Origin of the sequence: Bacillus sp. ZY-1-1 (genome assembly GCF_003047165.1) — a bacterium.
Taxonomy (GTDB): Bacteria; Bacillota; Bacilli; order Bacillales; family Bacillaceae; genus Bacillus; species Bacillus velezensis.
Genome location: NZ_CP027061.1, coordinates 3,807,501 through 3,865,000, shown reverse-complemented (window position 1 = coordinate 3,865,000; position 57,500 = coordinate 3,807,501). Strand labels below are relative to the sequence as shown.

59 protein-coding genes, 2 tRNA genes and 4 rRNA genes (2 of these 65 cut by a window edge) are annotated in these 57,500 nt (G+C 45.8%); 64 read left to right on the top strand and 1 reads right to left on the bottom strand.

Annotated elements, in window-relative coordinates; all coding sequences use genetic code 11:
* The 15 genes from C5I45_RS19455 to rsmI all read left to right on the top strand — a co-directional run.
* Positions 1-232, top strand: a 23S ribosomal RNA gene (locus C5I45_RS19455) (it extends 2,698 nt beyond the left edge of the window).
* A 50-nt stretch (positions 233-282) separates the two neighbouring features.
* Positions 283-398, top strand: a 5S ribosomal RNA gene (gene rrf / locus C5I45_RS19450).
* Positions 399-571: 173 nt separating this feature from the next.
* Positions 572-766 carry a sigma factor G inhibitor Gin gene (locus tag C5I45_RS19445; RefSeq protein ID WP_004264749.1) on the top strand — a complete coding sequence of 65 codons (195 nt, stop codon included), beginning with the start codon at positions 572-574 and terminating at the stop codon, positions 764-766.
* Positions 767-914: 148 nt separating this feature from the next.
* The gene (locus C5I45_RS19440) at positions 915-1,529 is read left to right on the top strand and encodes a 5-bromo-4-chloroindolyl phosphate hydrolysis family protein (protein WP_014304187.1); all 615 of its coding nucleotides are present in this window, start codon (positions 915-917) and stop codon (positions 1,527-1,529) included.
* A gap of 15 nt (positions 1,530-1,544) precedes the next feature.
* Entirely contained in the window at positions 1,545-2,681 is a 1,137-nt protein-coding gene (locus C5I45_RS19435; protein ID WP_107994575.1) for a toxic anion resistance protein, read from the top strand.
* Between the two features lie 60 nt (positions 2,682-2,741).
* A complete protein-coding gene (locus tag C5I45_RS19430) occupies positions 2,742-4,175 on the top strand; it encodes an aminotransferase class I/II-fold pyridoxal phosphate-dependent enzyme (protein ID WP_014304189.1) in 1,434 nt (477 codons plus the stop codon).
* Entirely contained in the window at positions 4,172-4,810 is a 639-nt protein-coding gene (gene tmk, locus C5I45_RS19425) for a dTMP kinase (protein WP_004264737.1), read from the top strand. Before C5I45_RS19430 ends, tmk begins: the two co-directional genes overlap by 4 nt.
* Before the next feature lie 70 nt (positions 4,811-4,880).
* Positions 4,881-5,210 carry a cyclic di-AMP receptor DarA gene (gene darA / locus C5I45_RS19420; protein ID WP_004264734.1) on the top strand — a complete coding sequence of 110 codons (330 nt, stop codon included), beginning with the start codon at positions 4,881-4,883 and terminating at the stop codon, positions 5,208-5,210.
* A gap of 12 nt (positions 5,211-5,222) precedes the next feature.
* Positions 5,223-5,663 (top strand): YaaR family protein, encoded by a 441-nt coding sequence (locus tag C5I45_RS19415; protein ID WP_004264730.1) that lies wholly within the window; start codon positions 5,223-5,225, stop codon positions 5,661-5,663.
* Between the two features lie 11 nt (positions 5,664-5,674).
* Positions 5,675-6,664 (top strand): DNA polymerase III subunit delta', encoded by a 990-nt coding sequence (holB, locus tag C5I45_RS19410; protein WP_007409919.1) that lies wholly within the window; start codon positions 5,675-5,677, stop codon positions 6,662-6,664.
* Positions 6,665-6,666: 2 nt separating this feature from the next.
* On the top strand, positions 6,667-7,494 hold the full coding sequence (gene ricT / locus C5I45_RS19405; RefSeq protein WP_004264723.1) for a competence/sporulation regulator complex protein RicT: 828 nt from the start codon (positions 6,667-6,669) through the stop codon (positions 7,492-7,494).
* A gap of 14 nt (positions 7,495-7,508) precedes the next feature.
* Positions 7,509-7,868 (top strand): replication initiation-control protein YabA, encoded by a 360-nt coding sequence (yabA, locus tag C5I45_RS19400; protein WP_004264720.1) that lies wholly within the window; start codon positions 7,509-7,511, stop codon positions 7,866-7,868.
* A 60-nt stretch (positions 7,869-7,928) separates the two neighbouring features.
* Positions 7,929-8,672, top strand: coding sequence for a tRNA1(Val) (adenine(37)-N6)-methyltransferase (locus C5I45_RS19395; RefSeq protein ID WP_004264717.1), 744 nt, complete (start codon positions 7,929-7,931; stop codon positions 8,670-8,672).
* Positions 8,659-8,958 (top strand): GIY-YIG nuclease family protein, encoded by a 300-nt coding sequence (locus tag C5I45_RS19390; RefSeq protein ID WP_007409921.1) that lies wholly within the window; start codon positions 8,659-8,661, stop codon positions 8,956-8,958. Before C5I45_RS19395 ends, C5I45_RS19390 begins: the two co-directional genes overlap by 14 nt.
* On the top strand, positions 8,933-9,814 hold the full coding sequence (gene rsmI / locus C5I45_RS19385; RefSeq protein WP_025854083.1) for a 16S rRNA (cytidine(1402)-2'-O)-methyltransferase: 882 nt from the start codon (positions 8,933-8,935) through the stop codon (positions 9,812-9,814). The genes C5I45_RS19390 and rsmI overlap by 26 nt, the downstream gene beginning before the upstream one ends.
* Before the next feature lie 49 nt (positions 9,815-9,863).
* Here rsmI and abrB read toward each other — a convergent pair whose 3' ends face one another.
* A complete protein-coding gene (gene abrB / locus C5I45_RS19380) occupies positions 9,864-10,154 on the bottom strand; it encodes a transition state genes transcriptional regulator AbrB (RefSeq protein ID WP_169510469.1) in 291 nt (96 codons plus the stop codon).
* 482 nt (positions 10,155-10,636) lie between these two features.
* Here abrB and metG point away from each other — a divergent pair, with 482 nt between their 5' ends.
* From metG to C5I45_RS19135, 49 genes are all read left to right on the top strand, one after another.
* Complete coding sequence (gene metG, locus C5I45_RS19375) at positions 10,637-12,628, top strand: methionine--tRNA ligase (protein ID WP_015388789.1); 1,992 nt, start codon at positions 10,637-10,639, stop codon at positions 12,626-12,628.
* Between the two features lie 75 nt (positions 12,629-12,703).
* On the top strand, positions 12,704-13,471 hold the full coding sequence (locus C5I45_RS19370; protein ID WP_032868379.1) for a TatD family hydrolase: 768 nt from the start codon (positions 12,704-12,706) through the stop codon (positions 13,469-13,471).
* 134 nt (positions 13,472-13,605) lie between these two features.
* Positions 13,606-14,931 carry a resuscitation-promoting factor gene (locus C5I45_RS19365; protein WP_088005470.1) on the top strand — a complete coding sequence of 442 codons (1,326 nt, stop codon included), beginning with the start codon at positions 13,606-13,608 and terminating at the stop codon, positions 14,929-14,931.
* A gap of 134 nt (positions 14,932-15,065) precedes the next feature.
* On the top strand, positions 15,066-15,629 hold the full coding sequence (gene rnmV, locus C5I45_RS19360) for a ribonuclease M5 (protein ID WP_004264696.1): 564 nt from the start codon (positions 15,066-15,068) through the stop codon (positions 15,627-15,629).
* A complete protein-coding gene (gene rsmA, locus C5I45_RS19355; RefSeq protein ID WP_004264694.1) occupies positions 15,619-16,500 on the top strand; it encodes a 16S rRNA (adenine(1518)-N(6)/adenine(1519)-N(6))-dimethyltransferase RsmA in 882 nt (293 codons plus the stop codon). Before rnmV ends, rsmA begins: the two co-directional genes overlap by 11 nt.
* Positions 16,501-16,672: 172 nt before the next feature.
* Entirely contained in the window at positions 16,673-17,548 is an 876-nt protein-coding gene (gene yabG, locus C5I45_RS19350; protein ID WP_004264691.1) for a sporulation peptidase YabG, read from the top strand.
* Positions 17,549-17,759: 211 nt separating this feature from the next.
* Positions 17,760-18,020 carry a biofilm formation stimulator Veg gene (gene veg / locus C5I45_RS19345; RefSeq protein WP_003218330.1) on the top strand — a complete coding sequence of 87 codons (261 nt, stop codon included), beginning with the start codon at positions 17,760-17,762 and terminating at the stop codon, positions 18,018-18,020.
* 162 nt (positions 18,021-18,182) lie between these two features.
* The gene (locus C5I45_RS19340) at positions 18,183-18,371 is read left to right on the top strand and encodes a small, acid-soluble spore protein, alpha/beta type (protein ID WP_011996172.1); all 189 of its coding nucleotides are present in this window, start codon (positions 18,183-18,185) and stop codon (positions 18,369-18,371) included.
* Positions 18,372-18,514: 143 nt separating this feature from the next.
* The gene (gene ispE / locus C5I45_RS19335) at positions 18,515-19,384 is read left to right on the top strand and encodes a 4-(cytidine 5'-diphospho)-2-C-methyl-D-erythritol kinase (RefSeq protein ID WP_004264668.1); all 870 of its coding nucleotides are present in this window, start codon (positions 18,515-18,517) and stop codon (positions 19,382-19,384) included.
* Positions 19,385-19,439: 55 nt separating this feature from the next.
* Positions 19,440-20,297: a pur operon repressor gene (gene purR, locus C5I45_RS19330; RefSeq protein WP_004264666.1), complete on the top strand. Its 858-nt coding sequence runs from the start codon at positions 19,440-19,442 to the stop codon at positions 20,295-20,297.
* Complete coding sequence (gene ridA / locus C5I45_RS19325; RefSeq protein WP_004264663.1) at positions 20,294-20,674, top strand: 2-iminobutanoate/2-iminopropanoate deaminase; 381 nt, start codon at positions 20,294-20,296, stop codon at positions 20,672-20,674. Before purR ends, ridA begins: the two co-directional genes overlap by 4 nt.
* A gap of 195 nt (positions 20,675-20,869) precedes the next feature.
* Positions 20,870-21,163, top strand: coding sequence for a septation regulator SpoVG (gene spoVG, locus C5I45_RS19320; protein ID WP_004264660.1), 294 nt, complete (start codon positions 20,870-20,872; stop codon positions 21,161-21,163).
* Between the two features lie 191 nt (positions 21,164-21,354).
* Complete coding sequence (gene glmU / locus C5I45_RS19315; protein ID WP_004264658.1) at positions 21,355-22,725, top strand: bifunctional UDP-N-acetylglucosamine diphosphorylase/glucosamine-1-phosphate N-acetyltransferase GlmU; 1,371 nt, start codon at positions 21,355-21,357, stop codon at positions 22,723-22,725.
* A 21-nt stretch (positions 22,726-22,746) separates the two neighbouring features.
* Positions 22,747-23,700 (top strand): ribose-phosphate diphosphokinase, encoded by a 954-nt coding sequence (locus C5I45_RS19310; RefSeq protein WP_004264656.1) that lies wholly within the window; start codon positions 22,747-22,749, stop codon positions 23,698-23,700.
* Between the two features lie 84 nt (positions 23,701-23,784).
* Positions 23,785-24,393 carry a 50S ribosomal protein L25/general stress protein Ctc gene (locus tag C5I45_RS19305; RefSeq protein WP_004264654.1) on the top strand — a complete coding sequence of 203 codons (609 nt, stop codon included), beginning with the start codon at positions 23,785-23,787 and terminating at the stop codon, positions 24,391-24,393.
* An 84-nt stretch (positions 24,394-24,477) separates the two neighbouring features.
* Entirely contained in the window at positions 24,478-25,044 is a 567-nt protein-coding gene (gene pth, locus C5I45_RS19300) for an aminoacyl-tRNA hydrolase (RefSeq protein ID WP_004264652.1), read from the top strand.
* A 61-nt stretch (positions 25,045-25,105) separates the two neighbouring features.
* Complete coding sequence (locus tag C5I45_RS19295; protein ID WP_004264650.1) at positions 25,106-25,336, top strand: anti-sigma-F factor Fin; 231 nt, start codon at positions 25,106-25,108, stop codon at positions 25,334-25,336.
* A gap of 69 nt (positions 25,337-25,405) precedes the next feature.
* A complete protein-coding gene (mfd, locus tag C5I45_RS19290) occupies positions 25,406-28,939 on the top strand; it encodes a transcription-repair coupling factor (protein WP_025854078.1) in 3,534 nt (1,177 codons plus the stop codon).
* A gap of 136 nt (positions 28,940-29,075) precedes the next feature.
* Positions 29,076-29,612, top strand: coding sequence for a stage V sporulation protein T (gene spoVT / locus C5I45_RS19285; RefSeq protein WP_004264646.1), 537 nt, complete (start codon positions 29,076-29,078; stop codon positions 29,610-29,612).
* Between the two features lie 168 nt (positions 29,613-29,780).
* On the top strand, positions 29,781-31,361 hold the full coding sequence (locus C5I45_RS19280) for a putative polysaccharide biosynthesis protein (protein ID WP_025854077.1): 1,581 nt from the start codon (positions 29,781-29,783) through the stop codon (positions 31,359-31,361).
* A complete protein-coding gene (mazG, locus tag C5I45_RS19275) occupies positions 31,351-32,826 on the top strand; it encodes a bifunctional methyltransferase/pyrophosphohydrolase YabN (protein ID WP_107994574.1) in 1,476 nt (491 codons plus the stop codon). The genes C5I45_RS19280 and mazG overlap by 11 nt, the downstream gene beginning before the upstream one ends.
* A gap of 1 nt (position 32,827) precedes the next feature.
* Positions 32,828-33,088, top strand: a complete 261-nt coding sequence (locus C5I45_RS19270) for an RNA-binding S4 domain-containing protein (RefSeq protein ID WP_004264639.1) — start codon at positions 32,828-32,830, stop codon at positions 33,086-33,088.
* Positions 33,089-33,166: 78 nt separating this feature from the next.
* Entirely contained in the window at positions 33,167-33,469 is a 303-nt protein-coding gene (gene yabP / locus C5I45_RS19265) for a sporulation protein YabP (RefSeq protein ID WP_004264638.1), read from the top strand.
* On the top strand, positions 33,466-34,101 hold the full coding sequence (yabQ, locus tag C5I45_RS19260; RefSeq protein ID WP_004264635.1) for a spore cortex biosynthesis protein YabQ: 636 nt from the start codon (positions 33,466-33,468) through the stop codon (positions 34,099-34,101). Before yabP ends, yabQ begins: the two co-directional genes overlap by 4 nt.
* Before the next feature lie 17 nt (positions 34,102-34,118).
* On the top strand, positions 34,119-34,496 hold the full coding sequence (divIC, locus tag C5I45_RS19255; RefSeq protein WP_004264632.1) for a cell division protein DivIC: 378 nt from the start codon (positions 34,119-34,121) through the stop codon (positions 34,494-34,496).
* Between the two features lie 80 nt (positions 34,497-34,576).
* A complete protein-coding gene (locus tag C5I45_RS19250) occupies positions 34,577-34,963 on the top strand; it encodes a S1 domain-containing RNA-binding protein (RefSeq protein WP_004264630.1) in 387 nt (128 codons plus the stop codon).
* Between the two features lie 157 nt (positions 34,964-35,120).
* Positions 35,121-35,197: transfer RNA gene (locus C5I45_RS19245), tRNA-Met, on the top strand.
* Between the two features lie 7 nt (positions 35,198-35,204).
* Positions 35,205-35,276 (top strand) — tRNA-Glu (locus tag C5I45_RS19240).
* A 209-nt stretch (positions 35,277-35,485) separates the two neighbouring features.
* A complete protein-coding gene (spoIIE, locus tag C5I45_RS19235; RefSeq protein WP_004264625.1) occupies positions 35,486-37,975 on the top strand; it encodes a stage II sporulation protein E in 2,490 nt (829 codons plus the stop codon).
* Positions 37,976-38,042: 67 nt separating this feature from the next.
* Complete coding sequence (locus C5I45_RS19230) at positions 38,043-38,780, top strand: vWA domain-containing protein (protein ID WP_004264624.1); 738 nt, start codon at positions 38,043-38,045, stop codon at positions 38,778-38,780.
* Entirely contained in the window at positions 38,746-39,747 is a 1,002-nt protein-coding gene (locus tag C5I45_RS19225) for a protein kinase domain-containing protein (protein ID WP_014304202.1), read from the top strand. Before C5I45_RS19230 ends, C5I45_RS19225 begins: the two co-directional genes overlap by 35 nt.
* Positions 39,748-39,851: 104 nt before the next feature.
* The gene (gene tilS, locus C5I45_RS19220; protein WP_043867609.1) at positions 39,852-41,270 is read left to right on the top strand and encodes a tRNA lysidine(34) synthetase TilS; all 1,419 of its coding nucleotides are present in this window, start codon (positions 39,852-39,854) and stop codon (positions 41,268-41,270) included.
* Positions 41,267-41,806 (top strand): hypoxanthine phosphoribosyltransferase, encoded by a 540-nt coding sequence (gene hpt, locus C5I45_RS19215; protein ID WP_004264611.1) that lies wholly within the window; start codon positions 41,267-41,269, stop codon positions 41,804-41,806. Before tilS ends, hpt begins: the two co-directional genes overlap by 4 nt.
* 97 nt (positions 41,807-41,903) lie before the next feature.
* Positions 41,904-43,823, top strand: coding sequence for an ATP-dependent zinc metalloprotease FtsH (gene ftsH, locus C5I45_RS19210; protein WP_004264608.1), 1,920 nt, complete (start codon positions 41,904-41,906; stop codon positions 43,821-43,823).
* Between the two features lie 148 nt (positions 43,824-43,971).
* Positions 43,972-44,748: a type III pantothenate kinase gene (locus C5I45_RS19205; RefSeq protein ID WP_014304204.1), complete on the top strand. Its 777-nt coding sequence runs from the start codon at positions 43,972-43,974 to the stop codon at positions 44,746-44,748.
* 10 nt (positions 44,749-44,758) lie between these two features.
* A complete protein-coding gene (gene hslO, locus C5I45_RS19200) occupies positions 44,759-45,634 on the top strand; it encodes an Hsp33 family molecular chaperone HslO (RefSeq protein ID WP_014304205.1) in 876 nt (291 codons plus the stop codon).
* Positions 45,635-45,679: 45 nt separating this feature from the next.
* On the top strand, positions 45,680-46,570 hold the full coding sequence (locus C5I45_RS19195) for a peptidyl-prolyl cis-trans isomerase (protein ID WP_015388785.1): 891 nt from the start codon (positions 45,680-45,682) through the stop codon (positions 46,568-46,570).
* Between the two features lie 75 nt (positions 46,571-46,645).
* Positions 46,646-47,572, top strand: coding sequence for a cysteine synthase A (cysK, locus tag C5I45_RS19190; RefSeq protein ID WP_004264603.1), 927 nt, complete (start codon positions 46,646-46,648; stop codon positions 47,570-47,572).
* A gap of 167 nt (positions 47,573-47,739) precedes the next feature.
* A complete protein-coding gene (gene pabB / locus C5I45_RS19185; protein WP_024084798.1) occupies positions 47,740-49,161 on the top strand; it encodes an aminodeoxychorismate synthase, component I in 1,422 nt (473 codons plus the stop codon).
* 6 nt (positions 49,162-49,167) lie between these two features.
* Complete coding sequence (gene pabA / locus C5I45_RS19180) at positions 49,168-49,755, top strand: aminodeoxychorismate/anthranilate synthase component II (RefSeq protein WP_003150674.1); 588 nt, start codon at positions 49,168-49,170, stop codon at positions 49,753-49,755.
* On the top strand, positions 49,752-50,636 hold the full coding sequence (gene pabC / locus C5I45_RS19175) for an aminodeoxychorismate lyase (RefSeq protein WP_014304208.1): 885 nt from the start codon (positions 49,752-49,754) through the stop codon (positions 50,634-50,636). Before pabA ends, pabC begins: the two co-directional genes overlap by 4 nt.
* Positions 50,617-51,474: a dihydropteroate synthase gene (gene folP / locus C5I45_RS19170; protein WP_003150672.1), complete on the top strand. Its 858-nt coding sequence runs from the start codon at positions 50,617-50,619 to the stop codon at positions 51,472-51,474. Before pabC ends, folP begins: the two co-directional genes overlap by 20 nt.
* The gene (gene folB, locus C5I45_RS19165; RefSeq protein WP_044052724.1) at positions 51,467-51,829 is read left to right on the top strand and encodes a dihydroneopterin aldolase; all 363 of its coding nucleotides are present in this window, start codon (positions 51,467-51,469) and stop codon (positions 51,827-51,829) included. Before folP ends, folB begins: the two co-directional genes overlap by 8 nt.
* Positions 51,826-52,329 (top strand): 2-amino-4-hydroxy-6-hydroxymethyldihydropteridine diphosphokinase, encoded by a 504-nt coding sequence (gene folK / locus C5I45_RS19160; RefSeq protein WP_024084799.1) that lies wholly within the window; start codon positions 51,826-51,828, stop codon positions 52,327-52,329. The genes folB and folK overlap by 4 nt, the downstream gene beginning before the upstream one ends.
* A complete protein-coding gene (locus tag C5I45_RS19155) occupies positions 52,281-52,490 on the top strand; it encodes a helix-turn-helix domain-containing protein (RefSeq protein ID WP_003150668.1) in 210 nt (69 codons plus the stop codon). Before folK ends, C5I45_RS19155 begins: the two co-directional genes overlap by 49 nt.
* A 24-nt stretch (positions 52,491-52,514) precedes the next feature.
* Positions 52,515-53,516 (top strand): tRNA dihydrouridine synthase DusB, encoded by a 1,002-nt coding sequence (gene dusB, locus C5I45_RS19150; protein WP_032858300.1) that lies wholly within the window; start codon positions 52,515-52,517, stop codon positions 53,514-53,516.
* 89 nt (positions 53,517-53,605) lie between these two features.
* Positions 53,606-55,105 carry a lysine--tRNA ligase gene (gene lysS, locus C5I45_RS19145; protein WP_095324172.1) on the top strand — a complete coding sequence of 500 codons (1,500 nt, stop codon included), beginning with the start codon at positions 53,606-53,608 and terminating at the stop codon, positions 55,103-55,105.
* Between the two features lie 328 nt (positions 55,106-55,433).
* Positions 55,434-56,981 (top strand): 16S ribosomal RNA (locus C5I45_RS19140).
* 174 nt (positions 56,982-57,155) lie between these two features.
* Positions 57,156-57,500: ribosomal RNA gene (locus C5I45_RS19135) — 23S ribosomal RNA — on the top strand (it continues 2,595 nt past the right edge of the window).
* The 16S and 23S rRNA genes sit together here, the layout of an rRNA operon.

The window sequence follows — 57,500 nt, the reverse complement described above, 5'->3', positions numbered from 1 at the left end:
GGGATGGACGCACCGCTGGTGTACCAGTTGTTCTGCCAAGGGCATCGCTGGGTAGCTATGTGCGGACGGGATAAGTGCTGAAAGCATCTAAGCATGAAGCCCCCCTCAAGATGAGATTTCCCATTCCGCAAGGAAGTAAGATCCCTGAAAGATGATCAGGTTGATAGGTCTGAGGTGGAAGTGTGGCGACACATGGAGCTGACAGATACTAATCGATCGAGGACTTAACCAATTTGAATGTATGCTTACTGTTATCTAGTTTTGAGAGAACACTCTCAATGGTTTGGTGGCGATAGCGAAGAGGTCACACCCGTTCCCATGCCGAACACGGAAGTTAAGCTCTTCAGCGCCGATGGTAGTCGGGGGTTTCCCCCTGTGAGAGTAGGACGCCGCCAAGCTATATTTACGGTAAAGGCAGCTCATCATGAGCTGCCTTTTTGTTTTTGAATAAAAACAAAACAAACACCGAAATACGGCAACGCCCATATACTAATTGCAAACTTCAAAAAGGTCCAAATTGTGTATACAATCAACAGCTTAAGGGAAGGCTATTCATACGGAGGTGGGCAAAATGAATGAAACGTCCGGCCATGAAGAAACATGTATTGTGTGTGAAACCAAGAAAAGCAGGGGAATCCATATTTATACGAAATTTATATGTTTAGAGTGTGAGAAGAAAGTAGTTTCCACTCCGACCTCTGATCCGAATTATGAATTTTTCGTTCGTAAATTGAAAAGCCTTCATACACCGACGTTATATTCTTAACCCTGAAAAGGGTCTTTTTTTTGCCTGAAATCAGAGGAGTTTTTTCACTTTTTATAAAAGAACTGATACGATAAGAAGAGGAACTTGTTTAGACATGGAATGTAATAGATAATACTGATAAAAGTGAATAAATAGGAGTCGATCAAGTATGAAACCGTTTATTCAATATATGAAATGGACATTTTGCGGGAGCACAGTTTTTGTATTAGCGGGGATAACCTTCTTTACGATAGGGCATCAGCCTTTTCTGTATTCGCTTTTATACGGGGCAGCCGGCGGAGCCGCAGTCAGTGCGTCCGGCTTGTGGAATGCGAAGCGTCTCTTTTTAAAAAAACACCGGCTGACAAGAAAAGAATATGCTTATATCAAGGAAAATCTCGAGGAAGCAAAGGGTAAAATCATCCGATTACGCAGGGCGCTTTTCCGCTCGAAAAGTATACAAATGCTGAAGCAGAATGCAGAGATACTGCGGATAACCCGACGAATATATCTGCTCACAAAGCAGGAGCCGAAGCGTTTTTATCAGGCAGAGCGTTTCTATTATCAAACGCTTGATTCTGTTGTGGAACTGACGGAAAAGTATGCTTTGCTCTCATCACAGCCGCGAAAAAATAAAGATTTATCAATGTCCTTGAGTGAGACGAGGATGACTCTGGCGGAGCTTTCCAGAAGGCTGGAAGAGGATCTTCATGAACTGATGAAGGAGGACATCGACGACCTGCACTTTGAATTAGATATGGCAAAGCATTCACTGAGAAAATAAGAAAGGAAGAAGGAAATGGCCAAAGACCGTTCCGATGACAGTATGGGCGCCCAAAATGACCAGACTCATCTAAAGCTTGCAGATACGCTGCCGGAAGAAAAAAGAGAAGCGGCACTTCAGCTCGCTGAAAAACTGGACCCTGGGAACATGCAAAGCATTGTTCTGTTTGGTTCACAGGCGCAGGCGAATCTTCTGGAATTTTCCCACACGATGATAGAGCACGTGCAAAGAAAAGATGCAGGAGAGATGGGACGGATATTGGCTGATCTGATGCTGAAGCTTGACCAGGTAAACCCCGATGATCTGCAGGTAAAGAACAAAGGGTTTTTCGCCCGGCTGTTTAAAAGGGTATCCGGATCTGTGCAGGAAGTGCTTTCGAAATATCAAAAGACAAGTGTGCAGATTGACCGTATCAGCAGAAGGCTGGAACATTCTAAAAATGTGCTGTTGAGTGACAATAAATGGTTAGATCAGCTGTACGCCCAAAATAAACAATACTTTTCTGATTTAACTATGTATATAGCAGCGGGTGAATTAAAATTAGATGAGCTGAAAACAAAGCTTATTCCCGAAGCGGCAAGAAAAGCCGAATTACGAGAACACAATCAAATGGCCGCGCAGGAAGTGAATGATCTTCGCCAGTTTGCCGACCGTCTGGATAAGAGGGTGCATGATCTGCTGCTGAGCAGGCAGATTACGCTTCAGAGTGCGCCGCAAATCCGTCTGATTCAAAACACGAATCAGGCACTGGCAGAGAAAATTCAGTCCTCCATTGTTACGGCTATTCCTTTATGGAAGAATCAAGTCGCCATCGCGCTGACGCTTATGAGGCAGCGGAGTGCGGCAGATGTGCAGCAGAAGGCGGCGGATACGACAAATCAATTGCTGCTGAAAAACGCCGAACTTCTGAAAACAAGCACAGTCGAGACGGCCAAAGCCAATGAGCGCCGACTTGTTGAGGCAGACACCCTCAAAAAAGTGCAGGAAAGCTTAGTCAGCACACTTGAAGAAATCATGTCTATTCAAGAAGAAGGCAGGATGAAACGCAGGCGTGCCGAGGAGGAGCTTGTTATCATGGAGGGCGATTTAAAAAAGAAACTGCTTGATATGAAGTCCGGCCGGGATAACGGGCTAGATGGCAAAAAGTCTTAGCTTTAAGTTGGCTCGCAGGCACGATATAATAAGAAAGACAGGCAAAGGATTTGTTTAAAAATGGACACACCTTTATATACAGCGCTGATGAAGCATGCGCACCGAAATACGTATTCTTTTCATGTTCCGGGACATCACAATGGAGATGTCTTTTTTGATGAAGCGAAATCTGTATATCAATCTCTTTTATCTATTGATATGACTGAGATCACGGGTCTTGATGACTTGCATCACCCGACAGGGGTCATTAAGGAAGCGCAGGATTTGGTGAGCAGATTGTACGGCTCTCAGGAAAGCTTCTTTCTCGTCAACGGAACGACCGCCGGCAATCTGGCGATGATTTTAGCTGTTTGTGAACCGGGTGAACCCATTCTGATCCAGCGTAATTGTCACAAGTCTGTTTTCCATGCGGTGGCATTGGCCGGAGCCAAGCCGGTTTATTTGGCGCCGGAAATCGATGAAAACATGCATGTGCCGGCACATGTATCCCTTTCAGTCATCGAAAAAGCGCTGGCGTCATATCCGAACGCGAAAGGACTTGTTTTGACCAATCCGACTTATTACGGACACGCCGCCGATTTGACTGCGGCAGTTAAAAAAACCCATTCATACGGTGTTCCTGTGCTGGTGGATGAGGCTCATGGAGCTCACTTTGTGTTAGGGCAGCCTTTCCCGCCTTCATCATTGGCTATGGGGGCGGACGCCGTTGTTCAATCGGCTCACAAAACGCTTCCGGCTATGACGATGGGATCTTACTTTCATTTAAACAGCACCCGAATTGACAGAGATCGATTAACTTATTATGTAAGCAGTTTGCAAAGCAGCAGCCCGTCATACCCGATTATGGCATCTTTAGATACGGCGCGTGCTTATGTGCAGGATATTGCTGAAAAAGGGACACTTCCCGTCCATATGGAGCACATTGAGAAAATCAAACGAAGGTTCGCATCAATTTCTTCTATTGAAATAATCGAGCCTTCCGGATATGGGCTGCGGGCGGACCCGTTAAAATTAATACTTCGGTCAAAGCTCGGACATTCCGGCTATTCATTACAACGCATTTTGGAGAGTGAGGGCATTGTTGCCGAGCTGGCTGACGAGTACCAAGTATTGCTCGTACTGCCGATTGGCGGCCGGCGGATGATAGAACAGGCAGCCGTAAGAAACATACAGCAGAAACTGGAGAATACACCGCCCGATAAATTGCCGGATGCCGTGAATTGGACATTTCCGTCCATTTCGACACTTGAATATCCGCAAAATGAGATGCGGAAGTTTACAAAAGAGCCTGCAGATATAAATAAGGCGGCCGGGCGCTTGCATGCGGGGAACATTATTCCTTATCCGCCGGGAATTCCGCTGATCATGGACGGCGAACGGATAACAGAAGAGATCGTACAGAAGCTTTCCCGTTTAATCGGCATGGACGCGCATATTCAAGGCTTGTTAAACGGGGAACAATTACTTGTCTATATAGAAGAGGAGAAATCATGAGCGGTTTATTTATAACATTTGAAGGTCCTGAAGGTGCAGGGAAAACGACTGTGCTTCAGGAACTGAAAGAGATTCTGTCGGCAGAGGGGCTCCCGGTGACAGCGACAAGAGAACCGGGCGGCATCGACATTGCGGAACAGATCAGAGAAGTGATCTTAAATAAAAACAATACACTGATGGATGCAAAAACGGAGGCGCTGCTTTACGCCGCGGCGAGAAGACAGCATTTAACCGAAAAGGTGCAGCCTGCATTGAAAGAAGGGCGCATTGTGCTGTGTGATCGTTTCATCGACAGTTCGCTGGCTTATCAAGGCTATGCGAGAGGGCTCGGCATTGATGAAGTTCTTTCTATCAACCAGTTTGCAATCGGCGATACGATGCCTGATGTCACCATCTATTTTTCTATTGAGCCTGAAGAAGGGTTGAAACGGATTACGTCGAATGATTCAAGAGAAAAGAATCGTCTCGATCTTGAGGCTCTGCACTTTCACACGAAAGTACGGGAAGGATACCAAAAGGTTATGCAGCGTTTTCCGGAAAGATTCCATACAATCGACGCATCGAAAAAGAAGGAACTCGTCATTCAGGACGCACTTCAAGTGATAAATGAAGCATTGAAAAAAATTCAGTTGTGACCTGTTTCTCATAAGTTGCTATAATGAATGTAACGACAATGTTCTTTCCAACCTAAAGGGGGCCTAGAGAATGAAATTAATAGTGGCAGTGGTGCAGGATCAGGACAGCAACAGGCTTTTGAAAGTATTAACCGACCACAACTTCAGGGTGACGAAGCTTGCGACAACAGGCGGATTCCTTAAATCAGGCAATACGACGTTTATGATCGGGGTGGAAGATATCCGTGTCGATAAAGCGCTCAGCCTCATTAAAGAGAATGGCTGTAAACGTGATCAGATGATTGCCCCGGTATCCCCGATGGGCGGGAATGCGGATTCCTACGTTCCATATCCCGTCGAAGTGGAAGTCGGCGGAGCGACGGTCTTTGTCCTCCCGGTCGATGAATTTCATCAATTTTAAGGATTTGACGACGTGAAAATAAATTCTGACTTACGTACATTTATTGAGAAAAAGCAGCAGCCTGCTTATAAAGCGGCAGAGCTTTCCGGAACGTTTAAAAGTTCAATGGACAGCCAAAGCAGCAAGCTGAAATTTGATCAGCTGAGCAGGTTCTTAACGGATATAGAAACGTTCGGGAAAAGGCTGACGAAGTCGAGAAACTTCAAAGACTTAGCGAAGTTCAAAGGATTGGTAAAACGTTTTGTAAAAGAGGCCGTAGACAGCGGATTATCGCATGAGACGGAGAAAAGCTTTGACTTGTACGGCAGCAGCCGGACCCTAGGGCTTGTGAAAGAAATAGATGAAAAACTGCTTCAGCTGACGGAAGAAATGTTAGATCAGGAAAAACCGGCAATTGATTTGCTGGATCGAATCGGAGAAATAAAAGGTTTATTGATTAACCTTTACACATAGAGAGTGATACAATGGCAATATCATGGAAGGAAATGACCGGGCAGCAGCCCAGAGTGATGCGGCTTTTGCATAACAGCATTGAAAAGAAAAGGCTTTCTCACGCATATCTGTTTGAAGGCAAAAAAGGTACGGGCAAATTGGATGCCGCACTGCTTCTCGCAAAAAGCTTTTTCTGCCTTGAAGACGGGACTGAGCCTTGCGGAGAGTGCCGGAACTGTAAGCGTATCGAATCCGGAAACCATCCCGACCTGCATGTGGTTCAGCCCGACGGATTATCCATTAAAAAGGCTCAGATCCAATCGCTTCAGGAAGAGTTTTCCAAAACGGGGCTGGAATCGCATAAAAAGCTGTACATTATATCCCATGCGGATCAAATGACCACAAATGCGGCAAACAGTCTGCTGAAGTTTTTAGAGGAGCCGAGTCAAGACACCATCGCAATTCTGATTACTGAGCAGCTCCACCGAATACTGGATACCATCGTTTCGAGATGTCAGGTTCTCCCGTTCCAGCCGCTTCAGCCGAAAGCCATAGAAGAAAGACTGATTGAACAGGAAGTGAGCCCTCACATGGCCCGGCTCTTAGCAAATATGACAAATAATATTGCGGAAGCAGTCGAATTAAGTCGAAATGATGAGTTTGCAGAGTCCAGAGCGAAAGTGATAAAATTGTATGAAGTCTTACATCAGCGGAAAGGACATGCCTTTTTCTTCATTCAGGATCAGTGGGTGCCCTTTTTCAAAGAAAAAACCCATCAAGAAATGGGTCTTGATATGCTCTTATTGATATACCGTGATGTATTATCCATCCAAATTGGAAATGAAGATAAACTGATTTATCAAGACTTATTCCAATCAATAAAACAGCATGCGCTGCAATTTACACAACAAAGCGTTACGAACCAAATTCTCGCTGTTTTAGAAGCAAAAAAACGGCTTCATTCCAATGTGAATGTGCAGGGATTAATGGAGCACTTGGTGTTAACGTTGCAGGAGGGATAAGCTTGTACAACGTAATAGGCGTCCGCTTTAAAAAAGCGGGGAAAATTTATTATTTTGATCCGAACGGATTTGATATAGAACAAGACAGCTGCGTCATTGTTGAAACCGTAAGAGGTGTAGAATACGGGCAGGTTGTCATCGCAAATAAACAAGTGGACGAGCATGATGTTGTGCTTCCGCTTCGAAAGGTTATTCGCGTTGCTGATGAACGCGATCTTCTCATTGTAGAAGAAAACAAACAGGAGGCCCTGTCCGCTTTTGAAGTCTGTCAGAAAAAAGTGGCTGACCACGGCTTAGATATGAAGCTGGTTGATGTTGAATTTACGTTTGACCGCAATAAAGTCATTTTTTACTTTACGGCAGACGGACGGGTTGATTTCAGGGAATTGGTCAAAGACTTGGCTTCTATCTTTAAAACGAGAATCGAATTGCGCCAAATCGGGGTAAGGGACGAGGCGAAAATGCTCGGCGGTATCGGACCATGCGGGAGAATGCTTTGCTGCTCCACGTTCCTCGGTGATTTTGAACCGGTGTCCATCAAAATGGCGAAGGATCAAAATTTATCGTTGAACCCAACGAAGATTTCCGGTCTGTGCGGCCGTTTGATGTGCTGTTTGAAGTATGAAAATGATGAGTATGAGACGGCAAAAGAACAGCTGCCGGATTTAGGCGAAATGATTACGACGGCAAACGGCCCCGCAAAGGTTGTCGGTCTTAATATTCTGGAACGGGTGCTTCAGGTGGAACTGAAGAATCGTGAAAAAGTGATAGAATATACTTGGGAAGAGCTCTTGGAAGAGGGCGTCGTATCCGCACAAACCACAGATTAACGAGGTGTGGAACCTTGGATAAAAAAGAGTTATTTGATACTGTCATAAACCTGGAGGAACAAATCGGTTCGCTGTACCGTCAGCTGGGTGACTTAAAGCAGCATATCGGCGAAATGATTGAAGAGAATCACCATCTTCAGCTTGAAAATAAGCATTTGCGTAAGCGGCTTGATGACACGACGGAGCAAATTGAGAAGTTCAAAGCCGATCAGAAAGAAACAAAAACACAGAAGGCAGAGCAGAGTGATATAGGAGAAGGGTACGACAATCTGGCCCGGCTGTATCAAGAAGGCTTTCATATTTGCAACGTCCATTATGGGAGCGTCCGCAAGGGAGATTGCCTTTTTTGTCTGTCCTTCTTAAATAAAAAATAAGGAAAAGGCTTCCGCTGATGTCGGAAGCCTTTTTCAAAGAGTGCCGAAAGGAATAAGATTATGGTTTCATTACGTGATGATGAAAGATTGGATTACTTATTAGCAGAGGATATGAAAATAGTACAGAGTCCGACGGTTTTCGCTTTTTCATTAGATGCCGTGCTGCTGTCTAAGTTTGCATACGTTCCGATTCAAAAGGGGAACATTGTTGATTTATGCACGGGGAACGGCATTGTGCCGCTTTTGCTCAGCACAAGGTCAAAAGCCGATATCACCGGGGTTGAAATTCAGGAACGCTTGTATGATATGGCGCTTCGAAGCGTGGAATACAACGGGCTGGGCGGTCAGATCAGTCTCATTCATGATGATCTGAAAAATATGCCGGAAAGACTCGGACATAATAAATATGATGTTGTCACCTGCAATCCGCCTTATTTTAAAACACCGAAAGAGGCGGAGCAGAACCTGAACGAGCATCTCAGAATCGCAAGGCACGAAATCCTTTGCACGCTTGAAGATGTGATTTCCGTCAGCAGCAAACTGCTGAAGCAAGGAGGAAAAGCGGCTCTCGTTCATCGGCCGGGGAGGCTTCTGGAAATCTTTGAACTAATGAAAGCATACCGAATAGAACCGAAACGGGTTCAGTTTATTTATCCGAAACAAGGTAAAGAAGCGAATACCATTTTGGTTGAAGGAATTAAAGGCGGCCGCCCTGATCTCAAAATTCTTCCCCCGCTCTTTGTATATAATGAACAAAATGAATATACGAAAGAGATCCGCACGATTTTATATGGAGACAAATAGTCATTTCTTTTATGTGCTGCTGTGCAATGACAACAGTCTGTATGCCGGTTATACAAATGATCTGCAAAAACGGCTGAAAACCCACAATGAGGGAAAGGGCGCGAAATATACAAGGGCGAGAAGGCCGGTTTCGTTATGCCATGCGGAATCATTTGAAACAAAACGGGAAGCGATGCAGGCGGAATACCGTTTTAAGCAGCTGACCCGAAAGAAAAAAGAGCAATATATAGAAGAAAAACGACGCAGCAAGGAGGCTGTATATGTTAAGACGCCAGATGAGTTTTAACGGAAAATCTGAAATGGGAACTCTGTACCTTGTTCCTACACCGATCGGCAATTTGGAGGACATGACCTTTCGTGCAGTAGAGACGCTGAAATCGGCCGATGTCATAGCTGCCGAAGATACGAGACAGACGAAAAAGCTGTGCCATGTTTATGACATAGAAACATCTCTCATCAGCTATCATGAACATAATAAAGAAAGCAGCGGCCATAAAATCATTGAATGGCTGAAAAGCGGAAAGAATGTGGCATTGGTCAGTGATGCCGGTATGCCGACAATTTCCGACCCGGGGGCTGAGATTGTGAGAGATTTCACCCAAATCGGCGGATATGTCGTTCCGCTTCCGGGTGCAAATGCGGCATTAACCGCGCTGACCGCATCAGGGATCACCCCGCAGCCGTTTTTCTTCTACGGATTCTTAAACAGACAGAAAAAAGAAAAGAAGAAAGAACTCGAACTCCTGAAAAAACGGCAGGAAACGATGATATTTTACGAAGCGCCGCACAGATTAAAAGAAACATTAACAGCAATGCATGACGTTTTGGGGAATCGAACCATCGCCGTCACGAGGGAATTAACGAAAAAGTACGAGGAATTCATCAGAGGAACCATCGCCGAGGTGCTTGAATGGGCAAATGAAGATCAAATCCGCGGTGAGTTCTGTCTCGTTGTCGAAGGCAATCAAGGCGCTGAACCGGATGAAGAGGAAAAGCCTTGGTGGACGGAGCTTTCTGAGAAAGAACATGTGGAGCATTACATAAATGAAGGATCTTCTTCCAAACAGGCCATAAAACAAACAGCGGTAGATCGGGACGTACCGAAACGCGAGATTTATGACGCTTATCACATTCAATCATAAAAAAAACCGTTCTTGTGTCGTAACAAGAACGGTTTTTGTATGAAATAGCTTATTTTTGGTTTTGAAGCTGGTTTTGAATTTCAGAGATGATTTGCTCAGCGCCTTCTTTACTGAGTACCAATTTGCCGCCGGCAAGTTTAAGGTTATCATCAGAAACTTCACCAGTTACTTGGCAAGTCATGTTTGGTTTATATTTTTTAAGGATGATTTTTTCATCATCAACATAAATTTCAAGAGCGTCTTTTTCTGCGATGCCCAGTGTACGGCGAAGTTCGATAGGGATAACGACGCGTCCAAGTTCATCAACTTTACGTACGATACCAGTAGATTTCATTAACAGTCTCCTCCCGAGAGATAATTATTTGTAGTTTATATTTTTCTTCGTCATTATTCGACAAAATTCCTTACATTCCTAGCATAACAAGGTTTCCAATAATCGTCAATCTTTTTGTTTGCTATTGTTTGTAAGAATTAGTTCTTATAGTAAGTAAAGCCTTGGAAATCCTGAAATAACAGGCTTTTTGACTGCTTTTTCGAACCTATTATCCTACTGAAAATCCTTTTAAATCAAGACTTTCGAACCAAGATGTTTTATATTAGTAGATTATATACGACAAATTTCGACATGTTAAGACTTTTTTTAATTTCAATAAAAATTTTTAATTTTATTTACTCTTTTACGCGCAGTACGTATATATCCTTGATCTTAAAGGCTAAGATGGTATCATAGATAGAGGACAAATATCAATATTGTATATCAAATAAAACCGCTCTCGTCCTTTGGGCGTGAGCTTTTCGACATTCTGAATGGGAGGTTGCAACATGCCGCAAGACAATAATACTTTTTATATTACGACCCCGATATATTATCCGAGCGGAAAATTACATATTGGCCATGCTTATACTACCGTGGCCGGCGATGCGATGGCGCGTTACAAAAGATTAAAGGGATTTGACGTACGCTACTTAACCGGAACGGATGAGCACGGACAGAAAATCCAGCAGAAAGCGGAGGAAGAGAATATCACGCCTCAAGCTTATGTGGATCGCGCAGTTGCTGAAATCCAAAAACTATGGAAGCAGCTCGACATTTCTCACGATGATTTCATCCGGACGACGGAAAGCCGGCACAAAGAAATTATCGAGAAAGTGTTTCAAAAACTTCTTGATAATGGTGACATTTACCTGGATGAGTATGAGGGCTGGTACAGCATCCCTGATGAAACATTCTATACGGAAACACAGCTGGTGGATGTGGAACGAAATGAGAAGGGTGAGGTTGTCGGCGGAAAAAGCCCTGACAGCGGCCACCCGGTCGAATTAATCAAAGAGGAGTCATACTTCTTCCGCATGAGCAAATATGCAGACCGCCTGCTGAAGTTTTATGAGGAAAATCCTTCTTTCATCCAGCCTGAATCACGCAAAAATGAAATGATTAACAACTTCATTAAACCGGGGCTTGAAGATTTGGCCGTTTCCAGAACGACGTTCGACTGGGGCGTAAAAGTACCGGGAAATCCGAAGCATGTCGTGTATGTATGGATTGACGCACTGTTCAACTATATTACAGCACTCGGTTACGATACGGAAAATGATGAGCTTTACAAAAAGTACTGGCCGGCTGACGTCCACCTTGTCGGTAAAGAAATTGTCCGTTTTCATACCATTTACTGGCCGATTATGCTGATGGCGCTTGATCTACCGCTGCCTAAGCAAGTATTCGCGCATGGCTGGTTATTGATGAAAGACGGAAAAATGTCGAAATCAAAAGGAAATGTCGTTGATCCGGTAACGTTAATTGAACGCTACGGCTTGGATGAACTTCGCTATTACCTGCTTCGCGAAGTACCGTTCGGTTCAGACGGTGTCTTTACGCCGGAAGGTTTCGTAGAACGGATTAATTATGACTTGGCGAACGACTTAGGAAACCTTCTGAATCGTACAGTCGCAATGATCCAAAAATATTTTGACGGCGAGATTGGTTCATATGAAGGAAATGTGACCGATTTTGATTCAGAGCTTTCTTCCGTAGCCGGTGAAACGGTTAAAGCTTATGAAAAGGCAATGGAAAACATGGAGTTTTCAGTCGCTTTATCAACGCTATGGCAATTAATCAGCCGTACGAACAAATATATTGATGAAACTGCTCCGTGGGTGCTTGCTAAAGATCAGGAAAAAGAAAAAGAATTACGTTCTGTCATGTATCATTTAGCTGAATCATTGCGTATTTCGGCCGTATTGCTACAGCCTTTCTTGACGCAGACGCCTGAAAAAATGTTTGCCCAGCTCGGAGTTGAGGATCAGTCTCTTAAAGCTTGGGACAGCATTCAGACATTCGGCCAATTGAAGGATGCGAAAGTGAAAAAAGGGGAACCGCTTTTCCCTCGTCTTGAAGCTGAAGAAGAAGTAGCTTACATCAAGCAAAAAATGCAAGGAACTGCTCCTGCTAAAGAAGAAAAGGCGGAAGAGCCGCAAGAAGCAGAGCGTCTTCCTGAAATTACGTTTGATCAATTTATGGATACAGAACTTCGCGTCGCAGAAGTCTTGTCCGCAGAACCGGTGAAAAAAGCAGATCGGCTGCTGAAATTGCAAATTGATCTGGGCTTTGAACAGCGCCAAGTTGTATCAGGTATCGCGAAGCATTACACACCGGATCAGCTTGTGGGAATGAAGATCATCTGTGTAACGAATTTAAAACCGGTAAAACTGAGAGGCGAGCTTTCTCAAGGAATGATACTGGCGGGAGAATCGGACGGCGTTCTCAAAGTTGTAGCTGTCGACCAGTCATTACCGAAAGGCACTCGAATTAAATAATAGGGGCAAAAGGTGTTTCACGTGTAACATTCCGTCGAACACCTTTTGTTTTTCAACAAGAAAGGAGTTTTTATGATGCTTTTTGATACACATGCGCACTTAAATGCCGAGCAATTTGACACAGACTTAGAGGAAGTCATTGCGCGTGCAAAGGCTGAAAAAGTTGAACGAATTGTCGTTGTCGGATTCGACAAACCCACTATCACGCGTGCGATGGAGCTGATTGAGGAATATGACTTTATATACGCTGCGATCGGCTGGCATCCGGTAGACGCAATTGACATGACAGAGGAAGATTTATCATGGATTAAGGAACTGTCCTCTCACGAAAAAGTCGTGGCGATCGGAGAGATGGGCCTTGATTACCACTGGGATAAATCACCAAAAGACATTCAGAAAGAAGTATTCCGGAAACAAATCGCTCTCGCCAAAGAAGTGAACCTTCCAATTATCATTCATAATCGTGATGCAACGGAAGATGTTGTCACAATTTTGAAAGAAGAGGGAGCGGAAGAAGTCGGCGGCATTATGCACTGCTTTACGGGGAGCGCGGAGGTTGCGCGGCAGTGTATGGATATGAATTTCTATATTTCATTCGGCGGACCGGTTACCTTCAAAAACGCGAAGAAACCAAAAGAAGTAGCAAAGGAAATTCCGAATGACCGTTTGCTGATTGAAACGGACTGTCCTTTCCTGACACCGCATCCTTTCCGCGGCAAACGAAATGAGCCAAGCTACGTAAAATATGTTGCTGAACAGCTCGCTGAATTAAAAGGGCTGACATATGAAGAAATTGCCTCAATTACAACCGAAAACGCAAAAAGACTTTTCCGCATGAACTGACAGAATGCGCTGTCATAACGTGTAAAAGCTTGTCCGATTCAGTGGATATGTATAACGGTTCTACAAGCTTCCTTCTCCTCATAAGATAGGTTGTCGATATGTCTCTCTTCCTTTTTTTGCTTTGTTTTTGCATAATGAGGGATACGCTGAAGGTTTTTCATCTTCGAGATGGGAGGGTTGACAGCATTTTAGATACTCTATATAATCTCTCCGAGGAGAAGGAGGCGTTTTTCATCACACAAAAAATGAAAAAACTGTTTTCCGTAAAGCTTGGTAAAAGCAAGGTTATTCTGATTGCAGCTATTATTCTGCTGGGCGGAACCGGGACTGCATACGGGGCACATGAGCTCTCAAAACAATCAGTTTCTGTTTCCATCAACGGCAAGAAAAAGCAAATACGCACTCATGCAAAAACGGTTGGGGAACTTCTGGAAGATTTACATATAGAGACGAGAAATGAAGACCGGATTACCCCGTCTAAGCAGACAGCATTGGCAGACAACATGAATGTCGTGTATGATGCTGCAAAGCAGATCCGTGTGACAAGAGGCGGAGAAGAAAAGACTTTATGGTCAACGGCAAAAACAGTCGGCGCATTTCTGAACGAACAGCATACACCTGTGAATCAGCACGATAAAATAGATCCAGCAGCAGATACGAAAGTGACAAACGGCATGAAAGTCACGGTCGACCCGGCTTTTCAGGTCACTGTAAATGATGCGGGAAAGAAAAAGAAAATATGGACGACTTCGACTACGGTCGCTGACTTTTTAACGCAGCATAAGATGGACATGAAAGACGAAGATAAAGTAAAACCGGCATTACACGAAAAGCTCACAAAAAATCAGGCCGGCATACAAATCACTCGTATCGAAAAAGTCACCGATGTAGTTGAGGAAAAAATAGCGTATCAAGTGAAAGAAAAAGAAGATGCGTCTCTCGACAGCGGGAAAGAAAAGATCGTTCAAAAAGGAAAAGAAGGCAAACTTAAAAAGCATTTTCATGTTGTCAAAGAAAATGGAAAAGAAGTATCAAGAAAGCTTGTCAAAGAAGAAACATCTGAAAAAAGCAAAGATCAGATCATTGCGGTCGGCACAAAGCGGCACAGTCCCAAGATTGAGCAGCTCAGTGCACCTGTGAAGGCATCTTCGGGCGAAACCGGATCTTCCGGTAAAGTGATTACCGTGTCTTCCACGGCTTATACCGCAAGCTGCAGCGGCTGTTCCGGCCAAACGGCTACAGGCGTTAACCTGACAAGCAATCCGAATGCCAAAGTCATTGCGGTAGACCCAAGCGTCATCCCGCTCGGCACAAGAGTCCACGTAGACGGATACGGGGATGCCGTAGCCGCTGATACAGGCTCAGCCATTAAAGGAAGACGGATTGATGTCTTTTTCCCTGAAAAATCTTCAGCTTACCGCTGGGGAAAGAAACAGGTCAAAATAAAAATCTTAAATTAATTCCGATTCATTCAGAGGGTTTTGCGCCCTCTGTTTTTTTCGTTATAATAGGTAAAGTGTATTTTCAGTATATTAGACGTGACATGCAAGCAAAGGTTTCGTTTTGGATATAAAAAGTTTTTTTGGAGGAAGTAATGAAAATTAAAGAAATTATAGTAGTCGAGGGACGCGATGACACTGCGCGCATAAAACTTGCCGTTGATGCGGATACGATCGAGACAAACGGTTCCGCAATCGGAGACGAAGTCATCAGGCAGATTCGGCTGGCGCAGGAAACGAGAGGGGTCATCGTGCTGACGGACCCGGATTTTCCGGGGGAGAAGATCCGGAAAACCATTTCTGAAGCAGTACCCGGCTGTAAACACGCATTTCTGCCCAAACATCTTGCCAAACCGAAAAACAAGCGCGGCATTGGCGTTGAGCACGCATCCATTGAAAGCATCAGAGCATGTCTGGAAAATGTGCATGAAGAGATGGAGGCAAAGCCGAGTGAGATTTCAGCTGAAGATGTCATACAGGCCGGTCTGATCGGCGGACCGGCTGCCAAAAGACGGCGCGAACGATTGGGCGACCTGCTGAAGATCGGCTATACAAACGGCAAGCAGCTTCAAAAACGGCTGCAAATGTTTCAAATCAAAAGAAGTGATTTTATTGATGCGCTCGATGCTATGAGGCAGGAGGAACAGGATGAACAATAAAGATATCGCGACACCTATCAGAACGAAGGAAATTCTGAAAAAGTACGGTTTCTCTTTTAAAAAGAGTCTGGGACAGAATTTCTTAATTGATACAAATATATTGGACAGAATTGTGGACCATGCGGAAATTACGGATCGGACCGGAGTCATTGAAATCGGGCCCGGAATCGGCGCGCTGACAGAGCAGCTTGCCAAACGGGCGAAAAAGGTCGTCGCGTTTGAAATTGATCAGCGCCTGCTGCCCATTCTCAATGATACGCTGTCTCCATATGACAATGTAACGATTATTCATCAAGATGTGCTGAAAGCAGACGTCAAATCCGTCATTGAAGAGCAGTTTCAGGATTGTGATGAAATTATGGTGACGGCGAATCTCCCATATTATGTGACGACGCCGATCATCATGAAGCTTTTGGAAGAACATCTTCCGTTAAAAGGAATTGTCGTGATGCTGCAAAAAGAGGTCGCTGAGCGGATGGCCGCTGATCCTTCCTCTAAGGAGTACGGATCGCTTTCCATTGCGGTTCAGTTCTATACGGAGGCCAAAACCGTCATGACCGTCCCGAAAACAGTGTTTGTGCCTCAGCCTAATGTCGATTCCGCCGTCATCCGTCTCTTGCTTCGTGACGGCCCGGCGGTTGACGTCGATAATGAACCGTTTTTCTTCCAGCTGATTAAAGCAAGCTTCGCACAGCGCCGGAAAACCTTGCTGAACAACCTTGTGAACAATCTTCCGGGCGGAAAAGAGAAAAAAGCTCAAATTGAAGAAGTTCTTCAAGAGACGAATATTGACGGAAAGCGGCGCGGTGAATCCCTGTCCATAGAAGAATTCGCGCTCTTGTCCAACGGATTGCATAAAGCCCTTTTCTAAGAGGGCTTTTTGTTTTGCGTCACCACTTGGACTGCCGCTACATAGGCTAGAGGAGAACCTTATTCATTCAACTGCAAGAAAAGCTTGAAACATCAAGCGCCGCAGCGGAAAGAGGTGCATTTGCCAAGACTTCTTTCATGATGAGGCTTAGTCTATTTGTGGAGTGGGTAACGTGCAATTTCAAATAGGAGATATGGTAGCCAGGAAATCCTATCAAATGGATGTTTTATTTCGCATTATCGGTATAGAGCAAACAAGCAATGGAAATTCAATTGCCATCCTGCATGGTGACGAAGTCAGATTGATTGCGGATGCTGATTTTTCTGATTTGGAGCCTGTCAGAAAAGACGAACAGGCCATGAGAAAGAAAAGAGATGAAAGCAGGATGAATGAATCTCTCGAGCTGCTCCGCCAGGATTATAAGCTGCTTCGGGAAAAACAGGAGTATTACGCGACAAATCAATATCAGCATCAGGAGCACTACTTTCATATGCCCGGAAAGGTATTGCATCTGGACGGCGATGAGGCCTATTTGAAAAAGTGCCTGAACTTTTATGAAAAAATCGGTGTGCCGGTATACGGAATTCATTGCCATGAGAAAAAAATGCCGGCGTCAATTGACGAGCTGCTTGATAAATACAGGCCGGATATTTTAGTCATCACCGGCCATGATGCATATTCCAAGCATAAGGGAGGCGTGAACGATTTAAGCGCCTACAGGCATTCCAAACACTTTGTCGAAACCGTTCAGAGAGCGAGGCGTAAAGTCCCTCATTTGGATCAGCTGGTCATATTCGCGGGGGCGTGCCAATCTCATTTTGAGTCTTTAATCAGAGCGGGCGCGAATTTCGCAAGTTCGCCGTCACGCGTCAATATTCATGCGCTTGACCCGGTATATATTGTCGCGAAAATCAGCTTCACTCCGTTTATGGAGCGGATCAATGTATGGGATGTCCTGAGAAATACGCTGACGAGAGAGAAAGGGCTGGGAGGAATTGAAACGAAGGGTGTGCTGCGTGTCGGTATGCCGTATAAATCAAATGGATGAGTGATAAAACCCGCATATATTTCGCTATGCGGGTTAATTATTTTACATATTGATACATAAATTTCCGGAACTTGTGAAAAATAACGCAGAAATCAATAGAATTTTGTCAAAATAATTTTGTTGACAATGACTTATTAACGTTGATATAATTTAAATTTTATTTGACAAAATTGGGCTCTTGTTGTACAATAAATGTAGTGAGGTGGATGCAATGGCGAAGACGTTGTCCGATATAAAAAGATCGCTTGATGGGAATTTAGGTAAACGGCTTACGTTAAAAGCAAACGGCGGCCGCCGAAAAACGATTGAGCGTTCGGGCATTTTAGCTGAGACGTACCCTTCTGTTTTTGTGATACAACTAGATCAAGACGAGAATTCGTTTGAAAGAGTTTCATACAGTTATGCTGATATTCTGACTGAGACTGTTGAATTGACATTCAATGACGATGCGGCAAGCTCAGTAGCATTTTAATGGGCAGTGAACCTTTTGTTTACTGCTTTTTGTTTTGCCTTCTAAAGCTCTTCTAATTATTCCCTCGAAAGTTTCAGCCGATTAAACGGAAGCTATAGGTGTCACATGTTTTATCGTGGCGTGCACGAATGGTGATCAATTCTATAAAAGGGGTTGTTTCGTTTGGGCAGACGTCGTGGAGTTATGTCAGATGAGTTCAAATATGAGCTGGCGAAGGACCTTGGTTTTTACGATACGGTGAAAAACGAGGGCTGGGGAGGCATTCGGGCGCGTGACGCCGGGAATATGGTAAAGCGCGCGATCGAGATTGCCGAACAGCAGATGGCGGCTCAGAACCAAAATAACCGATAATGCAGTGGCCCGGGGGACAATCCGTTCCCCGGTTTTTTCTATCGGCTGTCAAAACCGGCGTCAATTTCGGATAAGTACCTCCGGGTCTCCAAATGTGATACAATGTTCATACTTATGTTTAGATGGAGAAGTAGGTGAAAGCTATGCGTATTTTAGAAAAAGCGCCGGCCAAAATCAATCTGTCCCTCGATGTGACGAGTAAACGCCCGGATGGTTATCACGAAGTGGAGATGATCATGACGACAATTGATTTGGCAGATCGGATTGAACTGACAGAACTGCCCGAAAACGTTATCAGAGTGGCGTCGCATAATCGCTTTGTTCCGGATGATCAAAGGAATCTGGCTTATCAGGCAGCCAAACTGCTTAAAGAACGGTTTCAAGTTAAAAAAGGCGTTTCGATTATGATTACAAAGGTGATCCCTGTAGCGGCAGGGCTTGCCGGCGGAAGCAGCGATGCGGCAGCTACGCTCAGAGGGCTGAACAGGCTTTGGGATTTAAAGCTTTCTGTCGAAGAGCTTGCAGAGCTTGGAGCTGAAATCGGTTCAGACGTGTCCTTCTGTGTATACGGAGGCACTGCCCTGGCAACCGGACGCGGTGAGAAGATCAGGCACATCAGTGCTCCGCCTCATTGCTGGGTCATGCTCGCCAAACCGACGATCGGGGTATCGACTGCCGAAGTGTACCGCCGGCTGAACTTACAGCAGGTTCGGCATCCTGATGTGCAGGCGATGATTGACGCGATTGAAGAAAAAAGCTTCCAAAAGGTATGCGGACAATTAGGAAACGTATTGGAGTCGGTTACGCTCAGCCTCCATCCCGAGGTGGCGATGATTAAAAATCAAATGAAACGCTTCGGCGCTGATGCGGTGTTAATGAGCGGAAGCGGACCGACTGTATTCGGTTTGGTTCAATACGAATCAAAGGTGCAGCGGATTTATAACGGGTTAAGAGGTTTCTGTGATCAAGTGTACGCGGTGCGGATGATCGGCGAACAGAATGCTCTTGATTAAATCCGTATGTTAAGTTATATTATTTTTAAATTATTCGGATTTTGGGGGTAAGTTCATGAAGTTTCGTCGCAGCGGCAGATTGGTGGACTTAACAAATTATTTGTTAACCCATCCGCATGAATTAATACCGTTAACGTTTTTCTCAGAACGGTATCAATCAGCAAAGTCATCAATCAGTGAAGATTTAACGATTATTAAACAGACCTTTGAACAGCAAGGCATTGGGACGCTGCTTACAGTGCCGGGAGCTGCCGGAGGCGTCAAATACATTCCGAAAGTGAAACAGGCTGAAGCAGAAGCGTTTATACAGGAGCTGGGACAGTCTTTAGTAAATCCTGAGCGTATCCTTCCGGGCGGTTATGTATATTTAACGGATATCTTAGGAAAACCATCTGTCCTCTCTCATGTAGGCAGGCTTTTTGCTTCCGTTTTTGCGGAGCGGGAGATTGATGTGGTGATGACCGTTGCGACAAAAGGAATCCCTCTTGCTTACGCAGCGGCCAGTTATCTGAACGTTCCGGTTGTCATCGTACGAAAGGACAATAAAGTGACTGAAGGCTCCACGGTGAGCATCAATTATGTATCAGGATCGTCTAACCGCATTCAAACAATGTCGCTTGCGAAAAGAAGTTTGGCTACGGGTTCGAACGTTTTGATTATTGACGACTTTATGAAAGCCGGCGGCACCATTAACGGCATGATCAGCCTGCTTGATGAGTTTAATGCAAACGTCGCGGGGATAGGCGTCTTGGTTGAAGCCGAGGGAGTGAATGAACGGCTTGTCGATGAATACATGTCACTGCTCACGCTTTCAACCATCAATATGAAAGACAAAACGATTGAGATTCAAAACGGCAATTTTCTGCGATTTTTTAAAGAACAGCATTTAAAGAATGGGGAGACAGAAAAATGACTAAAGCAATCCATACGAAACACGCGCCGGCAGCGATCGGGCCATATTCACAGGGAATCATCGTAAACAACATGTTTTACAGCTCAGGCCAGATTCCTCTTACTGCTGAAGGAGAAATGGTAAACGGTGATATCACAGAACAAACGCATCAGGTGTTCAGCAATTTAAAAGCTGTGCTGAAAGAAGCGGGCGCTTCTCTCGAGACGGTTGTCAAAGCAACGGTATTTATTGCTGATATGGAGCAGTTTGCGGAAGTGAATGAAGTGTACGGACAATACTTTGATGTACATAAGCCGGCAAGGTCTTGTGTGGAAGTGGCGAGACTGCCGAAAGACGCTCTCGTGGAAATTGAAGTCATTGCGCTGGTAAAATCTTAAATCTCAGAAAAGTGGTTCCGGTCTCCGGGATCACTTTTTTTATGCAGTATATGATCCCCAAATATGGTTTATCACCTAATTGTGTATGTATATCCTATATTTTCAAAAAAACTTTTTGAAACGTGCAGGAATTTAAAAAGAATCGTGGAATTGTTAGACTAATGCTTTTATATAGGGAAAAGGTGGTGAACTACTGTGGAAGTTACTGACGTAAGATTACGCCGCGTGAATACCGATGGTCGCATGAGAGCGATTGCATCCATCACGCTGGATCACGAATTTGTCGTACATGATATTCGTGTGATTGATGGAAACAATGGTCTTTTCGTTGCGATGCCGAGTAAACGCACCCCTGATGGAGAATTCCGCGATATTGCTCATCCTATTAATTCCAGCACGCGGGGCAAGATCCAGGATGCTGTTTTAAATGAGTATCATCGTTTGGGTGATTCTGAAGCATTAGAATATGAAGAAGCCGGGGCTTCTTAAACATAACAAAATGTAAGGACTGCTGATAAAGGCTGACACAAGGCCTTTTCCGGCAGTCCTTTTTTAAATCTGATTTTTCAGTAATAAAGCGATTACATAGAAAATTCTTGCACTTTTTGATGTCTTCTTGAAATCAACAGCTATTTAGGATATATTTTTCTATGGATAAAAGGGATATTGGAGGCCATTAAATGGATAAGCGGTTTGCAGTGATTTTAGCTGCCGGAAAAGGAACGAGAATGAAATCGAAGCTTTATAAGGTCCTTCATCCGGTATGCGGAAAGCCTATGGTAGAGCACGTCGCAGACGAAGCTCTGAAATTATCTTTAGCGAAGCTTGTCACCATCGTAGGACACGGCGCCGAAGATGTGAAGAAGCAGCTCGGACAGAAAAGCGATTACGCTCTCCAAGCAGAACAGCTCGGTACGGCTCATGCGGTCAAGCAGGCAAAACCATTTCTTCACGGAGAAAAGGGTGTCACGATCGTTATTTGCGGCGATACACCGCTTCTGACGGCGGAGACGATGGAAGCCATGCTGAATGAACATACAGACAAAGGTGCAAAAGCCACGGTGTTAACGGCCGTTGCCGACGATCCCGCCGGATACGGAAGAATCATCCGCAGTGAAGACGGCGCCGTTCAAAAAATCGTGGAGCACAAGGATGCTTCGGAGCAAGAACGTCTTGTGAAAGAAATCAACACGGGAACGTACTGTTTTGATAACGAGGCTCTTTTTCGTGTCATCGAACAGGTTTCGAATGAAAATGCCCAAGGCGAGTATTATCTGCCGGATGTGATCGAAATCCTCAAAGACGAAGGCGAAACTGTTGCCGCTTACCAGACTGGTAACTTCCAAGAGACGCTCGGAGTGAATGATAGAGTCGCTCTTTCTCAGGCTGAAATGTATATGAAAGAGCGTATTAACAAACGGCATATGCAGAACGGAGTCACTTTAATCGATCCGATGAATACGTACATCTCACCTGACGCGCGTATCGGACAAGATACAGTTATTTATCCCGGAACTGTGTTAAAGGGACAAGCTGAAATCGGCGATGAATGTGTCATCGGCCCTCACACTGAGATAGAGGACAGTTCAATCGGCAGCCGCACTGTGATTAAACAATCCGTTGTCAACCGCAGCAAAGTTGGGAATGATGTAAATATCGGTCCTTTTGCTCACATCAGACCCGATTCCGCAATCGGCAATGAAGTGAAGATCGGAAACTTTGTTGAAATCAAGAAAACACAATTCGGCGACCGAAGCAAAGCATCTCATTTAAGCTATATCGGTGATGCCGAAGTGGGCACGGATGTGAATCTGGGCTGCGGCTCCATCACGGTCAATTATGATGGGAAGAAAAAATATTTAACCAAGATTGAAGACGGCGCTTTTATAGGCTGCAACTCCAATCTGGTCGCTCCTGTCACAGTGGGAGAAGGCGCGTACGTCGCTGCGGGTTCAACCGTAACTGAAGATGTGCCGGGCGAAGCGCTTGCCATTGCCAGAGCAAGACAAGTAAATAAAGAAGATTATGTGAAAAATATTCATAAAAAATAATCCTAAAATCGGAGGTTTACCATGTCTAACGAATACGGAGATAAGAATTTAAAGATTTTTTCTTTGAATTCAAATCCAGAACTTGCAAAAGAAATCGCGGATAATGTAGGGGTTCAATTAGGAAAGTGCTCTGTTACAAGATTCAGTGACGGAGAGGTCCAGATCAACATAGAAGAAAGTATTCGCGGCTGTGATTGCTATATCATTCAGTCTACAAGTGCGCCGGTTAATGAGCACATTATGGAATTGCTGATTATGGTTGACGCTCTAAAGCGCGCTTCCGCGAAAACAATCAATATTGTGATTCCGTACTACGGTTATGCGCGCCAGGACAGAAAAGCAAGATCACGTGAACCGATTACGGCAAAACTTTTTGCAAACCTGCTTGAAACAGCGGGTGCGACACGCGTGATTGCGCTTGATTTACACGCGCCGCAAATTCAAGGTTTCTTTGATATTCCGATTGACCACTTAATGGGTGTTCCGATTTTAGGCCATTACTTTGAAGGTAAAGACTTGAAAGATATCGTTATTGTTTCTCCTGACCACGGCGGTGTGACGCGCGCCCGCAAACTTGCGGACCGTCTGAAAGCGCCGATCGCGATTATCGACAAACGCCGTCCTAGACCGAATGAGGTAGAAGTGATGAACATCGTCGGTAACGTGGAAGGAAAAACAGCGATTCTGATCGATGATATTATTGATACGGCCGGCACAATCACACTTGCCGCTAACGCGCTGGTTGAAAACGGAGCTGCAGAAGTGTATGCATGCTGTACGCACCCTGTATTGTCAGGCCCTGCCGTTGAGCGGATCAATAACTCTAAAATCAAGGAGCTTGTCGTAACGAACAGCATTAAGCTTCCTGATGAGAAAAAAATCGACCGCTTTAAGCAGCTTTCTGTCGGACCGCTTCTGGCTGAAGCGATTATCCGCGTTCACGAGAAACAATCTGTCAGCTATTTATTCAGCTAAACCGAAACTTTAAGGTTTAAATCCCAGTTATTGTGGGTATTGTTCTAATAGGACGATAAAACGATAATTAGGATGGTGCTGAATATGGCAACTTTAAAAGCAAATGAAAGAACAGATTTTAAACGTTCGACGCTTCGGAAAATCCGTCATTCAGGACATGTTCCAGGGATTATATACGGTAAAGAAATAACGAATACGCCTGTCTCTTTAGACAGTGTCGAATTGCTTAAAACATTGCGGGACGAAGGAAAAAACACGATTATCACAATTGATGTCAACGGAAATCAGCAATCGGTTATGGTGACTGATCTTCAGACAGACCCGCTCAAAAACGAATTGACGCACGCCGATTTTCAAGTCGTGAATATGAGTGAGGAGCTCGAGGCCGAGGTGCCGATTCAGCTGACGGGAGAGGCGAAAGGAGTCAAAGACGGAGGCGTTATCCAGCAGCCGCTGCATGAGCTTTCGATCAAGGCTAAGCCGAAGGACATCCCTCAGACAATCAATGTTGATATTTCCGGGCTTGAAATGAATGATGTGCTGACCATCGCAGATCTGACTGCTGACGGCAATTATACATTTACAAACGACCCGGAAGAAGTCGTGGCTTCCATCCTTCCTCCTAAGCAGGAAGCATTCGAAGAAGATGCAGAACCGTCTCCTGAGGAAGAGCCCGAAGGAGAAAATCAATAAGTGCTTTAAGACGTAACCCGCCCGAGGTTACGTCTTTTGTGCTAGAATGAGAAGAATTACAGCGATGTTGAGGGAGGATTTACGATGCTTGTGATTGCCGGTCTCGGTAACCCGGGAAAAACCTATGAGAACACGAGACATAATGTCGGCTTTATGGCCATTGACGAGCTTTCCAAAGAATGGAATATTGAACTGAATAAAACGAAATTCAACGGACTTTACGGAATGGGGTTTGTTTCCGGAAAAAAAGTTCTACTTGTTAAACCGCTTACATATATGAATTTATCAGGAGAATGTTTGCGGCCGCTGCTGGATTATTATGATGCCGATCATGAAGATCTGAAAGTCATATACGATGACCTTGATCTTCCGACGGGAAAAATCAGGCTTCGGACGAAGGGGAGCGCAGGGGGACATAACGGAATTAAATCGCTTATACAGCACCTCGGAACCCCTGAATTTGACCGGGTCAGAATCGGAATCGGCCGCCCCGTTAACGGAATGAAAGTCGTTGACTATGTACTGGGAGCTTTTACGAAGGAAGAAGCGCCGCATATCAATGATGCCGTCTCAAAAACCGTAAAAGCCTGCGAAGCTTCCTTAACGAAACCATTTTTAGAAGTCATGAACGAATTTAATGCAAATGTATAAGATAAATAATGGGAGACCATACTAGGGAAAAATGATTTTTTCACATCAGGAGGTCCAACGTATGGCTTTGCATTATTTCTGCCGCCACTGCGGCTTTAAGGTAGGGAGCCTGGAATATTCGACGGTGCCGACACAGTCACTTGGATTTCAGCACTTAACAAATGAGGAAAGAAACGATATGATTTCATATAAAGACAATGGAGATGTCCATGTTCTTACAATTTGTGAAGACTGCCAAGAGGCGCTGGAACGCAATCCGCACTACCATGAACACAACACATTTATTCAATAAGAAGCTTTGGTGTAGATTCTAGACCAAAGCGTTTTTCTGTTCTTGCAGAAAATAGAGAGGAGGGCCCATATGGACAACATTCAAACCTTTATTAAAGAAAGCGATGATTTTAAATCCATTGTCAACGGTTTACATGAGGGGCTGAAGGAACAGCTGCTTGCGGGTCTGTCAGGTTCCGCGCGTTCTGTTTTTACCTCCGCCCTTGCACAGGAAACGAAAAGGCCGATTTTCTTTATCACCCATAATTTATATCAGGCCCAAAAAGTGACGGAAGATCTGACGGCGCTTCTCGGGGATCAATCTGTTTTTTTATACCCCGTGAATGAATTGATTTCTTCAGAAATTGCGGTAGCGAGTCCTGAACTGCGCGCTCAGCGGCTTGATGTCATTAATAGATTAACAAACGGAGAAGCGCCGGTCGTTGTGGCGCCCGTTGCGGCAGTGAGAAGAATGCTTCCGCCGAAGGAGCTGTGGAAAAGCAGCCAGCTCGTCATTTCACTCGGAGACGATATAGAACCGGATCAGCTGTCCGCGCGCCTTGTAGAGGTGGGGTATGAGCGTTCCGATATGGTTTCTGCACCCGGTGAATTCAGTATTCGCGGCGGAATTATCGACATTTATCCGCTGACGTCGGAGCATCCGGTGCGAATTGAACTGTTTGATACGGAGGTCGATTCCATCAGAAGCTTCAATTCTGATGACCAGAGATCAATCGAGACGCTCAAACATGTGGCGATCGGACCGGCGAAGGAATTGATCATCAGGGCGGAAGAAAAAGCCCGGGCAATGGAAAGGCTCGATAAAGGGCTTGCCGACAGTCTGAAAAAGCTGAAGCAGGACAAACAAAAGGAAATGCTTCATATCAATATCTCACATGATAAAGAACGGTTATCAACGGGACAGACTGATCAGGAACTTGTGAAGTATCTCTCGTACTTTTACGAAAAACCTGCTAGTTTGCTAGATTATACACCGGCAGACACGTTGTTATTGTTAGACGAGGTCAGCCGCATTCATGAAATGGAGGATCAGCTGCAAAAAGAAGAGGCCGAATTTACGACAAGTCTGCTCGAGGAAGGGAAAATTCTGCATGACATTCATTTATCCTTCAGCTTTCAGGAGCTTATGAGCGAAAAGCGGCGCCCGGCTATTTATTATTCATTATTTTTGCGTCATGTCCAGCATACAAGCCCTCAGAATATCGTGAATGTGACAAGCCGGCAGATGCAGAGTTTTCACGGGCAGATGAATGTCCTCGCAGGTGAAATGGAGCGCTTTAAGAAATCAAACTTCACCGTCGTCTTTTTAGGCGCAAATAAGGACAGAACCGACAGATTGGCATCCGTGCTGGCTGATTACGAAATTGAGGCCGCAAAAACGGACAGCTCCAAAGCGCTTGTGCAAGGACAGGTCTATGTCATGGAAGGCGAGCTGCAATCCGGTTTTGAACTGCCGCTGATGAAGCTGGCCGTCATTACGGAGGAAGAGCTGTTCAAAAACCGAATCAAGAAAAAGCCGAGAAAGCAGAAGCTGACAAATGCCGAACGGATCAAAAGCTATTCCGAGCTTCAGGTCGGTGACTATGTCGTCCACGTCAACCACGGGATCGGTAAGTATTTGGGAATCGAAACACTGGAAATCAAAGGCATTCATAAAGATTACCTCAACATTCATTATCAGGGCAGCGATAAGCTGTACGTCCCTGTAGAACAAATCGATCAGGTGCAGAAGTATGTCGGCTCTGAAGGAAAAGAACCGAAGCTTTATAAACTGGGCGGCAGTGAATGGAAACGGGTGAAGAAAAAAGTTGAAAACTCCGTTCAGGATATTGCCGATGATCTGATTAAGCTTTATGCGGAACGGGAAGCAAGCAAAGGCTATGCGTTCTCGCCCGATCATGAAATGCAGCGGCAGTTCGAATCTGCTTTCCCTTATCAGGAAACAGAGGACCAGCTCCGTTCCATCCAGGAGATTAAAAAGGATATGGAAAGAGAGCGCCCGATGGACCGTTTGCTTTGCGGTGATGTGGGATACGGGAAGACGGAGGTAGCCATCCGAGCGGCCTTTAAAGCGATCGCAGACGGAAAGCAGGTCGCGCTTCTTGTGCCGACGACAATACTCGCGCAGCAGCATTATGAAACCATTACGGAGCGTTTTCAGGACTATCCGATTAACATCGGTCTTCTCAGCCGATTCAGAACGAGAAAAGAATCCAATGAAACGATTAAAGGCCTGAAAAACGGAACGGTAGACATCGTAATCGGAACCCACAGGCTCTTATCTAAAGACGTCGTCTATAAAGATCTCGGCTTGCTCATCATTGATGAAGAGCAGCGCTTCGGCGTAACGCATAAGGAAAAAATCAAACAGATCAAAGCCAATGTCGATGTACTGACTCTTACAGCGACGCCGATTCCGCGTACGCTTCATATGTCCATGCTCGGTGTGCGGGACTTATCCGTTATTGAAACGCCGCCGGAAAACCGTTTCCCTGTTCAGACATATGTCGTGGAATACAACGGCGCGCTTGTACGAGAAGCTATCGAAAGAGAACTGGCGCGCGGAGGACAGGTATATTTCCTGTACAACCGCGTGGATGACATCGAGCGGAAGGCTGATGAAATTTCCATGCTTGTTCCCGATGCGAAAGTGGCATATGCCCACGGAAAAATGACCGAAAATGAATTGGAAAGCGTCATGCTCAATTTTCTGGAAGGGGAATCAGACGTCCTTGTCAGCACGACTATTATTGAGACAGGCGTAGATATACCAAATGTCAATACCTTGATTGTGTTCGACGGAGACAAAATGGGGCTGTCTCAGCTGTATCAGCTGAGAGGACGGGTCGGCCGTTCCAACCGCGTCGCTTACGCTTATTTTACGTACCGCAGAGACAAAGTGCTTACTGAGGTGGCGGAAAAACGGCTGCAGGCGATTAAAGAATTTACCGAGCTGGGATCAGGCTTTAAAATCGCCATGCGTGACTTGACGATCAGGGGAGCGGGGAACCTTCTCGGCGCCCAGCAGCACGGCTTTATCGACTCAGTCGGTTTTGACCTGTACTCGCAAATGCTCAAGGAAGCGATTGAAGAGCGGAAAGGCGATATTCCGAAAAGCGAACAGTTTGAGACAGAAATCGATATCGAGCTTGACGCGTATATTCCTGAAAACTATATACAAGACGGCAAGCAAAAAATCGACATGTATAAACGCTTCAGGTCAATCGCCACAATTGAGGAGAAAAATGAGCTCCAAGATGAAATCATCGACAGGTTCGGCAGCTATCCTAAAGAAGTTGAATGGCTGTTTACGGTTGCTGAGATGAAGGTATACGGAAAATATGAACGCGTCGAACTCATCAAGCAGGATAAAGACGCGATCAGATTTACCATTTCTGAAGAGGCCAGCGCACAGATTGACGGCCAGAAATTATTCGAACTCGGCAATAAATACGGCCGGCAGATCGGACTGGGAATGGAAGGGAAAAAGCTGAAAATCTCAGTACAGACGAAAGGCCGCAAAACGGAAGAGTGGCTGGAGACCGTGCTCGGCATGCTGAAAGGCCTTCAGAATGTGAAGAAAGAAACAATCGCGTCTTCATAAAAATTGTTACTCTCTGGTGTATATTACATTTGATGTGACGGATACTAATTTCAAGCGAGTGGCGGAAGCTACATAAAGTAAAGAGCTTTAGTACTTTCCCTTAAATATCATCACATGAAAGAGAGGCACCAGAGAGATGAAAGCTACAGGTATCGTACGTCGTATTGATGATCTAGGACGGGTCGTCATTCCTAAAGAAATTCGGAGAACACTGCGAATCAGGGAAGGAGACCCGCTTGAAATATTCGTTGACCGCGACGGAGAAGTTATATTGAAAAAATATTCTCCTATCAGTGAGCTTGGCGATTTTGCGAAAGAATATGCAGATGCATTGTATGACAGTCTCGGCCATTCCGTCTTGATTTGCGACCGTGACGCGTATATTGCCGTTTCGGGCAGTTCGAAAAAAGAATTTCTGAATAAAGCCATCAGCGATTTGCTCGAAAAAACGATGGATCAGCGCAGCTCAGTGGTAGAAAACGACGTGAAGTCCGCGCAGCTTGTGAATGACATTGATGAAGATATGAGCTCCTATACAATCGCTCCGATCGTGGCAAATGGCGATCCTATCGGTGCCGTGGTCATCTTTTCCAAGGAACAGGCGCTTGGAGAAGTAGAACATAAAGCGGTAGAAACGGCAGCCAGTTTTTTGGCGAGACAAATGGAGCAGTAGGTCTTATTACCATTATTGAAATAAGAAAACGGGGGAAGAACAGCTCTTATACAAGTGCTGTTCTTTTTCATATTCATATGTGCTCTCTATCGGTTCGGCCGTTAGGATTGTGATATAATAAGCTCGTTTTATAGACGTAATTTTCTAGCGGCTGGAAGGAGCTTTTGGATGAACGATTCAGTTGGCGCCAAGCGGCAATCGGCATGGAAAGGTGCTTTTGTGCTCGTCGTTGCGGGCATCGTGACGAAGATATTAAGCGCCGTGTACAGGGTTCCTTTTCAGAATATTGTCGGTGACGTCGGATTTTACATTTATCAGCAGGTGTATCCGTTTTTAGGGATCGCGGTCATGCTGTCAACATCCGGTTTTCCGGTGATCATCTCAAAATTAATGAACGATTATAGCGATCATAAACAAAAAATAATGAAAATTTCCGCCCTTTATGTCACGGCGGCCGGACTTGTTCTGTTTGCGCTCATGTATGCCGGCGCGGCGCCGTTGGCCGGTTTTATGGGTGACGCCCGCCTTGTGATGCTGATAAGGGTCGCGGCGTTCGCTTTCATACTGTTTCCGTTTACGGCGGTTTTCCGGGGGTATTTCCAAGGCGTGCATGATATGATGCCGTCAGCCTTATCCCAGATTACGGAACAGCTTCTTCGGGTGGCGGTGCTTCTCGGTTTATCCTTCTGGCTTTTGAAAAGCGGGCGTTCATTATACGCGGCGGGTGCGGGGGCGGCCTCGGGATCAATTGCCGGGAGCTTTGCGGCCCTTTGTGTATTGGCTGTTTTCTGGTATAAGCGGGAAGAAACAAAGAAAGACGGCGGACATATCGAAACGGCCGTCATTGTAAAAAAGCTGCTGCTTTATTCAGTCACCATCTGTATCAGCAGTGTACTCATGCTTTTGATTCAGCTTGTAGACGCCTTAAACTTATATTCACTGCTTTCAGACGGGACGGAGAGCCATGCCGCGAAACAGCTGAAAGGCATATATGACCGCGGACAGCCGCTCCTTCAGCTGGGAACCGTGTTTGCCGTCAGTATCGCCGCGTCCTTGGTTCCTTCAATTTCAAAAGCGGTGCATGAGAACAAGCCGTTTATCATAAAAGAGAAAGCGTCATCTGCCGTCAAGCTCTGCCTTGCGGTAGGGATCGGTGCATCAGCCGGGCTTTTTTGCATTTTAGAACCGGTGAATATCATGCTTTTCCAAAACAGTGAGGGGACGCCGACCTTACAAATATTCAGCTTATCTATCTTTTTTGCCTCGATTGCGCTTACGGCAGCCGCGATTCTGCAAGGAGCGGGACATACCGTTTTCCCCGCCGTATCCGTTTTGGCGGGAGGGGCGCTGAAATGGGTGCTGAATGTTTGGCTGGTCCCCGGCTGGGGTATTACAGGAGCGGCACTGGCGACCGTCTTGGCATTTGCCGCAGTTGCGTGCCTGAATCTCCGGAGAATTTGGTCGAAGGGATGGCTGACGAATATCGGAGGCGTGATTGCCCGTCTGTGCTGGTGCAGTCTGCTGATGGTCTTCTTTTTGGTCGTATACATGAAGCTTTGGCAGTTATTTGTTCCTGTCAGCAGGGGCGGAGCTGTATGTGAGAGTCTGTCTGCGTCAATCATCGGAGGGCTATTGTTTATTTATTGTATGATAAGAATGAAGATTTTCACGGACGAAGAGCTGAGCGGTCTTCCTTTCGGCAGTGCTTTAAGCAAATTGAAAAAGAGGAGAGAAAAACATGGCAGGTAATATTACGGTCGTCGGCCTCGGCGCCGGAGACATGGATCAGTTGACAGTGGGCGTACATAAGCTGCTGACTCAGGCGAAGCATTTATATATAAGAACGAAAGACCACCCTTTGATTTCGGAATTAGAGCAAGAGACAGAAGCGGACATCCGGTATTTTGATGATATTTATGAAAAACATGATCAGTTTGAAGCGGTCTATGAAGAGATCACGGACATTCTGTTTGAAAAAGCGAAGCAAGAGGATGTCGTCTACGCTGTACCCGGGCATCCGTTTGTCGCTGAGAAAACCGTTCAGCTGTTATTTGAACGCCGGGAAGAACAACAGATAGATGTTCATACTGCCGGAGGGCAAAGCTTTCTGGATGCCACTTTTAATGCGTTGCGAATTGATCCGATTGAAGGGTTTCAATTTACGGATGCGCAAACAATGACGCCGGATGAGCTCGAACTCCGGCATCACCTGATCATCTGCCAGGTTTATGACCAAATGACGGCCTCTGAGGTGAAGCTGACGCTCATGGAGAAATTGCCTGACGACTATGAAGTGGTCATCGTTACGGCAGCCGGGAGCAAGGGAGAAAAGATGATCAAGGTGCCTTTGTTTGAACTTGACCGCAATGTAGAAATAAATAACTTAACAAGCGTGTATGTTCCGCCGATTAAAAAAGAAGAACTCCTTTACCAGGAATTTTCTGCATTCCGAAGTATTATTCGCGAGCTTCGCGGGCCGAACGGCTGTCCGTGGGATCAAAAGCAGACACACCAGTCATTAAAGAAATATATGATTGAGGAATGCTACGAACTGCTTGAGGCCATTGACGAAGAGGACACGGATCACATGATAGAAGAACTCGGGGACGTCATGCTTCAGGTTATGCTGCACGCCCAGATCGGAGAAGACGAGGGGTATTTCTCAATTGATGATGTCATCAGAGACATCAGTGCGAAGATGGTCAGACGGCACCCGCATGTGTTTAAGGATGTTAAGGTTCAGGATGAACATGATGTCGTCGCCAACTGGGAAGAAATCAAAAAGGCGGAAAAGCAAACAACATCCTCTTCATTGCTGGATGCCGTGCCGAAAACACTGCCTTCTCTTGCGAAAGCCGCCAAGCTTCAGAAAAAAGCCGCAAAAACCGGCTTTGACTGGGATGACGTTCAGGATATATGGGATAAAGTAAATGAAGAGCTGAAGGAATTTTCTGCAGAGGCTTCCGCCGAATCAGCAGATGAAATCAGCTTAAAAGCTGAATTCGGCGATGTTTTATTTGCATTGGTCAATATCGGCCGATACTATAAAATTGAGCCTGAGGAAGCGCTCGCCATGACAAATGACAAATTCCGCAGACGCTTTGCTTATATTGAGAAAGAAGCGGCAGCAAAGGGCCTTGAATTGACCGCAATGTCACTTGAGGAAATGGACAAATTGTGGGATGAAGCAAAAGAAATGGAGAGGAGATTCTGATATGAGACTTGATAAATTTTTAAAAGTATCCAGATTAATTAAGCGACGCACATTGGCGAAAGAGGTCGCCGATCAAGGGAGAATCACCGTTAACGGGAATCAGGCGAAAGCCAGCTCAGACGTAAAAGCCGGTGATGAACTGAAGGTCCGCTTCGGGCAGAAGCTTGTCACCGTGAAGGTAAATGAATTGAAAGAAACAACGAAAAAAGAAGAAGCCGCGGGCATGTATACAATCGTCAAAGAAGAAAAACTCGGCGAATAGGCTTGTTCTAAACAAGGCTCCCGCCTCATACAATGCAGTAATAATGCTAAAAGTATCGAGGATATGGGGGCTGAATAGATGAATTCATATTATGAGCAAAAAGGTTCTTCTTCTGTTCCGGAACAGCATGATGTAACGATGAAAGGGAGAAAGCATTTAGACATTTCGGGCGTCAAGCATGTGGAAAGTTTTGATAACGAAGAGTTTTTGCTGGAAACGGTTATGGGAATGCTTTCCGTCAGAGGCGAGAATCTGCAGATGAAAAACCTTGATGTGGAAAAAGGGATTGTATCTATAAAAGGCAGGGTGTTTGACCTTGTATATTTAGACGAGCAGCAAGGGGATAAAGCTAAAGGGTTTTTTAGCAAGTTGTTTAAATGACGCTGACGACCCAATTTTATACGATGCTGGCAATGACCGGTATGGGCGCCTGGCTCGGAGCGTCGCTTGATACATACAGGCTGTTTGTCAGCCGCGCCAAAACGGCCAGATGGCTGTTATTCATTCATGACATTCTCTTTTGGATTGTACAAGGTCTGCTGTTTTTCTATGTGCTGCTCAACGTGAATGAAGGGGAACTCAGGGTATACATTTTCTTGGCTGTCTTACTGGGTATTGCGACGTACCAAAGCCTGTTTAAACGAATGTATATAAAAATACTGAAATTTGCCATTCATCTTGCGGTGTCTCTTTACCAATTCGCAAAAAAGCTCATTCAGCACGTGCTGTTCCGTCCGGTGCTTCTGCTCTTTAAGCTGCTCATCGGGCTGATCACGGTTATTTCTTTATACTCCTATCGGGTGAGTGCCTTTTTTGCGAAGTGTCTTTTTAAGATCGTAGCGTTTTTGCTGTATCCGCTGTTTTTCCTGTTGAAACAATTATTGAAACTTCTTCCTGAAAAGTGGCGTCTTACTTTCAAACGATATTTTCAAAAAAGTGCAGGATTTTTACAAAAGAGCAAGAAACTAATCATAACAATCAGATCGACCATGATACGTATTTTGAAAAGGTGAAAGGAGGACCGTCTGGTTTGAATCTATCTAGGGAACGTACAATAACTGAAATTCAAAACGACTATAAAGAGCAGGTTGAACGGCAATCCCAGCTTATGAAAAGAAGGCGGAAAGGGCTTTTCAGACGGTTGATCGTATTCGGCGCCCTTGTGTTGTTGACGGCTATTGTCTTAGCGGGTTCTCTGTGGTCACAGACCTCTTCCCTTAGCGCAAACGAAGAAAAAAAGGCTCAGCTGGAAAAACAAGTTAAAGAATTGAATGCGAAACAGGCTGATTTAAAAGATGAAATTTCCAAATTAAAGGATGAGGATTACGTCACAGAGCTTGCCAGAAGAGACTTGTTTATGTCAGGAAATGGTGAGATTCTCTTTAATGTAGAAAAGAAGAGCAAGTAGCCTTGTTGACACTTAAATTTTTATTTAGGTATAATTAAACAAACGATCTTTTTATAAGCCTAAGGAGGAGCACTTTTTTTATGTCGATTGAAGTTGGCAGCAAGTTGCAAGGGAAAATAACAGGTATTACAAATTTCGGAGCATTTGTTGAATTGCCTGGAGGCTCAACCGGTCTCGTTCATATCAGTGAGGTAGCCGATAATTATGTAAAAGACATTAACGAGCATTTAAAAGTCGGCGATCAAGTTGAAGTGAAAGTCATCAACGTTGAAAAAGACGGGAAAATTGGTTTATCAATTAAAAAAGCTAAAGACCGTCCGCAAGCCAGACCTAGAAATGATTTCCGTCCGAAAGAATCTTTTGAACAGAAAATGAACAAGTTTCTTAAAGATAGCGAAGACCGCTTATCATCTTTAAAACGAAACACGGAATCAAAACGTGGAGGGCGCGGAGCAAGAAGAGGATAACTTGCTGCTTTCTATAAATACATGGAGCATCCGTCTATCCCAGCGGGTGCTTTTTTTGTATACGCGCATGTAGTCAGAAAATTAAAACTTTAAAGTTTCTGTTGACGGAATGAAGAAACCTTTGTATTATATAACTTGTGCTTATAAGCACCTATATGGCGGTGTAGCTCAGCTGGCTAGAGCGTACGGTTCATACCCGTGAGGTCGGGGGTTCGATCCCCTCCGCCGCTACCATATATATGGCCCGTTGGTCAAGCGGTTAAGACACCGCCCTTTCACGGCGGTAACACGGGTTCGAATCCCGTACGGGTCATCAAGCGAATCGGCTTCTGTTGCAGAAGCCGATTTTTTCATATTTAGACAACTTTTTGAGAAATGTCGGAGGAAATACAAAAGGAAAGGGGAACAAGGGAGAAAGCGTCGAAGAGTTCTTTGGAATTGTTACCTTCTTTTGACAAAATCCTATCTGGGCTTTCATTTATAATGACAAGCAACGAATAAAACAGGTGGGGGATGAGAGCAATGGAAAAAGCGGAAAGAAGAGTGAACGGGCCGATGGCGGGACAAGCTCTGGAAAAACTGCAATCGTTTTTTGAAAAGGCGGCAAAGCTTACAGTCCATCAAGCGCATTCACTTTTTTTCTATAAGGGTTTCATTTATGTCGTGATCGGTTTTTTACTTGGACGGGCTTTCATATTATCTGAGGTTCTTCCATTTGCACTGCCGTTTTTCGGAGCGATGCTTTTGATCAGAAGAGATAAAGCCTTCTATGCTTGTCTGTCTTTACTTGCGGGCGCTTTAACCATTTCGCCGAAACACTCTTTATTGATTCTCACAGCTTTGGCCGTCTTCACTCTATTTTCAAAAATCGGTACATATATCGTGCAGGACCGGGTGAAGATGCTGCCGATCGTGGTGTTTTTCTCTATGGCTGCCGCGAGAATCGGATTTGTTTATTTTGAAAGCGGCGCTTTTACCACCTATGATTATGTGATGGCTGTTGTCGAGGCGGGCCTGGCCTTTATTTTGACGCTGATCTTTTTACAAAGCCTGCCGATTTTCACGATCAAAAAAGTGAAGCAATCGTTAAAAATAGAAGAAATCATCTGTTTTATGATCTTGATCGCATCCGTTTTAACCGGGCTTGCCGGTGTTTCATTTCAGGGAATGCAGGCTGAACATATCCTGGCCCGCTATGTCGTGCTGAGTTTTTCCTTTGTCGGCGGGGCAAGCATCGGCTGTACGGTCGGTGTTGTGACCGGACTGATCCTCGGGCTTGCGAATATCGGGAATCTCTATCAAATGAGTCTGCTTGCGTTTTCCGGGCTTCTTGGCGGGCTGCTGAAAGAAGGAAAGAAAGCCGGCGCCGCAGTCGGATTGGTGATCGGCTCACTGCTGATTTCATTATATGGTGAAGGGTCTGCCGGATTAATGACCACTCTTTATGAATCTTTGATTGCCGTTGTATTGTTTTTGATTACGCCCCAATCGATTACGAAAAAGGTGGCGCGATACATACCGGGCACTGCTGAGCACAGTCAGGAGCAGCAGCAGTACGCGAGGAAAATCAGAGATGTCACCGCCCAGAAAGTAGACCAGTTCTCCAATGTGTTTCATGCCTTGTCGGAGAGCTTCGCCACCTTTCATCAGACGTCTTCCGATGAGCAGGCGGAAGAAGGGGAAGTGGATCTCTTTTTAAGCAAAATCACCGAGCATTCCTGCCAATCCTGCTATAAGAAAAGCAAATGCTGGGTTCAAAACTTTGATAAAACATATGACTTAATGAAACAAGTTATGCATGAAACAGAAGAAAAGCAGTATGCCTCAAACCGCAGATTGAAAAAAGAGTTTCAACAGCACTGTTCCAAATCCAGACAGGTGGAAGAGCTGATTGAGGACGAACTTGCCCACCATCACGCCCATCTGACACTGAAGAGAAAAGTTCAGGACAGCAGGAGGCTTGTTGCCGAGCAGCTGTTGGGGGTTTCTGAGGTCATGGCGGACTTTTCTCGGGAAATAAAACGGGAGAGGGAGCAGCATTTTATTCAGGAAGAACAAATGATAGAGGCGCTTCAGCATTTCGGAATCGAGATTCAGCATGTCGAGATATACAGCTTGGAGCAGGGCAATATTGATATCGAAATGACAATCCCGTTCAGCGGAGGACACGGCGAGAGTGAGAAAATTATCGCCCCGATGCTGTCTGACATTCTTGAGGAGCAGATACTTGTCAAAAGCGAACAGCACTCGGCTCATCCGAATGGCTACAGCCATGTTGCGTTCGGTTCGACCAAATCATACCGGGTATCGACAGGCGCGGCTCATGCGGCAAAAGGCGGCGGCCTTGTCTCCGGCGACAGCTACAGCATGATGGAACTGGGGGCGAGAAAGTATGCGGCCGCGATCAGTGACGGCATGGGCAATGGGGCGAGGGCCCATTATGAGAGCAACGAAACGATTAAGCTGCTCGAAAAAATTCTCGAATCAGGTATTGATGAAAAAATAGCGATCAAAACGATCAACAGTATTCTGTCTTTACGGACGACAGACGAAATCTACTCAACTCTCGATCTTTCTATCATTGATCTTCAGGATGCAAGCTGCAAATTCTTGAAGGTCGGTTCAACGCCGAGTTTTATCAAGCGGGGAGATCAAGTCATGAAAGTGCAGGCCAGCAATCTGCCGATCGGTATCATCAATGAATTTGATGTGGAGGTTGTAAGTGAACAGTTAAAAGCGGGAGATCTGCTCGTCATGATGAGTGACGGTATTTTTGAAGGACCGAAGCACGTTGAAAACCACGACCTGTGGATGAAACGGAAAATGAAAGGGCTGAAAACCGAAGATCCGCAGGAAATCGCTGATATATTAATGGAAGAGGTCATCAGAACGCGTTCCGGCCAAATCGAAGACGACATGACGGTGGTTGTTGTCCGGATTGATCACAACACGCCGAAATGGGCTTCCATACCGGTGCCGGCGGTATTCCAAAATAAAAAGGAGATTTCTTAATCCTTTCGTATAAATCACTTTCCTTCTGGCGAAGATGGGACTAATCGTATCACCGGGAGGAATGTATGTGAATAAGGGACATTTAAATCAAGTTCTGCTGATTACAGATGGCTGCTCCAATCATGGTGAAGACCCGATTGCAATGGCGGCTTTCGCCAAGGAGCAGGGGATTACGGTGAATGTTATAGGGATTATGGAAGAAAACGCGATTGACCAAGAGGCAATGAAGGAAGTTGAAGGCATCGCCATGGCCGGTGGCGGCGTCCATCAAGTTGTATATGCGTCACAATTGTCTCAGACGGTTCAAATGGTGACGAAAAAAGCAATGACCCAGACGCTGCAAGGTGTCGTCAATCAAGAGCTTAAACAAATCTTAGGGAAAAACGTTGAAATGGAAGAGCTTTCTCCGGAAAAACGCGGCGAAGTGATGGAAGTGGTTGATGAACTCGGAGAAACAGTTCATCTGCAGGTGCTTGTGCTGGTTGATACGAGTGCGAGTATGGCGCCGAAACTGCCGACGGTGAAAGAAGCGCTGATTGATCTTTCCATCAGTTTAAATTCCCGGGCCGGACAAAATGAATTTGCCATGTGTATATTTCCCGGGAAAAGCCAGGAAGTTGAGCTTGTGCTGAATTGGACGCCGAAGCTTGAATCCCTTTCCGCGCTCTTTGCGAAGCTGTCGACCGGCGGTATCACCCCTACGGGCCCCGCTATCAGGGAAGCGACGCAGCAGTTTGAGAGAATCCGCTCAAGAAGGAGCATGTTGGCAGATGATGAACGACGCTTTAACGAGTTTGGCATGTAGTTTGGCACCGGGGACGGCAATTCAGGGCAAATGGAACGGCAAATCCTACAGATTGCTCAAACAGCTTGGAAAAGGGGCTAACGGTATTGTATATCTGGCAGAAGCATCAGGCGGACAGGTCGCTTTGAAAATAAGCAGCGACAGCATGTCTGTTACCTCTGAAGTGAATGTCTTAAAATCCTTTTCAAAGGCCCGGTCGCAAACGATGGGGCCTTCTTTTTTTGATGCGGACGATGCGTTTATTCCGCAGCTGAATAAAAATGTCTCTTTTTACGTGATGGAGTACATAGAAGGGCCGCTTCTTCCGCAATATATCAGCAGTAAGGGAGCGGAGTGGATTCCGGTGCTGATGGTGCAGCTTCTTTCCAGCTTGTCAGTCCTTCATCAGCAGGGATGGGTTTTTGGCGACCTCAAACCGGAAAATCTTATTGTAACCGGACCGCCGGCTGCCATCCGCTGCATTGATGTAGGGGGAACGACAAAACAAGGCCGCGCGATTAAAGAGTATACGGAGTTTTACGACAGGGGCTATTGGGGGTATGGAACAAGAAAAGCAGAACCATCCTATGACCTGTTTGCTGTCGCAATGATCATGATTCACTGTGTCCAGAAGAAAGAGTGCAAAAAGTCAGGACAGCCGAAAGAACAGCTTCGTTCTATCATTGAAGGCCACCCGTTTCTGAACAAGTATAAGAAGGTTCTGTTTTCTGCTTTAAACGGCCAATATCCGTCTGCGGAAGCCATGAAGCATGACATCCTGACGGCGGGGCAGAGCGCCGGGAGTAAAAGGAAAGCCGCCGCCAAGCCTAAGCCGCCGCAATCAAAACCGCGGCAGGGCACTGTATCTCAAACGCGGTATAAACCTAAACAAAAACCCGCAAAGCATAATGGTTTGTTTGAAACAACGCTTATTTTAATCAGCGTTCTCGCCCTTTATTTCGCTTACATCGTCTTTTTTCTCATCTAATGCCGGCCGGACGCCTGCGCTCATGCTTCTTCTTTGCTTGGAGGGAATGAAAGTGATAGGATATGTATATCTTTAAAAAACCTGCTCATTGTGAGGGGGACATTGTGAAAAGCGTGGAAGATTTTTTCAAAACATATCATCTTCAGGCGGAGGGAGAAACGATTATTGCCGGGGTCTCCGGAGGCCCTGATTCAATGGCGCTTCTCAGTATGCTGAATAAGCACTTCGGGCATTCTTCCGTTATCATAGCGGCGCATGTCGACCATCAGTTCAGGGGTCCTGAATCTGAAGAAGATATGAAGTTTGTGCAGTCATATTGCGAAGCGGAACACATCCTCTGCGAAACGGTACAGATTGATGTTTCTGCATACGCAAAGAAGAATAAGCTGAACAAGCAGGCTGCCGCGCGTGATTGCAGATATCAGTTTTTCGAAGATCTGATGACAAAACACCAAGCGAAGTTTTTGGCGCTGGCTCATCACGGCGATGACCAGGTTGAGACAATGCTCATGAGGCTTGCGAAAGGTACGCTCGGTGCAGGGCTCGCGGGAATGCAGCCCGTCCGCGAATTTGCATCCGGCTGGCTGATCAGGCCTTTCCTCTATGCGGAAAAGGATGAAATCCTAGAATACTGCCGTCAAGAAGGGCTCAGCTACAGAACGGATGAGAGCAATGCAAAAGACGATTATACAAGAAACAGATTCAGAAAGACCGTGCTTCCTTTTTTAAAACAAGAATCACCTGACGTTCATAAAATGTTTCAAAAGGTGAGTGAAGCACTGACAGAAGACGAACAATACTTGCAGTCATTAACGAAAGAACGAATGAATAAGGTTATTACAAGCAAGTCTGACACATCGGTTGAAGTCGATTCCTCTCAATTGCTTGCCCTTCCGATACCTTTACAAAGAAGAGGAGTTCAACTAATATTAAACTATCTTTATGAAAACGTTCCATCGTCGTTTTCCGCCCGCCACATACAGCAGTTTCTGGAATGGGCGGAAAATGGAAGCGCCTCGGGAGTGCTTGATTTTCCGAAAGGGCTGAAGGTGGTCAAATCATATCAGACATGTTTGTTTACATTTGAACAATGGCAATGTGAAAAGGTTCCCTTTGAGCTGCAGCTGCAAGGAGCGGAAGGCGAGACTGCTGTTCTCCCCAACGGCTTTATGATAGAGGTGGCCGATCAGGCTGACCCTCATATCAAAAATGGGAATGCTGTTTTTATGACAAGCAGAAATAAGGTGCAATTTCCTTTAACAATCCGGACGAGAAAAATCGGCGACCGGATTAAACTTAAAGGGATGAATGGCTCGAAAAAGGTAAAAGATATATTTATTGATCATAAACTGCCTCTGCGGGATCGGGACGAATGGCCGATTGTAACGGATGCGAACGGTGAAATTATCTGGCTGCCTGGCTTGAAAAAATCCATCTTTGACGATCTTGTGATTTCAAACAGTGACCGCATTGTATTACAATATAGACAGCATGAAAAGTGTAGGGGGCAAGCATTAACATGAAACAGGATATCGAAAAAGTGCTGATCTCAGAAGATGAGATCCAGCAGAAAGTAAAACAGCTTGGAGAACAATTAACAAGCGAGTACAGCGACACGTTTCCGTTGGCAATCGGTGTGTTAAAGGGAGCGCTTCCTTTTATGGCTGATCTTATAAAGCATATTGATACATATTTGGAAATGGACTTCATGGATGTATCAAGCTACGGAAATTCCACGGTTTCTTCCGGAGAAGTCAAAATCATCAAAGATTTGGATACATCTGTAGAAGGCCGGGACATCTTAATCATTGAAGATATTATCGACAGTGGGTTAACCTTGAGCTATCTCGTAGAACTCTTCCGATATCGTAAAGCGAAATCAATTAAGATTGTTACCCTGTTGGATAAACCAAGCGGAAGAAAAGCGGACATTAAAGCAGACTTCGTAGGCTTTGAAGTTCCTGACGCGTTTGTTGTGGGTTACGGACTTGATTATGCCGAGCGCTATCGCAATCTGCCTTACATCGGAGTATTAAAACCGGCGATTTATGAAAGCTGATCGGCTGCCTGCTTCCGAGATGGTTATCGGTTGTATTGGAATGATTTTCTATGGTACTATTGAACATAGTTGTGCTTACTGTGGGAGGAGGTAAGGAATGAATCGGGTCTTCCGTAATACCATTTTTTATTTACTTATTTTATTAGTAGTAATCGGGGTTGTGAGTTACTTCCAGACCTCAAACCCGAAAACAGAAAATATGTCGTACAGTACGTTTATCAAGAACCTCGATGAAGGGAAAGTTGATAGCGTATCGGTTCAGCCTGTCAGAGGTGTTTATGAGGTAAAAGGACAGCTGAAAAAATACGACAAAGACCAGTACTTTTTAACACATGTTCCTGAAGGAAAAGGAGCAGACCAGATATTTGACGCAATTAAAAAGACGGACGTAAAAGTTGATCCCGCACAGGAAACAAGCGGGTGGGTGACGTTCTTAACGACGATCATTCCGTTTGTCATCATCTTTATTCTGTTTTTCTTCCTGCTCAATCAGGCTCAGGGCGGCGGCAGCCGTGTCATGAACTTCGGAAAGAGCAAAGCGAAGCTGTATACGGAAGAAAAGAAACGCGTGAAGTTTAAAGATGTAGCCGGCGCGGATGAGGAGAAGCAGGAGCTCGTTGAGGTTGTTGAGTTTCTGAAAGATCCCCGCAAATTCGCCGAGCTTGGCGCCAGGATCCCTAAAGGCGTGCTGCTTGTCGGACCTCCGGGAACCGGTAAGACATTGCTTGCGAGAGCCTCAGCCGGTGAAGCTGGCGTTCCTTTCTTCAGCATCAGCGGATCTGATTTCGTTGAAATGTTTGTCGGTGTCGGTGCTTCCCGTGTGCGTGATTTATTCGAAAATGCGAAAAAGAATGCGCCTTGCCTGATCTTCATTGATGAGATCGACGCGGTAGGACGTCAGCGCGGCGCCGGTCTTGGCGGCGGGCATGATGAACGCGAACAGACACTGAACCAGCTGCTTGTTGAGATGGACGGTTTCAGTGCGAATGAAGGAATCATTATTATCGCTGCGACAAACCGTGCGGACATTCTTGACCCTGCATTGCTCCGTCCGGGACGTTTTGACCGTCAGATTACGGTAGACCGTCCGGATGTCATCGGCCGTGAAGCCGTATTGCAGGTGCATGCGAGAAACAAACCGCTTGATGAGACGGTGAACTTAAAAGCAATCGCTTCAAGAACACCCGGTTTCTCAGGCGCAGATTTAGAAAACCTTCTTAACGAAGCGGCACTCGTTGCTGCCCGTCAAAACAAGAAGAAAATTGATATGCGCGACATTGATGAAGCAACGGACCGTGTCATTGCGGGTCCTGCGAAGAAGAGCCGCGTCATCTCGAAAAAAGAACGCAATATCGTGGCGTACCACGAGGGCGGTCACACTGTTATCGGACTTGTGCTGGATGAAGCCGATATGGTTCATAAAGTAACGATTGTTCCGAGGGGGCAGGCAGGCGGATACGCAGTCATGCTTCCGAGAGAAGACCGTTACTTCCAGACAAAACCTGAACTTCTCGATAAAATTGTCGGTCTTCTGGGCGGACGTGTTGCCGAGGAAATTATCTTCGGCGAAGTCAGCACGGGGGCTCACAATGACTTCCAGCGGGCAACGAACATTGCCAGAAGAATGGTGACAGAGTTCGGTATGTCAGAAAAACTCGGACCGCTTCAGTTCGGTCAATCTCAAGGCGGTCAAGTATTCCTGGGCCGGGATTTCAACAACGAGCAAAACTACAGTGATCAGATCGCTTACGAAATTGATCAGGAAATTCAGCGCATCATTAAAGAATGTTATGAGCGTGCGAAAACCATCCTGACTGAAAATCGCGATAAGCTTGAATTGATTGCTCAGACATTGCTTGATGTGGAAACATTAGATGCGGAACAAATCAAGCATCTCGTGGATCACGGAAAACTCCCTGAGCGCAATTTCTCAGATGACCATCTTCAAAAAGACGATGTGAAAGTAAACATTCTGTCTAAAACAGAAGACGAAAAGAAAGACGAGCCGAAAGAATAGTTCGCTTTCTGATATGAAAACCGCCGGCGTATACCGGCGGTTTTTTTACTGGTTCCGTTTTGTTTACAAAAGAGCCGCAGATCGTGTATGGTATTGTAGAATGTTGAAAATGTTATGATTAGAAACTATTCAAAAGTGGTGATAGAGGTTGTTACTGGTTATAGATGTGGGGAACACCAACACCGTGATTGGTGTATATCATGATGGGGAATTAGAATATCATTGGCGCATAGAAACGAGCAGACACAAAACAGAAGACGAATTCGGCATGCTGCTCCGCTCCTTATTTGAACATTCCGGACTGATGTTTGAACAGATTGAAGGGATTATCATCTCATCCGTAGTGCCGCCGATTATGTTCTCTTTAGAAAGAATGTGCACAAAATACTTTCACATCGAGCCGCAGGTTGTCGGCCCGGGAATGAAAACAGGTTTAAATATAAAATATGACAATCCGAAAGAAGTGGGAGCTGACAGGATCGTCAATGCCGTTGCGGCGATCCAGCAGTATGGCGGCCCCTTAATTGTTGTTGATTTCGGAACGGCGACGACGTATTGCTACATTGATGAAAACAAACAATACATGGGCGGTGCGATTGCTCCCGGCATTACAATTTCAACGGAAGCGCTGTACTCACGCGCGGCCAAGCTTCCGAGAATTGAAATCGCCCGACCGGACAATATCATCGGCAAAAACACGGTAAGCGCCATGCAGTCCGGCATCCTTTTCGGCTATGTCGGACAAGTTGAAGGCATTGTAAAGCGGATGAAATGGCAGGCCAAACAAGAACCGAAAGTCATTGCGACAGGGGGGCTTGCGTCATTAATCGCAAACGAATCAGACTGTATTGATATTGTTGACCCGTTTCTTACTTTAAAAGGGCTGGAAATCATTTATGAGCGAAATCGCGTGGGTCACATATAGGAGGTAAACGATGGATTATTTAATTAAAGCAATTGCATATGACGGTAAAGTGCGGGCTTATGCAGCCAGAACGACAGATATGGTAAATGAAGCGCAAAGAAGGCATGACACGTGGCCGACGGCATCAGCCGCAATCGGCCGGACGATGACAGCGTCTCTGATACTCGGAGCGATGCTTAAGGGTGAAGATAAGCTGACAGTCAAAATAGAAGGCGGCGGCCCGATCGGAGCCATTGTCGCAGATGCGAACGCAAAGGGTGAGGTAAGAGCATACGTATCAAATCCGCACGTTCATTTTGACCTCAATGAACAAGGGAAACTGGATGTCAGACGGGCGGTCGGAACTGACGGAACACTCAGTGTCGTAAAAGATTTGGGCTTGCGTGATTATTTTACGGGGCAAGTAGAGATTGTCTCGGGTGAACTCGGTGATGACTTCACGTATTACCTTGTTTCTTCTGAACAAGTCCCTTCATCTGTCGGGGTAGGTGTTCTAGTAAATCCTGATAACACGATTCTCGCTGCGGGCGGGTTCATCATTCAGCTTCTTCCGGGGACTGATGAAGAAACCATTTCAACAATTGAAAAGCAATTATCTCAAATCGAACCGATTTCAAAATTGATTCAAAAAGGCCTGACACCGGAAGAAATCTTAGAAGAAGTTCTGGGTCAAAAACCGGACGTTCTCGAAACAATGCCGGTCAAATTTCACTGTTCTTGTTCAAAAGATCGATTCGAAACGGCCATTTTAGGACTAGGCAAAAAAGAAATACAAGATATGATAGAAGAAGACGGAAAAGCCGAAGCGGTTTGCCATTTTTGTAATGAGAAATATTTATTTACAAAAGAAGAACTGGAAGAGCTTCGTGACGAAACAACCCGCTAGCTCTTTAGCGGGTTGTTCTATTTTGTAAAAGGGATGGGGTAGATTTTGAAATCGAGAACACTTTTGACGATTATTGTAGCGGCGCTGTTGGTATGCAGTGTAGCAGTGGCGTATAAGTTAACAAAATCCCAAGCCGCGGGGTCATCTGAAGAATCCATCGCGACAATCGGTGATAAACATATCACACGGCAGGACTGGATGAAAAAGATGGAAGACGAGTACGGAAAATCAACTCTGGAAGACATGATTAATGCACAAGTAGTGGAAGAACTTGCGAAAAAGAATAAACTCACAGTTTCAAACACCGAATTGGAACGTGAATTTCTTTTAATCAAAGCGGTGAATAATTCATTTTATGAAGACAGCCATATTACCGAAAAAGAATGGAGAGACCAGATCCGCTACAACATTCTTCTTGAAGAACTGCTGACGAAGGACATCGATATATCGGATAAGGAAATGCAATCATTTTATAATAAAAATAAAGAACTGTACCATTTCGATGATTCCTACAGAATCAGGCACATTGTCGTCAAAAACAAGGAAGAGGCGGACAGGGTGCTTGCTGATTTGAAAGGCGGTTCCAGCTTTGAAGCCGTCGCCGCTGAGCGTTCCACGGACAGATACACGTCTCAGTATGGCGGAGACCTCGGCTTTGTGACAGAAAACCAGGAAAATATCCCGCAGGCATATATCACAGAAGCTAAAAATCTCAAAGAAGATGAATGGTCCGCTGAACCGATTAAAGTTTCTTCAGGATATGCCGTCATTCAGCTGAAAGAAAAGCTTAAAGCGAGAACTTTCTCATACAATGAAGTGAAGAGTCAAATCAGACGCCAGATCGCGATGGATCAATTAGGTGACAAGGCGACAGTCAAAACGCTGTGGAAAGAGGCGGGGGTCTCTTGGTTCTACGGGGAAAAAAGAACTAAATGATTGACAAAAAATTTTGAAATTGATAACTTATATTTATAATACCAATAAATTTAGTCGGAAATTGAGGTGTCCAACATGGTGCGTATTGCAAATTCTATTACTGAACTAATCGGAAATACTCCTATTGTGAAATTGAATCGCCTGACGGATGAAAACAGTGCAGATGTATATCTGAAGCTTGAATACATGAATCCGGGCAGCAGCGTAAAAGACCGTATCGGAGCGGCGATGATTGAAGCGGCTGAAAAAGAAGGAAAATTAAAAGCCGGCGACACAATCATTGAACCGACAAGCGGAAATACAGGAATCGGTCTTGCGATGGTGGCAGCGGCTAAAGGTCTCAGAGCCATTCTCGTTATGCCTGATACAATGAGTATGGAACGACGCAATCTGCTGCGCGCATACGGAGCGGAGCTTGTGCTGACTCCCGGCGCAGAAGGAATGAAGGGCGCCATTAAAAAGGCGGAAGAACTTGCGGAGGAACACGGATACTTTGTGCCTCAGCAATTCAACAATGCGGCAAACCCGGAAATTCACCGCCAAACGACGGGGAAAGAAATCGTAGAACAGTTTGGTGACGACCAGCTTGATGCGTTCGTGGCCGGAATCGGTACCGGCGGAACCATCACGGGAGCGGGCGAAGTGCTGAAAGAAGCATATCCATCCATCAAAATCTATGCGGTAGAGCCGGCGGATTCTCCAGTTCTTTCCGGCGGAAAACCGGGTCCGCATAAAATTCAGGGTATCGGAGCGGGATTTGTCCCTGAAACATTGAATACGGACATCTATGATCAAATCATTCCCGTCAAAAACGAGGATGCATTTGAATATGCCCGTAAAACGGCAAAAGAAGAAGGGATTCTCGGCGGTATTTCTTCCGGAGCGGCCATTTACGCGGCACTGGAAATCGCGAAAAAACTCGGGAAAGGCAAGAAAGTGCTTGCGATCATCCCTAGTAATGGAGAACGTTACTTAAGCACACCGCTTTATCAGTTTGAATAGAGACATACACACGGCTCCCGGCTGTATCCGGGAGTTTTTTTGTGCCTGAAGTATCGAAAATCCAAAAAACGTTTCGAATTTTATGGTTGGAAGTGAAATTCACTTTTTTCACCAGTGTGATTGCTTTAAAATAAAACTACAGTAAAACGAAGCAGAGGATTGATATGATGGCACAACGCAGACCGGCAGGAAGAAAAATACCTTTTACGAAACAAGCATTTTTACAGCGATATGAAAACCTTTCGAAATCGAGAAAACGGCATGTTCTGCTCGAAAGCGCGAGAGGGGGAAGATTCAGTATAGCCGGTCTAGATCCGATTGCGTCCGTCAGAGGGAAAGACGGAATTACAACGATCAAGCATGAGGGAGAAACACTGTTTAAAGAAGGTGACCCGCTGCGGGCCTTTCATGAATGGTTTGGAACGCTCGGAACGGAAACAAACGTTGAGTTTCCGGACTTTCAAGGCGGTGCGATTGGTTTTATCAGTTACGACTATGCCCGATATATTGAGAATTTTAAGATGCTGTCGTTAGATGATCTGGAAACACCTGATATTTACTTTCTTGTTTTTGATGATGTGGCCGTTTATGACCATGAGGAAGAGGCGTTATGGCTCATTACCCATACTGAAGCGGAAGAAGCGGATCTTGCGGAAGAAAAGCTGTCCGGCTTAGAGGACATGTGGTGTTCCCTCCAAACGGCGGACGAGCCTTTTTCACCGCTGAATCGGAATGGGGACGGATCGTACGCCGCTCCGTTCACCGAGGAAGGATTTTCACAGGCTGTAGAACAAATTAAACAATATATCGCGAGCGGCGATGTGTTCCAGGTTAATTTGTCCATCAGGCAGTCTCAGTCTTTATCCGTTCATCCGTATGAGGTGTATAAACACTTGCGAAACGTCAATCCGTCTCCTTACATGGCCTATCTCGAGACACCGGGGTTTCAAGTGATATGCGGGTCGCCGGAGCTATTGGTGACAAAGAAGGGGAAGAAGCTTGAAACGAGACCGATCGCGGGTACGCGTTCAAGAGGAAAAGACGATGCTGAAGACAAGGCTTTGGCTGATGAATTAATTCACAACGAAAAAGAACGTGCGGAACACGTCATGCTTGTTGATCTTGAGCGTAATGACCTCGGGCGCGTATCGCGCTACGGCTCCGTGCGGGTTAACGAGTTTATGGCGATCGAAAAATATTCCCACGTCATGCATATCGTGTCAAACGTACAGGGAGAGCTGCAGGACGGATATGACGCGACAGACATTATTCATGCGGTGTTCCCGGGGGGCACCATCACGGGAGCGCCCAAAGTGAGAACGATGGAAATTATAGAAGAGCTTGAGCCGACAAGACGGGGGCTTTATACTGGATCTATAGGCTGGTTCGGATTCAACGGAGATTTGCAGTTTAACATTGTGATCCGGACGATCTATGCAGCCGGCGGACATGCTTTTATGCAGTCCGGAGCAGGAGTGGTTATTGATTCGGTTCCGAAGCATGAATACAAGGAATCGTTCAAAAAAGCTTTTGCGATGAAAAAGGCGTTAGAGCTGAGCGAAGAAGAGACAAAAAATCAGACGAGGTGAGCAGAGATGATTTTAATGATTGACAATTATGATTCATTTACGTACAACTTGGTTCAATATTTGGGTGAGCTCGGGGAGGAACTGATCGTCAGACGGAATGACGAGATTACGATTGAGCAGATTGAAGAGCTGGGTCCGGACTTCTTAATGATTTCTCCCGGGCCGTGCAGTCCTGATGAAGCGGGGATCAGCCTCGAAGCCATCAAACATTTTGCCGGCAGTATTCCTATTTTCGGCGTATGTCTCGGGCATCAGTCGATTGCGCAAGTATTCGGCGGCGATGTCGTCAGAGCAGAGCGGCTCATGCACGGCAAAACGTCAGAAGTTATGCATGACGGCCAGACGATTTTTAACGGCCTGCAAAATCCGCTGGTCGCCACCCGGTACCATTCACTTATTGTCAAAGCGGACACGCTGCCGGATTGTTTTACGGTATCCGCTCAAACCAAAGAAGGAGAAATTATGGCAATCCGCCATAATGAGCTGCCTGTTGAAGGTGTTCAGTTCCATCCGGAATCCATCATGACCTCCTTCGGCAAAGAGATGCTCAGAAACTTTATAGAGACACACCGCAAAAAGGAAGTATCGGTGTGATTATATATTTGAATGGTCAATATATAGAGGAGAAAGAAGCGGCGCTTTCTCCTTTTGACCATGGTTATCTGTACGGGATCGGAGCGTTCGAGACGTTCAGGCTTTACAGCGGCCGGCCGTTTCTGCCGGATGCGCATGTCGCCAGGCTCAACAGGGCGCTTCGGGATCTGCAGATTGCATTCGAGGTGAACAAACAGGAGCTGCTTGATATGCTTCGGAGACTGTTGCTTCTCAATGACATAAAGGACGGCAGCGCGCGTGTCCGGCTTAACATCTCGGCAGGCGTCAGCGATAAGGGATTTGCCGCGCAGACTTATGAAAAGCCGACCGTCCTTTGTTTCGTCAACCGGCTCAATCCGGAAACTCTGCCTGTTCAAAAAGAAGGCAGGCTTCTCTCTGTCCGGAGAAATACGCCTGAAGGATCTTTCCGGTTAAAATCCCATCACTATTTAAACAACATGTACGCTAAACGGGAGATCGGGAATGATCCCAATCTTGAAGGGATTTTCCTGACCGGAGAAGGAGATGTCGCGGAAGGCATTGTCTCCAACGTGTTTTGGCGAAAAGGAGACAAGGTCTTTACGCCATCTTTGGATACGGGAATTCTCGATGGGGTAACAAGACAGTTTGTCATTGATGAATTGAAACGGCAGGGGACAGAAGTCACCGAAGGCCGATTCCGTTTTCAATCAATGCTTGAAGCAGATGAAGCATGGTTGACAAACTCCGTGCTTGAAATCATCCCGTTTTCTAAAATAGAGGAAGTGCCGCTGCCCGGAATGAGCGGAAAAACGGTGCAATTGCTCCGTAAGCAGTATCAGCAGGAAATAAACAAAATGAATGTACAGGAGGAGGAACAAAATGGCGCAGCAAACAATTGAACAGCCTAAACTGATTCATACAAAAAAAGGCGCTCTGTCCTATAAAGAGAAGACGCTCGTTATGGGGATATTAAATGTAACGCCAGACTCCTTCTCTGACGGCGGCAAATACGACAGTACGGAAAGGGCGCTTCTGCATGCGGCGAAGATGGCTGAAGAAGGGGCGCATATTATAGATATCGGCGGCGAATCGACAAGGCCCGGCGCATCACTCGTTTCGGCTGATGAGGAAATGTCACGAGTCATCCCCGTCATAGAACGGATTACAAGCGAGCTGGACATTCCTCTTTCAATCGATACGTACAAAGCGTCCGTGGCAGACGAAGCGGTCAAAGCGGGAGCCTCTATCCTTAATGACATCTGGGGGGCGAAAGGTGACCCTGACATGGCGTCAGTAGCCGCCGCACACGGAGTTCCGATTATCTTAATGCATAATCGTATGGAAAGAAACTATAACGATCTTATTCCTGATATGCTTGCAGACTTGATGGAAAGCGTAAAAATTGCCGCAGAAGCCGGCGTCACAGATGAAAACATGATTCTGGATCCGGGGATCGGCTTTGCGAAAAACTATGAGGACAATCTGGCTGTCATGAACAAGCTGGAGGTGTTCAGCGGGTTAGGGTATCCGCTGCTCCTGGCGACATCGAGAAAAAGGTTCATCGGCCGTGTGCTTGACCTTCCCCCTGAAGAACGTGCCGAGGGAACGGGAGCGACAGTATGCCTTGGCGTCCAAAAAGGCTGCGACATTGTGAGGGTGCACGATGTCAAAGAGATCGCAAGAATGACTAAGATGATGGATGCTATGCTGAACAAAGGAGGCGCGCATTATGGATAAAGTATATGTGGAAGGTATGGAGTTTTACGGATATCACGGCGTGTTCGAGGAAGAAAACAAACTCGGCCAGCGCTTCAAAGTAGACCTGACTGCCGAACTGGATTTGAGCAAAGCGGGAAAAACGGATGACCTTTCTTATACCATTAACTATGCGGAATTGTACAGTGTCTGCCGCGGCATCGTTGAGGGCGAGCCCGTTAATTTGGTCGAGACCCTTGCGGAACGGATCGCAGACACCGTCCTTGAGAAATTTGCGCCGGTGCAGCAATGTACGGTAAAGGTTGTTAAGCCTGACCCGCCGATTCCCGGCCATTATAAATCAGTAGCCATAGAAATGACGAGAAAGAAATCATGAACAATACGGCATATATCGGCCTCGGTTCCAATATGGGCGACCGTGAACATTATTTGCGCCAGGCAGTGGCCATGCTCACCCGGCATGATGGCGTGACGGTGTCAAAGATATCCTCTATATATGAAACAGATCCCGTCGGTTATGAGGATCAGGATCAGTTTCTCAATATGGCGGTTGAAGTGAAAACGTCGTTATCTCCTTTTGAACTTCTAGATGTAACACAGTCCATTGAAGCTGAATTAGGCAGAACGAGAGAGATTCGCTGGGGACCGCGGACGGCAGACCTTGACATTTTGCTGTATAATCGTGAAAATATTGAAACAGAGCGGCTGATTGTTCCGCATCCGAGAATGTATGAGCGCTTATTTGTCCTTGCGCCGTTAAAAGAAATATGTCCGCAGGCGGATCATATCACGATAAGCGCTGAAACAAACCAAGAAGGTGTAAGAGTATGGAAGCAGAAATCTGGGGTAGGCGAATTCGTGCATTCAGAAAGCTGAAAGGTTATACTCAAGAAGGATTTGCAAAAGCATTAGGTATATCAGTTTCTATTGTCGGTGAAATTGAACGCGGAAACCGATTGCCGTCAGATGCCATCATTCAAGATGCGGCAGATGTTTTAAATATAAGTGCGGACGAATTGGCCCCGCCTGAAAAATAGACAAATAATGAGAGGAGGGGAAAAATGTTTAAAATCGGTGATATTCAATTGAAAAACCGGGTTGTGCTTGCCCCTATGGCCGGTGTCTGCAACTCAGCGTTCAGATTGACTGTAAAGGAATTCGGAGCCGGATTGGTATGCGCTGAAATGGTCAGTGACAAAGCGATCCTTTACAACAACGCAAGAACAATGGGGATGCTTTACATTGATGAACGTGAAAAACCGCTCAGCCTTCAGATTTTTGGAGGAAAAAAGGAAACCCTTGTGGAAGCGGCGAAGTTTGTAGATCAAAACACGACTGCTGATATTATTGATATTAACATGGGTTGTCCCGTACCTAAGATTACAAAATGTGATGCGGGCGCCAAATGGCTTCTCGATCCTGATAAGATTTATGAAATGGTATCCGCAGTAGTAGATGCTGTTGATAAGCCGGTTACAGTGAAGATGAGAATGGGTTGGGATGAAGATCACATTTATGCGGTGAAAAACGCCCAAGCCGTTGAACGTGCCGGCGGAAAAGCCGTTGCCCTTCACGGCCGCACAAGAGTGCAAATGTATGAAGGCACTGCGAACTGGGATATCATTAAAGAAGTGAAGCAATCCGTCTCCATTCCCGTCATCGGAAACGGTGATGTCAAAACGCCTCAGGACGCGAAACGCATGCTTGAGGAAACAGGAGTTGACGGCGTCATGATCGGCCGGGCCGCACTCGGCAACCCGTGGATGATTTACCGTACGGTGCAGTACCTTGAAACCGGTGAGTTAAAAGACGAGCCGAAAGTCCGTGAAAAAATGTCGGTATGCAAACTGCACTTAGACCGCCTGATTAAGTTAAAAGGCGAAAATGTGGCAGTCAGAGAAATGAGAAAACACGCTGCCTGGTATCTGAAAGGTGTCAGAGGCAATGCGAATGTACGCAATGAAATTAACCAATGTGAGACGCGTGAAAAATTTGTGCAGCTTTTAGATGCATTTACCGCCGAAGCAGAGGCAAAAGAGCTTCAAGATGCAAAAGTAGGTTAATATACACCCTCTATTGCTGCTCACTGCCAGCTTACCGCTGGCAGTTTTTCTGCTTTTTCGTGAAATCAAAATGTAACGGAGTGATACCAATGAGTCAAGAAGAGCAAAATCATGAGGAATTGAACGACCAGCTGCAAGTCAGACGAGATAAAATGAACCAGCTGAGAGAAAACGGCATTGACCCTTTCGGCGAACGTTTCGAGAGAACGCATCAATCTCAACAAATCATTGACGCCTACCAGGAGCTTTCTAAAGAAGAACTGGAAGAAAAAGCGATCGAAGTGACCATTGCAGGCCGTATGATGACAAAGCGCGGAAAAGGGAAAGCCGGCTTTGCGCATCTGCAGGACTTAGAAGGTCAAATTCAAATTTACGTAAGAAAAGACAGTGTCGGCGAAGAACAATATGAAGTCTTTAAATCTTCAGACCTCGGAGACGTTATCGGCATCACCGGGAAAGTTTTCAAAACAAACGTAGGCGAGCTTTCTGTCAAAGCGACATCTTTTGAACTGCTGACAAAAGCACTGCGTCCTCTTCCTGATAAATATCATGGGTTAAAAGATGTTGAACAGCGTTACCGCCAGCGCTATCTCGATCTCATCGTAAACCCTGACAGCAAACAAACGTTTATCACACGCAGCAAAATCATCCAAGCGATGAGAAGATACTTAGATGACCATGGATACTTAGAAGTTGAAACACCTACGATGCACAGCATACCGGGAGGAGCGTCTGCACGCCCGTTCATCACGCACCATAACGCGCTAGACATGCCTCTTTATATGCGTATTGCGATTGAACTGCACCTGAAACGCCTGATTGTCGGCGGATTGGAAAAAGTCTACGAAATCGGCCGCGTGTTCCGTAACGAAGGTGTTTCTACACGCCATAACCCTGAATTCACGATGATCGAGCTGTATGAAGCGTACGCCGATTATAAAGATATTATGAGTCTTACGGAAAACCTCGTAGCACATATTGCGCAGGAAGTGCTTGGAAGCACCACAATCCAGTACGGCGAAGAGCAGATTGATCTGAAACCTGAGTGGAAACGACTCCACATGGTAGATGCGGTCAAAGAAGCGACAGGTGTAGATTTCTGGAATGAGATGACTGTTGAAGAAGCGCGCGGTCATGCAAAAGAGCATGGTATCGAGATCACAAACTCTATGACGGTGGGTCATATCATCAATGAATTCTTCGAACAAAAAATTGAAGAAACACTCATTCAGCCTACATTTATTTACGGCCACCCTGTAGAGATTTCTCCTCTTGCTAAGAAAAATCCGGAGGACCCTCGCTTTACAGACCGTTTTGAGCTGTTTATCGTCGGCCGTGAGCACGCTAATGCGTTTACGGAGCTGAATGACCCTATTGACCAGAGGGAACGCTTTGAAGCGCAATTAAAAGAAAGAGAAGAAGGAAACGATGAAGCGCATATGATGGATGAAGACTTCGTTGAAGCTCTTGAATACGGCATGCCGCCGACCGGGGGATTGGGTATCGGTATCGACCGCCTTGTCATGCTGTTAACAAATGCTCCGTCTATCAGAGACGTTTTATTATTCCCTCAAATGAGACAACGCTAATAAAAGGGAAGGCGCCGTTTCTGCTTATCGCAGTGCGGCGCTTTTTTAGAAACAAGCCGCTCGTAAAACTTTTTTGATTTTCTTTTAAAAAACTATTGCACTATTATTTGTGAGGTGGTATATTATTATTCGTTGCCGCTAAACAAGGCGCTGACGAAAAAAAGAAATTTAAAAAGTTGTTGACTTCAAGAGATTGATAAGATATAATAATAAAGTCGCTTGAACGAAAGACAAAATGATCTTTGAAAACTAAACAAGACAAAACGTACCTGTTAATTCAAAGTTTTAAATAAATCGCACAGCGATGTGCGTAGTCAGTCAAACTACTTTATCGGAGAGTTTGATCCTGGCTCAGGACGAACGCTGGCGGCGTGCCTAATACATGCAAGTCGAGCGGACAGATGGGAGCTTGCTCCCTGATGTTAGCGGCGGACGGGTGAGTAACACGTGGGTAACCTGCCTGTAAGACTGGGATAACTCCGGGAAACCGGGGCTAATACCGGATGGTTGTCTGAACCGCATGGTTCAGACATAAAAGGTGGCTTCGGCTACCACTTACAGATGGACCCGCGGCGCATTAGCTAGTTGGTGAGGTAACGGCTCACCAAGGCGACGATGCGTAGCCGACCTGAGAGGGTGATCGGCCACACTGGGACTGAGACACGGCCCAGACTCCTACGGGAGGCAGCAGTAGGGAATCTTCCGCAATGGACGAAAGTCTGACGGAGCAACGCCGCGTGAGTGATGAAGGTTTTCGGATCGTAAAGCTCTGTTGTTAGGGAAGAACAAGTGCCGTTCAAATAGGGCGGCACCTTGACGGTACCTAACCAGAAAGCCACGGCTAACTACGTGCCAGCAGCCGCGGTAATACGTAGGTGGCAAGCGTTGTCCGGAATTATTGGGCGTAAAGGGCTCGCAGGCGGTTTCTTAAGTCTGATGTGAAAGCCCCCGGCTCAACCGGGGAGGGTCATTGGAAACTGGGGAACTTGAGTGCAGAAGAGGAGAGTGGAATTCCACGTGTAGCGGTGAAATGCGTAGAGATGTGGAGGAACACCAGTGGCGAAGGCGACTCTCTGGTCTGTAACTGACGCTGAGGAGCGAAAGCGTGGGGAGCGAACAGGATTAGATACCCTGGTAGTCCACGCCGTAAACGATGAGTGCTAAGTGTTAGGGGGTTTCCGCCCCTTAGTGCTGCAGCTAACGCATTAAGCACTCCGCCTGGGGAGTACGGTCGCAAGACTGAAACTCAAAGGAATTGACGGGGGCCCGCACAAGCGGTGGAGCATGTGGTTTAATTCGAAGCAACGCGAAGAACCTTACCAGGTCTTGACATCCTCTGACAATCCTAGAGATAGGACGTCCCCTTCGGGGGCAGAGTGACAGGTGGTGCATGGTTGTCGTCAGCTCGTGTCGTGAGATGTTGGGTTAAGTCCCGCAACGAGCGCAACCCTTGATCTTAGTTGCCAGCATTCAGTTGGGCACTCTAAGGTGACTGCCGGTGACAAACCGGAGGAAGGTGGGGATGACGTCAAATCATCATGCCCCTTATGACCTGGGCTACACACGTGCTACAATGGACAGAACAAAGGGCAGCGAAACCGCGAGGTTAAGCCAATCCCACAAATCTGTTCTCAGTTCGGATCGCAGTCTGCAACTCGACTGCGTGAAGCTGGAATCGCTAGTAATCGCGGATCAGCATGCCGCGGTGAATACGTTCCCGGGCCTTGTACACACCGCCCGTCACACCACGAGAGTTTGTAACACCCGAAGTCGGTGAGGTAACCTTTTAGGAGCAGCCGCGAAGGTGGGACAGATGATTGGGGTGAAGTCGTAACAAGGTAGCCGTATCGGAAGGTGCGGCTGGATCACCTCCTTTCTAAGGATTTTAACGGAATATAAGACCTTGGGTCTTATAAACAGAACGTTCCCTGTCTTGTTTAGTTTTGAAGATCATTCGATTCTTCGAGATGTTGTTCTTTGAAAACTAGATAACAGAAGTAATTCACATTCAATTAGTAATGCAAGATATCACGTAGTGATTCTTTTTAACGGTTAAGTTAGAAAGGGCGCACGGTGGATGCCTTGGCACTAGGAGCCGATGAAGGACGGGACGAACACCGATATGCTTCGGGGAGCTGTAAGCAAGCTTTGATCCGGAGATTTCCGAATGGGGAAACCCACCACTCGTAATGGAGTGGTATCCATATCTGAATACATAGGATATGAGAAGGCAGACCCGGGGAACTGAAACATCTAAGTACCCGGAGGAAGAGAAAGCAAATGCGATTCCCTGAGTAGCGGCGAGCGAAACGGGACCAGCCCAAACCAAGAGGCTTGCCTCTTGGGGTTGTAGGACACTCTGTACGGAGTTACAAAGGAACGAGGTAGATGAAGA

Bases quoted from the DNA above. Each gene is read 5' to 3' on its own strand.
- C5I45_RS19445 (WP_004264749.1), top strand. From the start codon at position 572: ATGAATGAAACGTCCGGCCATGAAGAAACATGTATTGTGTGTGAAACC.
- C5I45_RS19440 (WP_014304187.1), top strand. From the start codon at position 915: ATGAAACCGTTTATTCAATATATGAAATGGACATTTTGCGGGAGCACA.
- C5I45_RS19435 (WP_107994575.1), top strand. From the start codon at position 1,545: ATGGCCAAAGACCGTTCCGATGACAGTATGGGCGCCCAAAATGACCAG.
- C5I45_RS19430 (WP_014304189.1), top strand. From the start codon at position 2,742: ATGGACACACCTTTATATACAGCGCTGATGAAGCATGCGCACCGAAAT.
- tmk (WP_004264737.1), top strand. From the start codon at position 4,172: ATGAGCGGTTTATTTATAACATTTGAAGGTCCTGAAGGTGCAGGGAAA.
- darA (WP_004264734.1), top strand. From the start codon at position 4,881: ATGAAATTAATAGTGGCAGTGGTGCAGGATCAGGACAGCAACAGGCTT.
- holB (WP_007409919.1), top strand. From the start codon at position 5,675: ATGGCAATATCATGGAAGGAAATGACCGGGCAGCAGCCCAGAGTGATG.
- C5I45_RS19395 (WP_004264717.1), top strand. From the start codon at position 7,929: ATGGTTTCATTACGTGATGATGAAAGATTGGATTACTTATTAGCAGAG.
- C5I45_RS19390 (WP_007409921.1), top strand. From the start codon at position 8,659: ATGGAGACAAATAGTCATTTCTTTTATGTGCTGCTGTGCAATGACAAC.
- rsmI (WP_025854083.1), top strand. From the start codon at position 8,933: ATGTTAAGACGCCAGATGAGTTTTAACGGAAAATCTGAAATGGGAACT.
- metG (WP_015388789.1), top strand. From the start codon at position 10,637: ATGCCGCAAGACAATAATACTTTTTATATTACGACCCCGATATATTAT.
- C5I45_RS19370 (WP_032868379.1), top strand. From the start codon at position 12,704: ATGCTTTTTGATACACATGCGCACTTAAATGCCGAGCAATTTGACACA.
- C5I45_RS19365 (WP_088005470.1), top strand. From the start codon at position 13,606: ATGAGGGATACGCTGAAGGTTTTTCATCTTCGAGATGGGAGGGTTGAC.
- rnmV (WP_004264696.1), top strand. From the start codon at position 15,066: ATGAAAATTAAAGAAATTATAGTAGTCGAGGGACGCGATGACACTGCG.
- rsmA (WP_004264694.1), top strand. From the start codon at position 15,619: ATGAACAATAAAGATATCGCGACACCTATCAGAACGAAGGAAATTCTG.
- veg (WP_003218330.1), top strand. From the start codon at position 17,760: ATGGCGAAGACGTTGTCCGATATAAAAAGATCGCTTGATGGGAATTTA.
- ispE (WP_004264668.1), top strand. From the start codon at position 18,515: ATGCGTATTTTAGAAAAAGCGCCGGCCAAAATCAATCTGTCCCTCGAT.
- purR (WP_004264666.1), top strand. From the start codon at position 19,440: ATGAAGTTTCGTCGCAGCGGCAGATTGGTGGACTTAACAAATTATTTG.
- ridA (WP_004264663.1), top strand. From the start codon at position 20,294: ATGACTAAAGCAATCCATACGAAACACGCGCCGGCAGCGATCGGGCCA.
- glmU (WP_004264658.1), top strand. From the start codon at position 21,355: ATGGATAAGCGGTTTGCAGTGATTTTAGCTGCCGGAAAAGGAACGAGA.
- C5I45_RS19310 (WP_004264656.1), top strand. From the start codon at position 22,747: ATGTCTAACGAATACGGAGATAAGAATTTAAAGATTTTTTCTTTGAAT.
- C5I45_RS19305 (WP_004264654.1), top strand. From the start codon at position 23,785: ATGGCAACTTTAAAAGCAAATGAAAGAACAGATTTTAAACGTTCGACG.
- pth (WP_004264652.1), top strand. From the start codon at position 24,478: ATGCTTGTGATTGCCGGTCTCGGTAACCCGGGAAAAACCTATGAGAAC.
- C5I45_RS19295 (WP_004264650.1), top strand. From the start codon at position 25,106: ATGGCTTTGCATTATTTCTGCCGCCACTGCGGCTTTAAGGTAGGGAGC.
- mfd (WP_025854078.1), top strand. From the start codon at position 25,406: ATGGACAACATTCAAACCTTTATTAAAGAAAGCGATGATTTTAAATCC.
- spoVT (WP_004264646.1), top strand. From the start codon at position 29,076: ATGAAAGCTACAGGTATCGTACGTCGTATTGATGATCTAGGACGGGTC.
- C5I45_RS19280 (WP_025854077.1), top strand. From the start codon at position 29,781: ATGAACGATTCAGTTGGCGCCAAGCGGCAATCGGCATGGAAAGGTGCT.
- mazG (WP_107994574.1), top strand. From the start codon at position 31,351: ATGGCAGGTAATATTACGGTCGTCGGCCTCGGCGCCGGAGACATGGAT.
- C5I45_RS19270 (WP_004264639.1), top strand. From the start codon at position 32,828: ATGAGACTTGATAAATTTTTAAAAGTATCCAGATTAATTAAGCGACGC.
- yabP (WP_004264638.1), top strand. From the start codon at position 33,167: ATGAATTCATATTATGAGCAAAAAGGTTCTTCTTCTGTTCCGGAACAG.
- yabQ (WP_004264635.1), top strand. From the start codon at position 33,466: ATGACGCTGACGACCCAATTTTATACGATGCTGGCAATGACCGGTATG.
- C5I45_RS19250 (WP_004264630.1), top strand. From the start codon at position 34,577: ATGTCGATTGAAGTTGGCAGCAAGTTGCAAGGGAAAATAACAGGTATT.
- spoIIE (WP_004264625.1), top strand. From the start codon at position 35,486: ATGGAAAAAGCGGAAAGAAGAGTGAACGGGCCGATGGCGGGACAAGCT.
- C5I45_RS19225 (WP_014304202.1), top strand. From the start codon at position 38,746: ATGATGAACGACGCTTTAACGAGTTTGGCATGTAGTTTGGCACCGGGG.
- hpt (WP_004264611.1), top strand. From the start codon at position 41,267: ATGAAACAGGATATCGAAAAAGTGCTGATCTCAGAAGATGAGATCCAG.
- ftsH (WP_004264608.1), top strand. From the start codon at position 41,904: ATGAATCGGGTCTTCCGTAATACCATTTTTTATTTACTTATTTTATTA.
- hslO (WP_014304205.1), top strand. From the start codon at position 44,759: ATGGATTATTTAATTAAAGCAATTGCATATGACGGTAAAGTGCGGGCT.
- cysK (WP_004264603.1), top strand. From the start codon at position 46,646: ATGGTGCGTATTGCAAATTCTATTACTGAACTAATCGGAAATACTCCT.
- pabB (WP_024084798.1), top strand. From the start codon at position 47,740: ATGGCACAACGCAGACCGGCAGGAAGAAAAATACCTTTTACGAAACAA.
- pabA (WP_003150674.1), top strand. From the start codon at position 49,168: ATGATTTTAATGATTGACAATTATGATTCATTTACGTACAACTTGGTT.
- folP (WP_003150672.1), top strand. From the start codon at position 50,617: ATGGCGCAGCAAACAATTGAACAGCCTAAACTGATTCATACAAAAAAA.
- folB (WP_044052724.1), top strand. From the start codon at position 51,467: ATGGATAAAGTATATGTGGAAGGTATGGAGTTTTACGGATATCACGGC.
- folK (WP_024084799.1), top strand. From the start codon at position 51,826: ATGAACAATACGGCATATATCGGCCTCGGTTCCAATATGGGCGACCGT.
- C5I45_RS19155 (WP_003150668.1), top strand. From the start codon at position 52,281: ATGGAAGCAGAAATCTGGGGTAGGCGAATTCGTGCATTCAGAAAGCTG.
- dusB (WP_032858300.1), top strand. From the start codon at position 52,515: ATGTTTAAAATCGGTGATATTCAATTGAAAAACCGGGTTGTGCTTGCC.
- lysS (WP_095324172.1), top strand. From the start codon at position 53,606: ATGAGTCAAGAAGAGCAAAATCATGAGGAATTGAACGACCAGCTGCAA.